26 protein-coding genes (1 of these 26 running past the window's edge) are annotated in these 57,671 nt (G+C 46.9%); 10 read left to right on the top strand and 16 right to left on the bottom strand.

Features of this window, described 5'->3' with window-relative positions; genetic code table 11:
* From csm5 to NG795_RS22245, 7 genes are all read right to left on the bottom strand, one after another.
* A protein-coding gene (gene csm5 / locus NG795_RS22275; RefSeq protein ID WP_367290833.1) for a type III-A CRISPR-associated RAMP protein Csm5 crosses the window boundary here: on the bottom strand, positions 1-687 show its 5' portion. Its footprint begins 609 nt before the window's first position; the window shows 687 of its 1,296 coding nt (coding positions 1-687); it begins with the start codon at positions 685-687; its stop codon lies beyond the left edge, outside the window.
* Positions 688-691: 4 nt separating this feature from the next.
* Positions 692-1,789, bottom strand: a complete 1,098-nt coding sequence (gene csm4 / locus NG795_RS22270) for a type III-A CRISPR-associated RAMP protein Csm4 (RefSeq protein WP_367290832.1) — start codon at positions 1,787-1,789, stop codon at positions 692-694.
* The gene (csm3, locus tag NG795_RS22265) at positions 1,786-2,754 is read right to left on the bottom strand and encodes a type III-A CRISPR-associated RAMP protein Csm3 (RefSeq protein ID WP_367290831.1); all 969 of its coding nucleotides are present in this window, start codon (positions 2,752-2,754) and stop codon (positions 1,786-1,788) included. Before csm3 ends, csm4 begins: the two co-directional genes overlap by 4 nt.
* A 2-nt stretch (positions 2,755-2,756) precedes the next feature.
* The gene (gene csm2, locus NG795_RS22260; RefSeq protein WP_367290830.1) at positions 2,757-3,152 is read right to left on the bottom strand and encodes a type III-A CRISPR-associated protein Csm2; all 396 of its coding nucleotides are present in this window, start codon (positions 3,150-3,152) and stop codon (positions 2,757-2,759) included.
* 28 nt (positions 3,153-3,180) lie between these two features.
* On the bottom strand, positions 3,181-5,538 hold the full coding sequence (gene cas10 / locus NG795_RS22255) for a type III-A CRISPR-associated protein Cas10/Csm1 (RefSeq protein ID WP_367290829.1): 2,358 nt from the start codon (positions 5,536-5,538) through the stop codon (positions 3,181-3,183).
* A gap of 59 nt (positions 5,539-5,597) precedes the next feature.
* Positions 5,598-6,500, bottom strand: a complete 903-nt coding sequence (gene crn3 / locus NG795_RS22250) for a CRISPR-associated ring nuclease Crn3/Csx3 (protein ID WP_367290828.1) — start codon at positions 6,498-6,500, stop codon at positions 5,598-5,600.
* A 534-nt stretch (positions 6,501-7,034) separates the two neighbouring features.
* Positions 7,035-7,373, bottom strand: a complete 339-nt coding sequence (locus NG795_RS22245) for a hypothetical protein (RefSeq protein ID WP_367290827.1) — start codon at positions 7,371-7,373, stop codon at positions 7,035-7,037.
* A 462-nt stretch (positions 7,374-7,835) separates the two neighbouring features.
* Between NG795_RS22245 and NG795_RS22240 the strand changes: the two genes are divergently transcribed.
* Positions 7,836-9,299, top strand: coding sequence for a TIGR03985 family CRISPR-associated protein (locus tag NG795_RS22240; RefSeq protein WP_367290826.1), 1,464 nt, complete (start codon positions 7,836-7,838; stop codon positions 9,297-9,299).
* 107 nt (positions 9,300-9,406) lie between these two features.
* Here NG795_RS22240 and NG795_RS22235 read toward each other — a convergent pair whose 3' ends face one another.
* Together NG795_RS22235 and NG795_RS22230 are read right to left on the bottom strand one after the other, a co-directional pair.
* Entirely contained in the window at positions 9,407-9,643 is a 237-nt protein-coding gene (locus tag NG795_RS22235; RefSeq protein ID WP_367290825.1) for a hypothetical protein, read from the bottom strand.
* A gap of 14 nt (positions 9,644-9,657) precedes the next feature.
* A complete protein-coding gene (locus NG795_RS22230; protein WP_367290824.1) occupies positions 9,658-10,113 on the bottom strand; it encodes a PIN domain-containing protein in 456 nt (151 codons plus the stop codon).
* A 1,662-nt stretch (positions 10,114-11,775) separates the two neighbouring features.
* Between NG795_RS22230 and NG795_RS22225 the strand changes: the two genes are divergently transcribed.
* Entirely contained in the window at positions 11,776-12,033 is a 258-nt protein-coding gene (locus NG795_RS22225) for a prevent-host-death protein (protein WP_367290823.1), read from the top strand.
* Positions 12,034-12,424: 391 nt separating this feature from the next.
* Here the strand turns inward: NG795_RS22225 and NG795_RS22220 are convergent, their stop codons facing one another.
* Positions 12,425-20,215, bottom strand: coding sequence for a glycoside hydrolase family protein (locus NG795_RS22220; protein WP_367290822.1), 7,791 nt, complete (start codon positions 20,213-20,215; stop codon positions 12,425-12,427).
* 179 nt (positions 20,216-20,394) lie between these two features.
* A complete protein-coding gene (locus NG795_RS22215; protein WP_367290821.1) occupies positions 20,395-20,724 on the bottom strand; it encodes an NfeD family protein in 330 nt (109 codons plus the stop codon).
* Between the two features lie 568 nt (positions 20,725-21,292).
* Here NG795_RS22215 and NG795_RS22210 point away from each other — a divergent pair.
* The 4 genes from NG795_RS22210 to NG795_RS22195 are packed head-to-tail and all read left to right on the top strand — an operon-like array spanning position 21,293 to position 26,287.
* Positions 21,293-21,904 carry a hypothetical protein gene (locus NG795_RS22210; RefSeq protein ID WP_367290820.1) on the top strand — a complete coding sequence of 204 codons (612 nt, stop codon included), beginning with the start codon at positions 21,293-21,295 and terminating at the stop codon, positions 21,902-21,904.
* Positions 21,905-21,925: 21 nt separating this feature from the next.
* Positions 21,926-22,834 (top strand): DUF1822 family protein, encoded by a 909-nt coding sequence (locus NG795_RS22205; protein WP_367290819.1) that lies wholly within the window; start codon positions 21,926-21,928, stop codon positions 22,832-22,834.
* Positions 22,835-22,867: 33 nt separating this feature from the next.
* The gene (locus NG795_RS22200) at positions 22,868-25,384 is read left to right on the top strand and encodes a CHASE2 domain-containing protein (protein ID WP_367290818.1); all 2,517 of its coding nucleotides are present in this window, start codon (positions 22,868-22,870) and stop codon (positions 25,382-25,384) included.
* A gap of 24 nt (positions 25,385-25,408) precedes the next feature.
* Positions 25,409-26,287, top strand: a complete 879-nt coding sequence (locus NG795_RS22195; protein WP_367290817.1) for a DUF928 domain-containing protein — start codon at positions 25,409-25,411, stop codon at positions 26,285-26,287.
* 55 nt (positions 26,288-26,342) lie between these two features.
* Here the strand turns inward: NG795_RS22195 and NG795_RS22190 are convergent, their stop codons facing one another.
* From NG795_RS22190 to NG795_RS22165, 5 genes are all read right to left on the bottom strand, one after another.
* Positions 26,343-28,994, bottom strand: a complete 2,652-nt coding sequence (locus NG795_RS22190) for a CHAT domain-containing protein (protein ID WP_367290816.1) — start codon at positions 28,992-28,994, stop codon at positions 26,343-26,345.
* Between the two features lie 17 nt (positions 28,995-29,011).
* Positions 29,012-33,337 carry a two-partner secretion domain-containing protein gene (locus NG795_RS22185; RefSeq protein ID WP_367290815.1) on the bottom strand — a complete coding sequence of 1,442 codons (4,326 nt, stop codon included), beginning with the start codon at positions 33,335-33,337 and terminating at the stop codon, positions 29,012-29,014.
* A gap of 85 nt (positions 33,338-33,422) precedes the next feature.
* Entirely contained in the window at positions 33,423-34,073 is a 651-nt protein-coding gene (locus tag NG795_RS22180) for a PEP-CTERM sorting domain-containing protein (protein WP_367290814.1), read from the bottom strand.
* Positions 34,074-34,250: 177 nt separating this feature from the next.
* Positions 34,251-41,282, bottom strand: a complete 7,032-nt coding sequence (locus NG795_RS22175) for a S8 family serine peptidase (protein ID WP_367290813.1) — start codon at positions 41,280-41,282, stop codon at positions 34,251-34,253.
* A gap of 822 nt (positions 41,283-42,104) precedes the next feature.
* Positions 42,105-42,299: a hypothetical protein gene (locus tag NG795_RS22165; protein WP_367290812.1), complete on the bottom strand. Its 195-nt coding sequence runs from the start codon at positions 42,297-42,299 to the stop codon at positions 42,105-42,107.
* Positions 42,300-42,385: 86 nt separating this feature from the next.
* On the opposite strand from NG795_RS22165, the gene NG795_RS22160 reads away from it, so the two are divergent.
* From NG795_RS22160 to NG795_RS22145, 4 genes are all read left to right on the top strand, one after another.
* Complete coding sequence (locus NG795_RS22160) at positions 42,386-53,020, top strand: PA14 domain-containing protein (RefSeq protein WP_367290811.1); 10,635 nt, start codon at positions 42,386-42,388, stop codon at positions 53,018-53,020.
* 137 nt (positions 53,021-53,157) lie between these two features.
* Positions 53,158-53,409, top strand: coding sequence for a hypothetical protein (locus NG795_RS22155; protein ID WP_367290810.1), 252 nt, complete (start codon positions 53,158-53,160; stop codon positions 53,407-53,409).
* Positions 53,410-53,526: 117 nt separating this feature from the next.
* Positions 53,527-55,275 (top strand): zinc metalloprotease, encoded by a 1,749-nt coding sequence (locus tag NG795_RS22150; protein ID WP_367290809.1) that lies wholly within the window; start codon positions 53,527-53,529, stop codon positions 55,273-55,275.
* 36 nt (positions 55,276-55,311) lie between these two features.
* On the top strand, positions 55,312-56,895 hold the full coding sequence (locus NG795_RS22145) for an HlyD family secretion protein (protein WP_367290808.1): 1,584 nt from the start codon (positions 55,312-55,314) through the stop codon (positions 56,893-56,895).
* Positions 56,896-57,671 lie beyond the last annotated feature (776 nt).

The following is a 57,671-nucleotide window of genomic DNA, read 5'->3' as shown; positions in this document are numbered from 1 at the left end:
GGTGACTTGAATCGCCCGCATAAAATCGGTATTTGGCCCAATTTTTGCCCGGATGGGTTGTCCTTGATAGGATAAATCAAAGTTAGAGAATAAATTTCTTTCAAACAAGTCATCATCCAACCATTTCTGCTTAAATTTTGAAAGACCTCCGCCTCCAAGGGTTTCCCGCAGTTTTTCCTCGATCGCACTGACGCGATGCTGTTGAGGAACTTGATACTGGTCTGCGTGTTTGAGAAGATGGTAGGCGATCGCTGTTCGGATCGCTCCTTTAATCGAAGAACCGGGAATATAAAACTGTCCCATGCCATTTCTAATCATCGGACGCAGATCCGTTACCTGTCCCTCCGGCCATTTCCGACTGCTAAAAAGTTCCGGAAAAATTGGCTCATTATTCGGGTCTTTGGCATTTTGCCAGTTGTCGCCAAACGCATTTTCCAGTAATGTAACAATGCTTTGGCGATTTTCAATGGCCGTAATGTAATCCTCCAAATACCCCCGCTGCTTGAGCGCTTTCGCCAGGGAATCCGAATGGGGAAGATAGACGCGATTGGAGGTTTGCACATATTCAAAGGGATTTAACTTTTGAACTTCTGAACCAATGTGCAATATTTGACTGGTGAGACGAATTCGCTTCGACTCGTAAACCTCCGGTTTGGTGAGAGTAGTTTTAGGGTTAGAGACAGTCACTGAATCATTCCTCCCGTTTAACTTTAATGGGAATACTCAACGCTATGCCATTGCGATAAATTTTATGATCGGTAAAACCCCCCGGTGTCACATTCGCCAGTTTCCCCAAGGGAGCATGAGGAAATACCGACCCTTCCAGAAACATTTGCACCGATTTTCGGCGTAAATTGCGACCGGATGGAGAACCGGCAATCCACCCCCGGCGTTCTTGAATCTCATAACTGCATTCATTGGTTATCAATTGCTCTAACACGGATGAATTATCATCCCAAAATAAACTAATTGCACAGTGATGAGTTATATTCTTGGGGGGGGTCAGGATTTTTTGCCAATCTTTGGGTAAGGAAGACTCCCACTCAATTTCAAATCGTCCTGCACCACTCGATCGCCTTCCCCCCAATCCTTCCTCACCGAGGAGAGAAAGGGCGGCATGAAGATTGGTTTCCAAGGATTTATCTTCTTTGGGAAACTCCAGCAGAAAGTACAATCCAGCTAAACTGCGGATTTCGTCATTCTGCTGCTCCCACTTAAATTGGACAAAGCCGGTATGATACAGGTTGGTTGCTGCGTTGACGCGATCAACCGCAATTTTAGGACGTTTTTCTGTTTTAAAGGTCTCTCCATAATTAAAGGTTGCCGCTTGATGCAATGCTCCCTTAGCTGGGGATTTATTTTGGGCTTTGTCACTCAATTCCTGCTGATCGTTGGTGGTAAATCCCTCCCCTTGATACCATCGATGCCATACCGGAATCGGTAGGTAATTCAGTTTTTTGTACTCTTTGAAAAATGGCAAATCCTCATCCGGATAATTGATAGGAAACTTGAGGGGACGCGGGAGGTAGTAAATCGCGTTTTTCTCCTCGGGGCGGGAATAGATAAAGGTTGAACTCATCCGCACGGGCGGTTGAGACTCAGAACAAAACCGTTCTAATAATTCCTCTACCCCCGCTTTGCCAAACAGTCGAGCATAGGTGCTGATCCATGCGCTAAATAGGGCATCAGAACGAATCCGCTCGCTGCTTTGCTCCAGTCCGATTCCCACCTCTCCAAAGTGAACCGGACTGTTACCAAATTTGAGCCTAACTAACTTCCAAATGCTCACGATTCCGTATTATCTCCATCTAACAACTTTTTGATTTCCTGATTTAAGCTGTCAAATCCTTCTAAAAGTTTAGGAGTATTTTCTACTTTTTGAACCAATGATTGCAGGGGTTCGACATCACCGGCTGCAATCCGTTGATATTGCTTCATACTCCGATAGAAGAAATCAAAGTTGTGGAAACTGATTTTGCCGTAGCCGCGAGAACCATGTCCGCCGAGGGCGTCATCTTCGAGAATGGCTAAGGCGATCGCCAGATTTTGCAAATCTTCTGCCGCTTGTGTTCCATCCTCTACCGTATAGACGAGTTCAAACTTGAACTCAGCCCCCGCAGGGACTCGCTCAAACTGACGAGGATTTGCTGCTGACGTAATGCGATCAATACTATTTTCAAACTTCCACTCCGTCATAAATAGACCCGTGTCTACCTTGCGGAGTAGATCAGCAGATTGTGGCAGTAAATGGCAATCTCGGACAATCAAACGAGCCGGAGCATTTCGCCCTTTAATTTTACTGTATTCCTCACCCTCGATGGTTCGCGTACCATTACGCTCTAATCCCTGACTTGTTGCAATTGAAGTTTTGACCCAGCAGTTGGAACCGCCAGTCGAACCAAATAAGCGGCTAATTGGGCAAGTCCGAGCACCTTGATAGGGAATAAACTGTCCATCAATTTCCGTATAGCCATCCTCTAAATCGTCACTCTCATAACGATAAACTCCGCTACCTCCAAATCTGTTAAGGGGTTTGTTGAGCAAGCGTTCCAGGATAGCTCGCAATTTTCCTTTAATCGAAGAACCGGGTAGATAAGGATATTGAGTCAGAGGGTCACGAATCACGGGTTTATCCAATCCACCAATATCGAGGTTTTCTCCACCCCCACCGATATGCAGTCCGGTTTCAACTTTGAGCGTGCTAGTGAGACGAAATTTACCCAGTAATGGCTTTTGTTCGGTTGCGGCTGACATCTTTATCTTCCTCCTTCTGCTTTGTGGTAGGCAATAATCGATTCGATGAATTGAACTAAGCGCTCAAAGTCCTCTTTGCTCCTTACTTTGTCAATCGCTTTTGACATCACTTGACTCAAGGGCTTGGCTGCTTTTTCTCGCGCTGCTGCATAGGCTAATTTTGGCTTAAGCAGCACCACTTCGGTTTCGATTTTAGAAAATTCATTTTCCTGAGCGAGTACAGATTTGAGTCGGTTGATTGCATCTAAAAACTTCCGGACTTGGTTAGTCTCCAAGCGCTGCTGCTTGAGATAAGGGCCAAATTTTTCAGCGTGGTTAACCAGATCACGAATAGGATACGTTTTTAAGGTCCCTGGTAACCCATCAATTTTTTTGATAATCTCTTGGGTAATGTCCATTGATTGCCGTGGTGTTGGTCTTCCAGAGTTAGTCATTAGATTGAGATTGAGAGCGGTTTAACAGTTCTAGCCAAGTTGCGATCGCCCGAAAATAAGGCGCATTATAAGGATTATTAAGAGACTTCCGCACCGGAGCAAATTCCGGATGCTCCCTGACTCGTTGAGGCAATCGAGCTAAGGTATATGCCATGCGCGGTAAGTGTAAGTAGTAGCGAATATCATGCTTGATTTCTTTCTCATAGTAATCAATATACTGCTTGGGTTCTTTCTCATGTATTAGAGTCTTCCGCTTATTTTCCATCTCCTTAATCATTTGGTCTTGCATCTGAGCCGTTGCCAGCAAACTGCGAACAAAACTACGAGCATAATTGGTTTCAATCTGCTGCTTTTCCAGTTGTTCAATCAGTGGGAAAATTCCCAGGATTGGCGGATATTCTGCAGATTTAAGACATTCCCGAGCGTCTGAGTCAGCCACCGATGGGGAAGTAGAGCCTAGCCATTCATCCCATTTAAACACTTGCTCAAATAAACCCAAGCTATCTCGACCGTTGTTTTTAGCCGCCTTTTCGGAGTCACCGGAAGCCTCCGCCGCTTGATACAGGGGGAATTTAGCCCCATCAATGCTGATGCCTCCTGATAAAGTAATATCTGTATTGTACCCCGTATAGGCTCGGAAAGATTGGTAAATATCAAAGGCAAATTCTACGACTTCATTCCAAGTACCACTCACAAATAAATCATCACCTCCTGCATAGATAAAGAGTAGATTTTGACGAGAATCATCAGACAGTGTTTTAGCTTTAGCCGGTAAATTATCCTGCCTATTCTTTGCCAAACTGTTTAAGTAAACTTTAAAGAAATAACTCATTTGGCGGGAGAGTCCGGCAAGTGGGGGTAAGGTTTGATTTGACCCCAACCCTTTGGCAAATATCTTGCCTAAATTGTCTACATCCATTCGCAAAGAGGCCACTCTTTTAATACCCTGGGCTGCTGCCGCCATTTCGCGGGCATTCATAAATTGGGGTTGAGCATGATCAGGGCCGGATTCTGGACAGCGCTGTCCGTAATTTCCCAGCAGTAGGGGGACTGCGTTGCCAGTGCGGTAGGGTTCAAGGGTCCAGTCATTGACTAAAAATAAGGTAGAATCCTCATTCGCTATAGCGTTGGCGGTTTTCCATTCTTCAAATAAGTAATAAAAGGTTCCCCCAATGCTCAATCGGTCTTGAGCTCCTTTAATGGTGGACTGTTTGGAACGGGCGATCGCCTCCACTTTAAATAATTTGGCCCCCAGGTCAAACATGGTCCGACACATCCAACAGGCCAAACAAGAATCTGCTTCCTGATTATTTAACGGTTCAAGACTCGGAAGAGGAAGATCATCGCGATAGCATACGCGACAAGGTTCGTAAGCGGGTTTCGGTTTAACCAGTTCAGAAATTTGACTCTGAAACTTCCGAGACTTTTGTCCGGCCAATTTTTTAGTCGCCTTTTCCCATGCTTTGGCAAATTCTGGCGTTCCCACGTCCTCGGTGGCAAATGGCAAGCAATCCAGGGCTAAAAAGATTTTGCCTTGAAATGTTTTTCGCAACCATTCATTAAAGCGATCGCGGACTTGGGCAATCTTGTTTTGAACGATTGTCCCCTCATCCCCCGGCGCAAGCAAATACAAGTTACCGCCACCCGCATAAATCACATTAGTCCGGGGCAGATCCAATGCTGACAACAGTTGCTCTACCACCTCTTGCGTCACCAGTTCCAGATAAAAACTGCGAGCACGGAGGGATTTTAAGGCTCCATCGGAAGAAATGGTGTAGATAAATTTTTGAATCCCCGATAAATCGCCCGCAATCAACGTTAAACATTTAGCATCCGGTTGGTTCGCCAGTGCCGCCGCCACCGCTGCCGTAGTTCGGGTCAAATCGAGTAGCGAAACATTATCTTGCTCTCCAAAACTAACATAAGAGCCAAATTTTTCTAAAATCAGCATCAATAACGAGAGATTGTTCCACTCGTCTGGCTGTAAACTGGCGATCGCCTGTTGAATAGGAGGTTTAATTGGGTCTAAGTCGTCAGCATTGGGCTGCGGATAGGGAATAGGGGGATAACTGTCATGATCTTTAATGTAACCAACCGGCCAGTAGTGGTTTTTTGACCCTTGACCATTTGACAAATTAACATCATCAAACAGCAAACGCAAAGGCTTAACCTGTTGTTCTAGGTTGGACCGACTATCCTGGGGCCATTTTAAAAGATCTTTTGCTTGGGTAACCGCTTTAGAATCAGCAGTTGCGGTTGGTATTGACGGAGAAGCACCGGCCCAGCGTCCTAGTAGTAAAACGGCTTCTTGGGCAACGGATAACGCTTGTGCATGAGAAAGCGAGGTCATAACTACTCTATATTAAGGAATATCAGTCAACAAAAATCATAGAGAAAACTCTCTAACACCTATAGGGAAGAACCAAGCAATGCCTTAACCCGTTCCAATAACACCTCCGGAACTCCTGTGGCACCACCCCGTACCCAGGGACCGCAGGTGATTTCTAAATAAGGTTGCTCTTGATGAATAGTTTCGCATGGTTCTAAACGGCTGTGAATAACGGCAACCGGAATTAAATTTCCCCGATCGCGACAAAATTCGTGCCACGGTTCCACTGCCTCGGGTTTGGAACTAATAATCAAATAATGTGTACAAGCTTCTAATATCGGCTGCTTCTCTGGTTGTACCATACCTCCGACATCCACAATTGTTAAATTTTTCTTACGTCTAAGTTCCAGAATTGCTTGAGCGTGATAGGGAAAAAACTCAGGAGTTAATCCCCCCTTATTCGCCGCTTTAAATATCTCCGGGTCAGTATCTCCGGACAGTTCTAAAACATAGTTCCCTTCTCCATCCCAGTTGGCCCGTTGCAGATAGATATTCGGGTCACTTTCGATGACAGATTGAAATAAAGCATGAGATAAAACACTTTTACCACTGTCCGGTGGTCCAACGATTAGTAAGGCTGGATTTAACCCATCCCCCCGTTCTTCTAAGGGAATCACTTGACCGATTTTGACGGTTTTAGAATGAGTGGCAACCACGACAGCACCGAGTCTGGGGTCGTTACAGGCAACCCATGCTGTCGGGTGGAGTTCGTGGATTAAGTAGCCATAAAGCCAGATGGGAGCACGTCCGTTAATGACTATGCCTTGGGTAGTATCGATGCCGTTGGGTAACTCTAATCTGCTGAGTTCTGGGGGATAAATCACGCGATCGCTGCGGGTCAATTCTATGGTTAACTGTTGATATTTCAACCCACTGGGAGTTTTTTGCTGACTGATTTCCAGGTGGATGCCGGTTTCTTTCATGGGGTTTTGCTGAATTTGGACTCTGTGTTACTATAGCATGAGCATTGAAGAGGGGTCTTCTATAAATGAGCAGTCGTTTTACTTATCCACCCAGTCCGGATATTTTGCAGTGGTTGGCGGGGGGTCAGCTTGGGAATCGGTTGTGGATTCTGTTGACATAGTTTAAGGGTAGTTATAGGTGCAGGAGTTAGGGGAGTCACGTGCTGGCCACCAATTAATTGAGCTATATTACGATATCTACTGATTGTTAGTGTTATAGCTAGTCAAAATTAGTGGTTTTGGGGCAATAACTAGCCCAAAAATCATCCAAATCCTTTAGATCCCCTATATATATGTATAGGGGAAAGCCGTAAATTAGGCTTTCCCCATTTTGGACAAACTGATACAGCTTATCCTGAATAGAGGGTAAGATCGTGATTGTAAGTGCGCCAGTACATCCCTATTACTCAGTTAAAAACTGAAGCATGAAAAGTTTTGACTACGCCACCGGGGGAAGTCCCACCAGAGGTATAACCAAAACTTTTTAGAGGGGATCTATTTAGATGTGGCCTGGAAGCGCAACTCTAAATCTTTGTGCTTCAATTCAAATAAAATGTTGAGCTTGGGACTCAACGCATCGATTAGACGAGTCAAAATTTGGACAAAGGGGGATACCTGTTCAGTGCTACCAGAGATCTGAGTATCAGGGAATCCCTTTGCTTGTGGTGAAGAGAGGCTCATCAGCGAATCCGTATCAATTTGTTTAACCGGCTCACTTAAGAAGGTATAGGGCGGGTTAAGCGGAGGTTCGGTACTGGCATAACCCAGCATGAAGCTATTGAAGCTATTGGGTTGTTGATCTAAAGTCGTGAAGTGAAAATCAATGTAGGTCATTTTGTCGTTCTTCTCTTGTAAATTCGCTAATCTTCGGTTACCAGGAATACTTAAATCAGTTGGGCAAGTTAGGGGGGGGTGGGGCTTATCTCGTCTTTTCATCAGATACCTCATAATTAATGATTCTCATATTCTAGCCCATCCCCCTTGACTTGTGGAAGAAAAAGCTCTATAATTTGTAGGAATATTGGATAAAGCTAGGATATTACACCCGACAGGGGATTGAAACTCGCTTTCTTCGGTTAACCGAATCCTTAAATCAGTTTCAACTTTCAACACCTTCCCCGCAAGGGGACTCAAAACTGAAGCAGTCAAATGCTTATTGGATGACTAGGACCTCCAGTAACCATTTGACAATAATTTTTTTACCTATGCTGCCACCCCTTCTCCCGCCCATCCCCCGTAAATATTGAATAATGCTGTGGTAGTGTAGCCTCCGTATGGGTAATGGGTCTTCCATAAATGAGCAGTCGTTTTACTTATCCACCCAGTCCGGATATTTTGCAGTGGTTGGCGGGGGGTCAGCTTGGGAATCGGTTGTTGCGATCGCTGCGGTTGTGGGTCTTATTGACCAAGCTGTATGGAGAGAGGTCCCCTTGGGCGATGGACTTGCCTCAGCCTTTTGGTTATCCCCACCTGCGCGATCGCCTGTTTGCGCCGACTCACGGCAAAAGTGACCTATTGACGGCAGAACAATTGGAATACCAATGCACCGATGGCGGCTGTATTTGTCACCGAACCGTCACCGAATTGCTGTTAACTGCCGAACAGTCCCTGGAGTCTTGGATGCCGGATGTCATCCACTTGAGTGGGTTGGCATCGGAGGAACTAGAATTCATGATGCAGCAAGCGCCATTTACCACGGTGCACCGTTCGATTCGCGATGATTTGAAGCAACTGGCGGAACTCGGCTGGTTGGAGTCTGTATCCCGAGGAAAATATCACTGTATCTCCCTGCAAGAATTGCCGAGTCTGCCTGCTTTACAACGGGCGATCGCCCCTCAAGCGGATGCAGCTTTGTTACCCCTCTCCCAAGTCCGGGAATTGTTGCCCTTACTGGAAGATATTGCCTTCATTCAGCCCAATTTAGAAGTGCTAATCCAATCCTTATGGGAACAAGTCGCCTCCGATGCAAAACCGGCAGAACCTACGGAAAACAGAGGACAACGGCGCATTTTCATCCACCTGGATTACATCCTCTCTCCCGAGGTGCAAGAACAGGTAGACACCTATCAAGACCAACTGGAACAACTGTGGCGCACTTCCTCTTCGGGAGTGGTCCAGTTTGAGTATGAGTTGGCCCAAGGGGGGATTGTCCCGTTCAGCACTTATCCCGTCTGCTTACATTATGTGCGTCGCGCTAAGTATCTCAGCGCTTGGGGAGAAACACCGGAAGGGGAGATGGGTTGGCACAATTATCGCTTAGACCGAATCACTTCCCCCAAACTCACGGTGTTAGCTTGGGGTGACCCCCAGGTGCCGAAGGTGTTGCGGGAGATGCGACGGCAGGGGGATTTACCCACTTCCGAGGAGGTGGAAGGGGAGTTAGAGTCGGCTTGGGGGTTTAATTTTTATTTATCGCGGAAGTTGCTGTTGTTGCGCTTTCCTGGGGATTTTGCCCGTCGTTATGTGGAGGGGACGGTGCGTCATGGGACGTTTGAGCCGGTGGCGTATGACTCATTAGGGGAGTTAGTGAGGCGGCAGGTGCAGGATGAGGGCGATCGCAAGGCAGCCTTGCAAGTTTTAGCAAACCGCAGTGAGACCGATGCCTATTATCAAGCCTGGATTCGCGAGGGGGATATTAATGTCCGAATGCGCTTACGGTCCTGGCGACCGAATGGAGAGGTGATTTTACCCCTGTCGCTGCGTCATCAGATGGCACAGGAGGCAACCCGCGAACTCTCTTTCTATGGTTCCCTCCTGTAGGCATGGTGGGTGCTGACGTCTGGGAACTTTCAGCCCGGAAATCATCACCCTTCCTGTGGAGGGAGATAGGGCAGTGCTAAATTCATCAATTTTTTTCTGAATATCCTTTACTCCTCATCTCCGATGATTTCATCATATTGATTATTATCGTTTTGTTCGGATTGTTTCATGGCGAGGAACATATCATTTAATGACATTTTTTCCAGCCATTGATGGCGCTCTTGGGTATAGTCACCATGACCCGGGCTAAAGTATTGAATGAACCGAATGGTATCGACGACTCCTAATGAATCGATTAAGGCTTGATATCCTTTTTGGATAATTTCTTGCTGAGTTTTGGTCATTGTTCTGTTCAGGGTTAGTAGGTAACGTTCAGTAGCCATTGAACGGGATTGTCAACGGGTACATGGATTAGCTGAATGTTTCTTTTGGCTTTCTTGAGCAGCCGGTCATCAGTGGATAAAAATATATTAGCCCGACTTTGTTCGGCACTGGCAAGGTGGATGGCATCGTAGCTGGAGAAGCCTAATTTGACAAGTTCTATCGAACGGTTGTTTATGGATTGGCTGGCGATCGCCTTAATTTTAGCAAGTCTCAGGATTGCCTTGACATTCTTGCGTTTTTCCAAATCGGGAGTTTGCTCGAGTTCTCCATCTAAGGCAGCACTGGTGATCAGTTGCCATTGTCCGGATTGGCATTGGATCAAGATAGCAAGGATAGCTTGGGTTTCTAAAGCAATGCGAGTCTGGGTTTGGTTGTCAAACGGACGATTCAGACAGCAAGCATCGAGATAAATTCTGTAGTTGTCACTCATATCCGGTTCATCCTCTAGCTTAATCGTTCTGGCATCATTTCCAGCGTGATGGCTTGAATTTTAGCGTGAGGTTCTTCTCGGGTGGTGATTAGGGAGCCTTCGGGGAAGGGTCTGAGGCATCTATTCGAGGGACTTTATGTAGGGTTCTTTCCCTCAATAGTAAAAAGCGCTGAACCCTTTACAATGTAAGGATTTCAGCGCTTTGAGATGCCAGGAACGAGACTTGAACTCGTGACACGAGGATTTTCAGCAGCGGTTCCATAGCGTTAAACCCTTGATATATCAGCATTTTTAGCTTACCTGAAAAATCTTGAACTAAATTTGAACTACTTTTCCCCAACATTCCCATAATCGTGTTTAATCTGTTTCTCCGAGGGCGTGCGTGTTCATTCCGTCTTTTTCCAACTCTACTATAACTGTTCAAGAAAACCTGTTTCTGTTTCTGTTTCTGTTTCTGTTTCTGGTTTCTGGTTTTGATTCAGGTTTAGGTTGGTGGAAAAAGAGAGTCAGACAAGGGGCATACTCAGATTATAGAGAGGGAGGAGGGTACTCAGACTGATTATCAGACTGGGACTTGCTCTACCTATTGTCCAGGACCGGCAAGGACAGGTGATAAGTGGATTAATTAAACGTGGCAGAGGGATTATTATGAGTCAAACAATCCCAGAACCCTTATTCTGTAAGCATTTCAGAAATCAACCTTTTTACTGTCCGTGGTCGGAGTTGTTATGCCGGTCCACTAAACCCTTGATACTGTTATAGAGATTTAATGGACCAGAATCTTAGTGGACCAGTGTATGGACCCATGAATGCAGTGGATGGACCCGCCATCACTGAGTATGGACTGGCTCCAGACTGATATGGATTGGGTGAACATGGACCAGTGACTATGGATGAAACGGTTGGGGGTTGAGTGACAGGAGGGGTTGCCAATGTCAGAACGAGTAGCGGGGGCCACCAGGACAGGACAGCCGGGACAGCTCTATGGTTATGAGCGGTTATGAGCGGTTATGAGCAATGAGCTTTTATGCGCGCAGAATGGGGCTCGGCTGGAGAAATTGTCATGTTGGTGAAGTTGGTGGCTCTAACCCGATAATATTGCTGGAGCCTGGACTGAACGTGAACTGGATGCGCTTGATGAAGTTGTCGGTAGTGCTTTAAAGCAAATCGATAAAATCAGCCCGTTGCGCATGAAACCCTTATAGAATCAAGATAAAAGTGCTTAAACGCAAATCTAAACCAGGGATTGCACCTTATTATAGCTGGGGGTGGTGTTCCCTCCGTCAAAGCGATCGCCACTCAACCACCACTCAATCAATCACCACTCAATTAACCTCCCTTATCTGACCCCGGAAAAACAAGCTTCAGTGCCATCGCCCGCGATCGCCTATAAGTAAGTCTGAAATTGGTGAGCGAGTAAGACTTTTGGACCGAGGGCAGTCAGGTAAAAGAGTTGTAGCGATCGCCTGAAAAGCTTGTCGGACCTACTTACGGCCCCAGGACCAACGCAGTCATTCTCAGACAATAGGGGGAATAAAGATTAGGAAGTAATTGCAGTTGGAGTGTTTTGGGTGGTAAACGTCTTGCCGAGCGGTTGTTTCGCCTGAAATTAGGATATAACTGGACTAAAGCAGTCGTAGAATTTTGTCGGGAGGTTAGTTGATGAATAAAATTACTTTAGAAGAAGTTAATCAAAATTTGATGAACTATCTTCAACGCGCCCAAGCTGGAGAAAGTTTTGTGATTTTTCAAGCCGACCAACCGCTCGCCAAAATTAGTTCGGCTAAATCTGAGGGAGCAATAGAAGCTTTTGATGCTTTTCGTGCCAGAATCCTTTCAGAGGGAATTGACTTAGATAGTGACGAAATCTTTGCCGATGTTCGCGATCGCACCCCAACTCCCGAACAACCTCGCTCGTGATGAGTGTGAAATTTCTCCTGGATACCAACATCATCTCGGAAAGTATGAAACTACAGCCGAGCGATATTTTTTTGGTGCGGTTTCGACAAAACCTGGAAGAATCTGCGATTGCATCGGTGACATGGCATGAGCTTCTGTATGGGTTATACCGATTGCCAGAGGGCGGAAAAGGAGTTGGTCTGATGTTTGAGGTTAATGAGGTTTGGGAGAGGAGATTGCTCTGTGGGGAAAAAGGCGATCTTTTTCTGGGAAAAAGCGAACCCATTTCTGTAATAAAAAAGCGGTCCCTCTGTGGAAAAAAGCAATCGCATTTCTGGGAAAAAAGGCGATTGCTCTATGGGGAAAAAGGCGCTCATTGTATAACAAGAAATCAAAGGGGGATCTCCTCTTTTTACATTTCTTTTAATCCACCTTCAGCCGGAACCCAGTGGGAATCTTTAGATCCCAAACCCTTGGTATCTATTGATTCAATTTTGGCTTCCCAGTCAGAACCCATACCTGGAGTATCTATATACCAAAATTTACCATTAGAATTTATGTCGTCAAGCCCAAAGTATTGACTTACCGATCCATTCTTGTTTTTCAGCATATTTTCCCAAAGATTTTTGATAGCTCCATGTCCTTCATTGACATTGGCAAAATCGAAATCTACCTTAAAGGACTCATGAGCTGTCTTAGCCTGCTCTGCATTATCAGTTGTTGAATTGTGATAAAATCCCCAAGACCACTGAGAATATTTACTAAAATCCACATTTGGGCGGTTTGGATATCCTCCAGTAGTTGTTGAAGCAGGAGCCAATGCAACCAATTTACTTATACCTCCAAGTTCCTCAGAAATTTCATAAGAAACATAGGCTCCAAGGCTGTGTCCCACCAGATTTAAGTTGCTCCCTGAGATTCCCCAAGATTTAAGAGTGTTCGCAGTAAATTTAGCAACTGTCTCAATCCAACTTGAGGCATCATGGAGGTTATCCACAAACCCCTTCAATTTATTGTCACCACTCGTCCTGGCTGCATCCCAGTCTAGGGTAAGAACTTGATCTCCAACCTGATATCCATCGTATTCCTCAATAGCACTGGCTAGGTTTTTGAACTGTCCAGCTTCACCATCCCACCCATGTATAACAACCCAAGTGTTCTGATTTTCAATGTAGCCGGGGCTATTGGTACGCTCAAAAATGATATAGCGGTTATCTCCTCCAGTTGTTTGGCCTATATAGTGCTTATTCCAGTCATTCTCAACCAAGTTGATAGAAAAGCCACTATTAACTTTAGTGGTCACGCCAGATGATTGCTCGACAGATACATCAACAGAATAGTAACCTAGCTGCATATTATCAGTAAGATTGAGTTTTGCCTTAAAGCTACCATCAGTGAAGTAATCTAAAGTCCCACCAATTTTCTGATTCCCGATATAAAACTCTAGTTTTGGTGTACTAGAAGTTCCAGATACCTCAATAGATTGGTTGCGAAACACGACAGAAGAACCATCTTCAGCATTACCGACATAGGAAATTGATAATGTTGGAACAGGTATCACGGGATCTTCTGGAGAATTATAATCAGGGTCTGGGGTAATAACAATATCACCATGTGAATTATCTCCAGTATTCATGTCAGAATTCGGCGGATTACCCCAAATATAAGCACTCGGAACCCACAAGTCTTTCCCCTTAATCTTGAACCAGCGATTGTCTGCTTGTCCTGTCCACATATCGGTGTCAACTTCGCCGTATGTCCAAGCATCAAATTCTAAAAGTTGGCCATTGGGTTCACTCCACTGACTGCGATCACTAAACCGAGGACTATGCCGCAAATTCACGCCGATAGATGGCCCTACAGTGCCCTCGAAATTCGCCCACTTAATATTGCTAGTTGAACTTGGTGTGGAACTCGGAGGAGGGGTTACAGTTGCAGGCGGATTAGCAACTCCCGTATAAATTCCATCTCGGAAGAGGATGCCCTCCTCATTCCGACGTCGCACCAAACCTGGCAACTTAACGCCGCCACCATACACCCACCGGCTCAGTTCATAGGGCACTGCACTGTACTCGCCCGCATTGAGTCGTTCTAATAACGCAGATTGTTGGAGATTTCCTGCACCCAGGTTGAATGTAAAACTCACCAGGGCGTCAAACTGTTGCTGGTTTAGCGGTACTTTAACCAAGCTTTTCACAGCCTGCACCGCTACATTCACATCAGAGCGGAGCAATTCATAGGCACGCTCTTCGCTGAGGCCAGCGCGAAACTCTGCGGGTTCGCTGCCATTACAATTGCCGTAGTGTACCAAATGACCAACTCCAATCGTGCAGTGACCGGCAGGGTCGTTGTACAGATTTAGTCGGAGTCCTTCATGTTGGGCAATAAACCTCAAACCTGCTTCGCTCACTGTATTGGCAGGTGTTCCGGGTGCTGGAGTGGGTGTCACCGGATTACCCGTCCCAGGTTCATAGCTCACTGGCAGATACACCGACATTCCGGGATAAATCTGTTGGGCTTCAGCTTCGCTAAATGTTCCGCCAGTGGGAGTTTTCATAATCTCTCGCCAGCGATTGCCATCGCGGAGTTCTCGTTGGGCAATTTCCCACAGGGTGTCATCTAACTTGACTACATATTGCCGACTTTGCCCCGGTTGTCCTGGAGGCGCATAATTACTGAAATCAGCCAGGGCATTTTCCAGTTGCACAAAGCGCAAACCATTGTATTGTGCGGGGGTCAAAATACGATCGCCAATACCCTGACCCGCCCAGTTCGACTCAGAAATCCGAATTCGACCATCGGGGTAAACTTCTTCTAAGAAAGCGACGTGGCCGTATTGTGGATGACCATCTTGAACGCCAGGAGGCCAAACCACCAGCCCTCGCGCTCCAGCAGTGGGCGTGGAGGTCACGGGCAGACCTACATTGATCGCATCTTGCTCCCACTCATAAGCATGACCCAGGAACAAGCCGTTCGTCTTAGCCCCAGCAGGTAGCAACCCAGTTTCTAACATCCGACCATAGGCAAACCAAGTACATTGACCTTGGTAATGGTAGGCAAAGGGGTTGACTGACCCCTCACGATAGTTATCGGAAGAGGAGTTAATCGGAACTTGAGGCTGTGGTTGGGGTTGAGGCTGGGGTTGTGGTTGTGGTTGCGGTTGTGGTTGCGGTTGCGGTTGCGTGCTACCTTCTGGAAGGTAGACGACTTGCCCAATTTGGAGATAGAGCGCCTCGGTTTCGGTAAAGGTGCTACCATCAGCTTTTTTAATTTCCCGCCAACGGTTAGCATCGCCCAGTTCTCGCAGGGCGATCGCTGAGAGTGTATCTTCAGACTGAATAATATAAGGACGACCAGAAGGTTGTGGTTGTGGCTGGGGTTGTGGCTGGGGTTGTGGTTGACTATTAATCTCAGTCCGAGTTGGACCATCCCCGTAGACAATGCGGCCATTTTCAAAGTTCTGAACGATAACTCCGTTGCCAATGCCGATTTCGCCACTGGTAGGAAAACCTAATCGTCCGCTCTCCCCACCTTCAGTGCCAAGATAGTAACCACCAATCCCGCCAAATAATGGGAAAATCCCATTCGATGACTTGATAATTGCACCGCCTTGGAAGTTTTGACGCTCACCGCCATTGGTGGAATAACGGTCAGATGTGGGATAACCGAGAATTCCATCGGCACCGGCTACGTCTAGGAACTGATTCCAAAAATCGCTGCCAACCCAGTAGGAATTATCGTTGGCGTTCGATTTCATAATCCCCCCAAGACTTTCAGATCCACCAGCAAAGTCTTGAATGTAGCCGTTACCCCAAGGGTGGACGTTATTCGTGGGCGAACCTAAAGCTGAGGAAGCACCGTTACGCTTAAATGTGTTGATATAGGTCTGATGGGTTGAAGAGCCATCGTAACCCACTGTATTGTTTAAGTTTGGCTGTGACTGTGGCTGTGCGGGTGGCAATAGTGAGGGACGACTCGGCGGATAACCATCAATCCAAATACTGGGAACCCAATAGGTGTTCCCGTTGTACCAAGTCCGGTAGTACAACGCATCCTGTTCACCGCTGACTGGATCGATATTTACACTGCCCCAAGTCCAAGCATCAAAGTCAAGCCAAGTATTCTGGGGAAGAGAATAGGGGCTCCGATCGCTGAAGTTCGGACTATTCCGCAGGTTTACGCCATCTGAGGGCCAAACTCGCAATCGGAAGTTTTCCATTGTCTGGCTGGCACGTTCCCCAGGGGTTACCTTTCCTTCGCCACTCCAACTGTCGGGAATTAGTGTCGGTAATACATCATATTCTTCTCCGGTAGTTGCTTTGGCTAACATCACTGCTGCTGTCATATTCAGCAACCCCGTACCCGTTTCGCTATCCCAATTCGGGTCTTTCAAATCAGTGGCAGTATCCTTGATAATCTCAATGACTTGCCGATAGCTGAGGCTGGGATTGGCTGCCCAAACTTGAGAAATTGCCCCCGTTACTTTGGCGGTGGCAACGGATGTTCCTGCCATCGTGCCAACGCCATCGCCACTGGTGGAAAGTTGGGGAAAGTCAGGGGTTCCGCCGGGAGCCATGATATCCAAACCGCGTCCGTAGCTGGAATATCCACTGCGATCATAGGCTTTGGATAAGGCAATTTCGTCGTTAATTCGTTCTGCTGCACCGACGGTAATAATATTGTCAAACTCCTGGGAAGATTGACCCAAAGCCGACATGACTCCGCCATCATTTCCTGCCGCGACAACTATCATCACGTTATGCTGACGCGCATATTCGATCGCGGCCCGTTCTTGTGGCGTGAATTCATAACGAGTGGTGACGCTACCATCAGGGTTAGTTTGAGTCAGATCTAAGCTGAGGTTAACGACTGCGTTGGGTTGTCCGGACTCCCGTGCTGCATTTACAAACTCAACTAATGATTCTGCCCATTTCCCAGAACCGATCGCCCGTCCTGCCCAAATTGGTGCAGTATTATTGATGCCATCAATACCAATTCCGTTGTTTTGTGTGGCAGCAATGATTCCTAAAGTGTGCGTGCCGTGTTGGTTACCTTCATCCGCGTTTAAGGTTGGGTCGCTATCGCCATCAACGTGATCTTCTCCCCAGGTAATCCGCGAGTAATCGATATCGGGATTATCGGGACTAAATTCGGTATCGATAACGCCGACTAAGGGTTGATTTTTTTTCGGAGGTTCCACCTGTACCTTCACGGGTGCAACGATCGCAGGCGGTAGCGATCGCACGACCATTTCTTCCAGTCGCGACACCAATGCAGTCGTATTGGTACTCACTGACTGAGAATTGTTCTGGTTTTTCAAGCTTTCCGTGAGCGTTTCCAGCCGTTCCACAAGCGCCGGAGTTACTGAAGTTACACCCGAAACCAATGCATCCGTTCCTTGTTTTTTCAGCGTTTGGGTTAGGGTTTCTAACCGAGAAATGAGTTGACTATTGACAGGATTAACAAGTTGTGTGATGGGAGTAATTGCATCAGTATTATCTGAATTTTCAGCAGAATTATCTGCTGTTTGAGAACCAGTTGCGATCGCCTCCTCATTCGTAGCAACAAAATCTGAATTACCACTCTGTGACTCCACATCAGCAGGAGTAATTTTAACAACCGGCGTCTCGCTGGCAGTTTCGGAAGTAGTTTCTACAACTTCTGTGTCATGTGTTGCAGAATTGTCGCTAGAAACTACTTCGGGAGTAGCAGGTAAAATTTCAGTTTCGGAATTATCGGCAGAGTCGGTAGCGACAGGTTGAGGGCTGGATTCCGTCGTTTCGCTAGTCTCGGTTGACGATTCGACTTCGGTTTCGACTTCTTCAACCAAAGTGTTGATTTCTGAATCGTCTTTTTCTGTGGACTCCTCAATGCTTTCAGATTCATCAATAATGAGGTCTGCTGTTACTGATGGTACTTCGGTTGTGGCATCAGTTTCCTCCACTGACGATTCGACTAATTCAGAGGATGAATCTTCAGGGGAATCGGTAACGACTTCCTCGGTTTCCGGTGCGATCGCGGTGTCGGTGTCGGAAACTTCATTTACGGTTTCATTAGGATGGGTGTCGGAAGTATCATCGGCAACAGTATCATCCGAGGCGCTGGAATTGTTGATTTCCTCAGCAACGGTATCATTGGAGGCGATCGCGTCTTCTACTTCATCACCAACAACATCAGAGGCGATCGTATCTTCAATCTCATCGGAGGCGATCGCATCTTCTACTTTAGAATCGGCAATCTCATCTACGGTTTCTTCTGTTTCAGGATTGTTGCCGTCAGCGATGGCATCTTCAATCTCCTCATTAGAGATCGCCTCTTCTCCAGAATCAGTTTCGATATCCGTTTCCTCACCGGCAGTCAAATCTTCCAGTTCGCCAATCAAATCCGATATCGCACTATCAAAATCTGGTGCATCTGGCGTGATGTACGCTTTCACATACTCGATCAACGCCTGTCCCATGTCGGTGTTGCGCCAGTCTTTACCCTCCGCAACCACGTCATCCATTAATGCGGCTTTACCTTTGGCACCTCGTATTTGTAAAACGATATCGTTGTAATCTTTATCCGTACCGCGATCAAAGCGCAAATCTTCCCAGGCAAAAGCACTCCCATCCCCAGTCAAATCGGCAATTTGTCCCGCATGATACGCATCATCCGGGTTAGCGGTGGCAACAGAAAATAACGGACGAATACCACCAGAAGCAGTAGGATTATCTATCACCTGCTGCACCATCCCATTTGGCACCAACATCAGGAAAAACTCATCCCCCGGACGCATCATAAAGGTTTTTACGCCTTCGTATGTGCCGAAATTATAGTTGCCTTCACCCAAGCGACCCGTAAATTTGGCACCTTCACTGATATCATTAATAACAATATGTCCGAGTTCGCTCTTGCTGGCAGCGCGAGTTGCCGCTTCTCGGATAAATTCAACGGAGTTCGGATCTAATCCCTCCATTCCGGATAAACTGACGATCGCCACTTGAGATCTAAACGCACCACCATCAAACAGGAAGTCGATACTAACCTCACCCCTTGCATCTACTTTGAAGATACCAATGTCGAAGTTAATTTTAGGAGTGGCGATCGCTTCATCCAGAACGACATCTGCGCTATCTTCCGCTGCATCATCTGTGGCAGTAGCATCGTCAGCAGCGTTGTCTTCCGTTTCGCCGGTTACATCTGTCTCAATTTCTTCATCGCCGCTGTCAGCAATTTCTGCTGTCTCTCCCACAGTATTATTTTCACCGGCAGTATCGTCGGTAGAGGTTAACTCAGAAGAGGTTTCTTCATCAGGGTCTTGAGTGATGTCATTTTCCGTGCGATCGCTTTCCTCGTCATCCACATCTTCAGCGGTAGTTTCTTCTTCCCCCACGCGATCAGAAACTGTTTCATCGGTTGCCGTTATTTCATCTGCCTCGGTTTGGGAATCGCCAGCATCATCGCTTGCAACTTCTGCATCCTCGTCCATTTCACCCGTTACTGAGGCAGTATTGTCACCCACCTCTATATCTGACTCACCCGTGGTCTCGGAAAAGGAATCATCACCGAGAATCTCATCCGTCTCTTCTGTCACTGTGGCATCAGTCGAATGGGCAGTATCATCCGTTGTAACTTCTGCCTCCTCCTCGGTTGCCTCATCCGTTTCACTCGTCACGGAAAGGGAATCATTATCAGCAATCTCATCCCCCTCGTCCGTCACCCCATTCTCATCATCGGATTCTACCGACGAAGTGGTTTCCCGATCAGTATCACCGTCAACGGGTTCGTCTACGCTACTATCATTCTCCTCATCCACACCCTCGCTATCCACAGTAGTTTCTGATGGGACTTCCTCCTCTACTGCTGCACTTGGACGGGGATTAACCAATGGATCTGTTTCATCCGGTAGTGGATTTGCCTCTTCCTTAAGGGGTTCTTTTGTCAGTGGATCTACATCAGACTCAACGGTTGATGCTTCTACTTTTCCACTCGAAATGGAAGTCGTAGAAGTTCCAAGCTCATCCGATTTAATCCCCGTTGAATACAAGTTTGGATTGGAAACTAAGTCCTTATCAAAACCACTATTTTGGGGTAATTTGTCTTCCGGTTCATACCCACCGCTACTTGGAGGCATGGACAGCGGGTCTTTTTCGAGTCCTTTCAACAGCGGATCGATTCCAAAAGTTTCTTGGGTGTTGGTATATGCACCGTCTAAAGGCATGATGGTTATCCTCTTTAGGGTTGAGAGAATGGGTAAACGTATGTGAACAGTTGCTTTGAGAAAACAGGAAGACTAATTTTCCCGGCTATAGGTTTATTAGGAGCGATTGCGGTAAATTATGCACGGCGATCGCCTCAAAAAAAGCTGCATGGGTTGATACTGGCGAACGCTATAAGCCTTCAACTTACAGACTCGACCATCGTTTTTATAAAAGATTCCGGTTCCACTAATAAAGTGATATTATGACGACCCACTACATAAACCGTTTCGCCGGGAGCCAGGGTGATTGGGCGATCGCAACGAGCAGGCCACCAAGAACCGCCAAAATAAACTCGCCCAACTTTTCGCGGGAGAATTGCTTCATCAACAATTGCTTCTCGCTCCACTGAAGTCAAAAACTCAGGGTTTGGCGTTGCATAATAACGACCCGTTTCCGAATGATTCTTGGAAAACAAGAGCCTAACAATGGCAACCAACCAATTTTTTCGGTGCACAGAAGCTGATGACATAAACTTCGGTCTCCCTAATACCAGCAATTGTTGAAAGTTGGCGAGCAATCAAAAGCAGTTGTTTGGTGCCTTCACCTAAATCTCTCTGAGCTATCCCGGGATTTTTACGGTTCAGTGCCGAGATTTTTACAAAACTTTACATAAAGTTTTTCATCTCTTGCAAAACAACAGAGGTGTACGGGGTTCAGTTTGGAGTCAGGGTGCGATCGCCTGTTTCCTCTTTGGCGGTTAACAGTCGATTGCAGGAGCGGATAAGCACCTCTGCCTTAATCTTTGCTCTCGGTCTTGACTTGGCTTTTTTACGGGTTCTTCTGAAGATTGTTGCAAAACTTTACATTCAATTTCCTGAGTTCTTCCGTTGTGGAGAAGCCTCTTGCTTTGTGGCGACTGAATCCCGGCTTTTTTATTTGTACTCTCTTGGCAATCCGCAACAACAAAGGGGGATGATTGAGGCTGAATTGCTAAAATGTAAATTTTTGTAAACAAATCCGAGATAATCCGTAAAAACCCTTAATTCGTTCAGAGAAATAGGTAAAGCAAGGCAAATAGAGTGCATTGAGATTGAGTCATGGACGAGGCAATCCAAAATTTGGCGATGGAGGCGAAGCGGCATCCTCCCCGGAGTAAAGAGCGACAGTTAGCTTTAACGAAGCTGATTGAGGCGATCGCACACTCGGGGAAACTGTGCCGTCCGCGCCAAGGGCAATTTTCCCATGTCTATGAAGATATTTATGCCGAGGCGCTATCCCAACTGTGGCTTTTTGTCTGCGAACAGATCGAGCGCTACGATCCGGACAAAGCCTCGTTTATCCATTGGCTCAATTACCTACTGAAAAAGCGATTTATCGTGGAAGCAATCAAAACCGTAGTTGGGAACCAGGATATAATGATTACTTCTTCTGATGAGATCGAGCAGATTCCCCAAGACGAAGCGGAGCCTTTCACCTCGGATCTCCTACGGCAATATATCTTCGAGGATCCAGAAAACCGATTAAAACAGAAGCGCCTCAAAAATCATGCAACTTTCACATTTCAAACCTTGCTCAAATGGCGAATGGAAGGGAGAAAGTGGAAAGACATATCAGCGCAAACTGGGGTAAAAATAGCGACTCTTAGCGATTTTTACCAACGGGAATTGAAGCAAGTTAATTCCCTTTTAAAAGATTACTTGAATAGCTAAAATTTATCCAGGAAATTAAACATGATGACTAGCATCCATCGAAACCAATTAACATTTACCATACCGCTCACCCGCTCCTGGCAGGACATCGCCCGGAAATTTAGTCGCCAGCAATCCAATCCAGCAAAGGCAGAACGGGTTTATCACAATACTTTAGCTGTGTTAGCGGTAAACTTCTACTGCAAGTGCATGGGAATTACAACGGATCTAGAAGAAAGTGACAGTTGGGATCCGGTGATGCAAACTCTATCGGATGTGGCCGATTTACAACTTAAAAATATCGGAAAAATCGAGTGCCGTCCCCTGTCGCTCGGCTCGGAAATTGTAGAGATTCCGGCGGAGGTTTGGGGCGATCGCATTGGTTATGTGGCAGTGCAGTTTAGCGAATCGGCCAGAGAAGCGACATTATACGGATTTATCAAAACCGTAGAGATGGAGGAAATTCCTTTGAGTCAATTTCAAACCCTGGAAAATTTCCTAGATTATATCCATCAACTGCAACCGAAACCCGCCATTCAGTTAACCCAATGGCTACATCATATTTTTGAGGCCGGTTGGGATACAGTGGAAGCAATTTTAGGGCAACAAAAAACTGAATTGGTTTTTAACGTTAGACGGCCCAGTGTTAAGCGAGGTAAGGTAATAGAATTAACTCGGGGGGGTGAAACTGTGGCGTTGGTGGTGGGAATGAAGCCCGCACAACCGCCAGAAATGGACATCTGGATTGAAGTCTATCCCACTGATGAACGAGTGTATCTTCCCCCAAGTTTAAACCTAATGATACTGGATGCAGAAGGGGTGGCAGTCATGCAAGCGCAAGCCAGAAATACGAAGAACATTCAACTCAATTTTAGTGGGGAACCCGGGGAACAATTTAGCGTTAAAGTCACGTTGGACGACGTGAGCGTAACGGAAGCTTTTATAATCTGAGTCAAACCGCTGTGATTGTCAGGGGAGGCCATTGTGGGAAAATTAGTTGTCATTAAACTAGATGGCGATTTCCAGCGTCAAGAGGTTCGGGTGATGCTGGAAATCGGATTGGAGGGCGATCGCCCTTGGATCGAGTTACCTGGGAAGCTCCCTCGGTCACCTGAGTTGAGTACACAACTGTATGACTGGGTGGAAAAATATCGCAACATTGGCGAGCCTTCCCGACGAATCAAAACCAAAAAAATTATTTATGATGGGGGGATTGAGAAGCGGATCGAGGAATGTTGCGAAGCCGCTGAAGTCTTGAGCGATCGCTTCAATGATTGGCTAGAATCTCCAGAATTTCGCCACTGCGATCGCCGACTGCGCGAAGAATTAAGCCGGGAGGATGAAATTCGCGTCCTGATTCGCACCGCAGATCGGCAGCTACAGAAACTTCCCTGGCATTTATGGGACTTTTTTGACCGCTATGTTAAAGCTGAACTGGCTCTGAGTCCCCCATCGGTTCAAGGTGTCACTTCATTAAAAGTGCCGAAACAGAAGGTAAAAATTTTAGCTATTCTCGGACATGATGAGGGAATTGAGACAACAGTTGATCGCCAAATTTTGGAAAATTTGCCTCAGGCCGATGTCAATTTTTTAGTCCAACCGCCGTATCGAAAAATTAATGATTCTTTGTGGGAGGAAAATTGGGATATTTTATTTTTTGCCGGTCATAGCGAGAGCGAAAATGAACGGGGGGTCATTTATATCAATGAACGGGAGAAGTTATCTATTGCTGAGTTGAAATATGGATTGAGGAAAGCGGTGAATCGCGGCTTGCAACTAGCGATTTTCAACTCTTGTGATGGATTGGGATTGGCCCAGGAACTGGCGGAGTTACAGATTCCCCAAACGATTGTCATGCGCGAACCCGTCCCCGATCGCGTCGCTCATGAATTTTTGAAGGATTTTCTCCAGGCATTTTCTCAGGGGAAACCATTTTATCTGGCTGTGCGAGAAGCGAGAGAAAAATTGCAAGGGTTAGAAAAAGAATTTCCTTGTGCAACTTGGTTGCCAGTTATCTGTCAAAATCCTGCGGTGAAGCCTCTGAGTTGGACGGATTTAATCGTTCAACCCACACCGGAACCGATTGTGCCAGCACCGCAACCCATTGGACGCTCGCCCTGGCAGATGGTGAGTACGGTATTATTTGTGAGCGTACTGGTGACCAGTTTAGTGATGGGAATGCGATCGCTTGGGGTATTAGAACCACTGGAATTAAAAGCGTTTGATCGCTTGATGCAATTGCGTCCCTCCGAAGGGTTGGATTCACGGATTACGATTGTCAAAATTACCAATAAAGATTTGCCATCACCGGAACAAACCCCCCTCACTTCCCTACCTGATGACAAGCTAGATCGGCTGCTAAAAATTCTCGAACCGTTACAACCCCGTGCGATCGCCTTGAATCTCTATCGTGATTTTCCGGTGAATGTCAATTATCCCGAATTAGCTGCCAAACTACAGCAAAATTCTAGTTTTATTGCCCTTTGCGCGGTGGGCAGCCACACGCCAGATAAACCCAGCATCGCACCACCCAATGAAGTTTCCGAAAAACTACGTCTTGGATTTGGAGATATTTTACCGGATGATGATAGGGTTCTACGTCGGTATATTTTAGCCATGTCTCCTAGCAATTCTCTTTGCCAAACGGATAAATCCTTTAGTCTTCAAGTAGCACGACATTACCTCCAAGCAGAAGGTATCAAACTAAAATTAACGCAACAGGAGTATTTTCAACTAGGACGGGTGGTTTTTCAAACCCTGGAAAAAGATAGTGGAGGCTATCATGAGTTAGATAGTCGCGGACATCAAATTTTGCTGAATTATAGAGCCGGGGGAAAAGTCGCAGAGGAATTAGAGCTATGGGATATTTTACAAGGGAGAATAGACCCCGACTTAATTCGCGATCGCATTGTATTAATCGGCACTACAGCCAGCCGCATTACCAATCTACCGACACCGATCGCTTACGCTCAAGATATTTCGCGATTGTATGATGCCAATCCGCGTCGTGAGAAAACATTAGAGATGCCGCCCGTGGTGTTTCAAGCTCACGCGATCGCCCAAATCCTGGGTGCGGTTTTAGACAATCGTCCACTATTGGGAGTATGGCCGAAATGGGGAGAAATGCTGTGGATTTGGGGCTGGTCTATAGCAGGCGGTTTGGTGGCGTTTTACTTGCGTTCCGGATGGCATTTGGGAACAGTTTTTGGTGCTGGACTCGGGAGTTTATTGGCGATCAGCTTTGTGTTTTTAGTAAAAGGGGGATGGTGGGTGCCTCTAGTGCCTTCAGCGCTCGGATTTGTCGCTTCGGGCGGTAGCATGGCGGTGTTACTACGGTTGGGAATCCAAGGAGGAATCGCGATCGCATCTTTATCAGGGCTTTCCTTTTTACTTTTGATAGGGGGTACTTGGGTGCCGTTAGTTCCATCGTTGTTAGCATTGATATCCAGCGGCGGTATAGTCTTATTTTACCATCGATTTATTCTTAATAAAAAGTATTAAAAAAATCAAACCAACTAACCAATTATGAGTCAAAAATTTGAAATAAATAACAGCATTCAGATTTGGGTGATGGTGGCCTGTTTAATGGCCGCTTTGAGCTATTGGGTACTGCCGGGAAAGGGACAGAACCCACCCTCCTTTAATCCGTTGCGCTTTATTCCGCGAGAGGTATATAATGAAGATACTTCCAATGGTTCGGGTGAGGGAAAACCGGGAGATACAGAACCGGGTGGGGGAACTCGTCCGAGTAATCTCGAAGGCAGTTTATGTCCAGAGGAAGTGAAAAAACCATTAAAAGCTTTAGTGCCTTCGCGAATCGTGATGGAGCAGGCCGAAAGTGGCGATCGCCGGGTGGAATATGTGGAAGAATATACGGTGTCTGATTCTCCCACATTCTGGTTTTTCGTGCCCTATCACGCTCCACTCCAGGCGGAATTTGCCTTAGTCAATGAAAATGCAGAAGAACTTTATAGTACCACGATCACGTTACCGGAAAATCCGGGAATAATTGGGATTGGAATTCCCGCAGTTGCTACGGATAAACTGCTAGAATTAGGGAAATATTATCGGTGGCAACTGACAATTGTCTGCTATCCCGATCGCCCCTCTTTAAACAATTTGTTTGTTCAGGGTTGGGTGCAACAGGTAACGCCTTCACAACAAATCAGTCAGTGGCAGGGGATAAATCGGCAAGAAATCCCCTATGAGACACTCCGCCAAGCAGTTGCGGGGTATGCCACTGAGGGAATTTGGTATGATGCGCTGACGCTATTGGGCGATCGGCGGTTACAAAATCCATCGAATAGTGAGATCGCCGGAGATTGGCAAAGTTTGTTAAACTCAGTTAACTTGGGTGATTTTGCCGATGAAGCGATTGTCGAGCGTTATGTGATAGAACCCTGATCGCATCCGCCTGATGGCAGGAATGGGGGACTTTTAACTCCCTCCTCAATCGGGACTATAACCAATTGCCAACCAACACAAACGATCCCCAATAATAAGGCGCTCTTTTATTGATAAATTCCTTGCGGATATCATCTTGTGCCAAACGCAGCGCTTCTGCTTTGCTGAGTGCGCGAGGGTCATTCAAATAATAATAAAATCGATTCATTAAAAGGGCGCTAGTTTCATCGTCGATATACCACAGGGAGGCAACGGTACTCCGGGCACCCGATCGCACGGCAACTCCAGCTAGTCCCAACACTGCGCGATCGTCTCCATCTGCGGTTTTACAAGCACTCAATACTAACAGTTCGATGGGACTGGGTTGATTTTCCGTTTGTTGGGTGAAAATCGTGCTTAATTCATCCAGATTGATCCGTCCATCCCATGCTTCAATTCCCGTTTTTTCGAGTTGGGAACTAAATTCGCCATGAGTAGCAAGGTGAACGATCGCAAACGAGCGCGAATTGATCTGATTTTCCAAGGTTTCTTTTTTAAATTTTTGGTTTCGCAGTTGGCGACTTGAACTCACAGAGTTTTCAACCAGGTTGAGTTCTCGATCTGCGTATTCGAGTGCTGGCAATCCGCGCAAGGGTTCGGTAATTCCAGCTAATAGTGCGGTTAAAGATTGCTGGGAGAGGGGTTGGGGATCTTTTAATTCTAGACCGAGATTGAGGGCGACTGCATATTTCTGGACGACATATTCTCCCTTACTGTTAGATAGCGCTGCCATCGGAATATTCCGCAATCGACCCTCTAGCACAAACACCAAAGTTTTAATGGGGTTTACCTCAGAATTAGATGCAGTTTCAATCGGTTGAATTAACCAGTTATAAACCTCGGGCAATAGCTGTTTCGCCTCAGTAGAAACAAAGCGTTCTTCTAATTCTGTTCTGAGGGTATCTAGTTTCTGATCGACGTCCTGCCGCGAAATCTCTGTCTGGAAATAGAGCAAGTCGGAGGCACCGGGACGTTTAACGATAACGGCTAATCGTTGGGGTAAAATGATCGGATAAATAATGGCTGCCTGATGTTCCTCTGCAAGGAGATCCAGTTCGACGGGGGTTTCAGTTTGCAAGCTGCACCGCAAAAAGTTCTCTAATTCTGCCAGTTGCAAATCAGCGATCGCCTGTCGGGCTTTTTCTAAGTTTTCGGGGCTGGGATTTTCCTTTTGCAATAGCAAGTCTACAAATTCTCGATACAGGGGGTCGATTTGTTTCTGAAAGGATAGCTGAATATCTGGATTAATTCCCGTTAAATCTTTGCGAACTAATTTTAAACTCGCAATGGCCGCATCATAAAATTGCAAAGCGCTGGAATTTTCCTGGGTTTTCTGTTGAATTCTTGCCATCTGCCATTGCCACTGATAAGCAATTTCTGGAGCGTCTTTAGCTAAAGCGATCGCATCCGTGGTGAGTTGTTGCGCCTGTAACCAATCTTCCTTTTGTTCGGACAACCAAGCGCGATTTCCCAAGGCGTGAGAGCGCAGTCTGTCATCGCCTAGTTCTTGAGCTTGTTGTTCGGCAATTTTTAATAATTCCTCGATTTGGGCCAAATCGTAGCGATTGCTTTGATTTCTCAGGTCCCAAAGACTGCGGGCGAAATTAATGCGGGCGTAAACTGCGATCGCGCTGGTGGGTAGATCGTCGAGTTCAGATTGAATTTGTGTGATAATCGGTGAGGCTGTTGCTATTTGATCTACTTCAATAGTCAGACTCAGTTGATTGAGGTACGCTTGCAGACGAGTGGCTGGAGAACTAGCGGCGATCGCCGCTTGGTTGTAGAATGCCAAAGCATGGGTAAAATCTTCTTGGGCACGAGTAGTATTCCCTAAATTCAGTAAAGATAAACTTATCTCTTGAGGTGATTGTAGGGTTTCAGTCACTTGCAAACTCTGTTCCAAAATTTGCTGTGATCGCTCCAAGTAACCAAAGGATCGCAGCAGGTTTCCCAAACTTCGGAGTGCCATTGCTTTGATAGCGGAATTGGGTTGTTGCTGTAAACTGAGGAGAAATTCATCTAAATTTGACTTTTTCGACGTTGACTCTGGATCGGGCGACTGAACTAAGGATTCGCAAGTCAACCTCTCTACCTCTAAAACTTCAAAAATAGTATTGCAAGCCGCTCGTGAAAATCCCATCGATTCCAAGGCTTTTGCTTGATTCATCAAGCTACCTCTAACTCCTTCGCGATCGCCTGATTTTTGATAAGCCATTTCGGCCTGTTTCCAGGTTTCCAAAGCGGCTTCAGCTTGTCCTTGCGCTAATTGTAAATTTCCTTGCGCGTTCAGGGTTTGCGCCAGCACAGACAGGGGAACATTAGCTGTATTTTCTAATAAACTTAGACTGGTGGCGATCGCCTCCGTTGCTTCCGGCCATTGTCCTAATTTTTGATAGACTAACGACAGATAACTTAAACTGACGGCGCGCTCGACAACTGCTTCGAGATCGCCAAACATCGCTTCTGCCTGTTTTAACAGTTGTGCCGCTTCTAAAAATTCCCCATTCTGATAAGCAGTACGAGCGCGTTCCAATAACGATTCTGGCTCAATAGATTGAGCGAGTGCCGGGTGAGCATTTTCTTCAAACCCCAATAAACCCTGTCCGATTTGTGCTGACAATACTGGCAGATTCAGACTGAGAATCAGTCCGCAAATCGCCCAAACCATCAACTTAAATTTTAGTGTTAAAATAAATCGGAAACTATGGTAAAATATACCCCGTTTTCTTGCCATGTTTTTTCTCTGGAATCGAGATTTACTAAAGGAATACCCCAATCTACCCGCGCCGTCAAGCGGTTGCCAAACTGCATTCGCAATCCCACCCCCGCAGACAACAATGCATTCTGTTCTGGATTGGGGCGATCATCGCTATTCCAACCCACCCCCGCATCCAAAAATGGTGCAATTTGCACCAACCGTCCCCCCCCAGACACTAAAGGAATTGGTAACCGCAATTCCACCGAAGCTAATGCACCATTATCCGTCAGTAAAGCATCTTGTCGATATCCCCGAATCCGATCTTGACCCCCTAAACCAAACTGTTCAAATGGCAATAAAGCATTTGCCGAAAGTTGCACATCCCCGCGCATTAACAGTAAAGTATTATCGGTCACTCTTCGCACCCACTGCGCCTGACCTCGCCATGCCAAAAAGCGACTATCCGGTTCACTATTATTAACCGTTGCATCAAACCACCCCACTCCCAAACTCAATTGGGAACGCGCTGCAAACACTTGCCGATCTTCGCGCTGCGTCCATTCCTGAAAAAATCGTAAGGCTGAAATCCGCGTTTCTCCCGCATCATTCGCACCCGGAGACAGGGGAAAATCCACGCCTAATAAAGAAGTTTGGCTATCGCGTCTCGAAGCGGTTAAACCCAAGGCAAATTCTTGAAAAACATATTCATCTTCGCTATTTTCTCGCGCTTTTGTCTGAATGGATTGAAAGGGTTGCCGATAAGCAATTTCATACACTTGAGAATCCGCTTCAATCTCCAATTCATCGAATGGTTCTTCCACAATCTTACTATCCCCCCTGCCGTAGTAAAAACTGAGGGTTCCATTACGAGAGTTGAGAGGAATGCCGTAGATTGCATCCCAAGTATTGCTACCATCGGTATGGGTGTAGGCAACCGTTGCCACATCTCCCAATCCCAAAAGATTACTAAAATTTGTTTGCACCGTTTGCCGGAAACTGCCGACACTGGGAGCGCGGTTATTATCTACACTCAATTGCGTTCCCAGCAACGGTTTTTCTTGGACGGTTACGGTTAGTAAATTGGTACCGGGACGCACCCCTGGGGAGAGTTCTGCCGAAATGGTTTCGATATTTTCATCGAGTTGGAGCAATTGCAGCGCGGTGAGTACCCGTTCGGGATGCACGGGTTCTGAAATAATCCGTTCTAACCGTTGTTGAATATAGCTTTTATTGAGTCTGCCATTGGTGCGAACGGCGATATCTTCTAACTGACCCTCGACCACTTGGATAGTGACAACGCCATTTTGGACGATTTGCGGGGGAATGTACGCGCCAGAGGTGAGATAACCGGCATCAAAATAAAGTTGAGCGATCGCCGATCGCGCATCTAAGAGGCGATCAAAGGTGAGGGGTTGCTGGAGAAACGGTTGGGTTGCGGCAGCGAGTTGTTCAGCGGTAAAGACGGTACTACCGATCGCCTCGAACTGTTGCACTTGAACAGTTTGGGAACTGGGTTTGTCCGGGAATGCGGCGATCGCCAGGATGTCCCCAGATGGCGATCGCATTTTCGCTTGTAGGGGCACACAACCTGTGGCGATCGTTGCGCCAATCGCCACCTCACTTGCCAATTGTGGTGCTGTCAGTACCCAGTCACCATTCTCTTTCATTTCCCAATCCCGTGCCTCGATAATGCGATCGCGCTGGGGTAAGGTGCGATTTAGATTGTGTTCCTCAGTTTGACGTTCTCCCGAAATCCCATTCAAGCGCCAATCTTCCCACACCTCATCGCTGGTAAGAGGGTCAGTTGGCGAGGGAGGCAACCCACCGCGTCCCGTTTGCACAAACTCACTTCCCTGACCGAGACGACAGACGGTATCATCAATTAAACGAGCAACATCGACCGTTTCATCTTCCAATTCCACAAACCCTTTGCTGGGATCTACATCGGGAGTGTTGATGCCGATGGTTCCACTCAGGGAGGGGTCGGTGCGGGAAATGGCGGTGATGTCATTGGTGGAGAGGGTATTGGGGTTGAATTGAGTTAAATCTTCGCCGAGTTCGCTTTCTAGTTGTTCCCGCGTCTTCGCCTCCAGTCCTAGGATGACATCCGTAGAAATCGCGATCGCACCCCCAGAACCGTTGAAAGCGTTGGCGGAGATATTGCTATTTTCCAACCCCGCGATCGCTTCAGTATCGATGGTAATATTACCGCCATCGCCAGGATTATCCTGAGTACCTGCAGTGGTGGAAATATTGCTATTTCCGCGTAAGATAATCGTTTCGGCATTGATGCCAATGTTACCGCCTTGTCCGGAAACGGTTTCACCAGTAAGAATTGCAGCATTTTGTAATTCTAGGCGATCGCTATTCACCGTGAGACTGCCTGCATTACCCGTCGCTTCCCCACTCACCGAGAGTTTTGCGCCATCTCGGATCGTGAGTTGACTGCTGGATATTGTTAAATCTCCCGCATTTCCAGATCCTTGAGTTTGAGTGAATGCACCGCTGGGAAATCCATCCGGATTGGTACCACTGAGTTCTACAGAGTCCGACACAATGGAAATACTGCCACCGGGAAACGTGCCAACCGTCCCCGCCGCGATTTGTCCGCCATTACGAACCGTCAAGGATTGCGAGTTAATCGTTAAAAGGCCTCCCTGACCTTGACCTGCGGTACTGGTGGAGATGCTACCGCCATTATCCACCAACAGGCGATCGCTATCTAAGATAATATTTCCCCCGTTTCCGGTTGACTCCTGTGCCACGTCAGCAAAGATCCCGCTACGAAAATCCGCCGTTGTTCCCCTCACTTCCAGCAACTCCGAAGCACTCAACCGGATATCTCCGGCATCTCCCTCTCCGAAAGTAGTGGAACTGATTTGAGCGCCATCGCGAACGATCGCCCGATTTGTTGCGATCGCAATATCTCCGCCATCCCCACTTGATTCGATATCCGCAGTGGAAAATATCCCGGAAGTGCCGACGAGTTCTACCGTTGAAGCGGCGATCTCAATGTTTCCCCCATCTCCCGCGCCAAAAGTGGAAGCACTGACTTGAGCGCCATCTCTGACGGCGATGCGGAAACTGTTGATCTCGATATTGCCGCCATTTCCAGCACCTTCGCTGTTGGTAAAGATCCCGCTATCCAAAGGAGGGGATAATTCTTCCCCTGTAGTCGGGTCAGCGATCGCGCCTGTGGATCCGCTCATTTCAATAAACTCTAAGGCATTCACCCTGACATTTCCGCCATTGCCGGTACTCGGTTGCAATGCCGATGCCGATGCCTGTCCCCCATCTTGGAAAATGACCCGCCGCGCAGTTATGTCTATATTGCCGCCATCCCCTGCACCTGCGGTTTCTGCCAGCAACCCACTGGGAAACCCTTCTAAATTGTTGCCACTGAGTTCCAGAGATTCAGCGGCGCGAATGGTGAGATTGCCTCCTGGCGCTTCGCCAAAGGTGGTGGTTTGCAGTAGGGAACCGTCACGCAGTTCGATGCGCCGACCCTGTAACTGGATATCCCCACCTGCGTCTCCACTGGTATCGATCGCACTGCCTTGGGACAGTTGGATATCTCCATAAGTCACTGTTGATGGTGCTTGTGACAATTCTTCCAGGGGAACCAGAGACAATTCACCGGCGATCGCCGAACTGACTTCGATGCGTCCCGACTCTGCCAATAATGCCGCGCCTTCTAGGAAAACATTTCCCCCTGCCAGGGTTAAAGTTTCACCGGGACTGACTTGCAATACAGCGCCTCCCACTGCAATATCCCCAGGATTGCTGCCATATTGCAATCCAATGGGAGTGCTAATCGTCAGTTGAGGCGGAGTTTGTACATCAGCGCCAAACTGGGTGCCATCAGCAAACGTGAAGCGATCGGCAGTGGTTGCCAAAAACGATCCACCGATATTGAGTTGAGCGTTAGGACCAAAAACGATACCGTTAGGATTTAATAGGAATAGATTGGCGGTTCCATTTGTCGCGAGAACCCCATCAATATTAGAAATCGAAATCCCGGTGATTCGAGTAAAAATATTTTCAATCGTGGGATTGTTATTAAAAAAAGCAGCCGTGTCGGTTGGGATGGAAAATTCTTGGAAACTGTGGAATAAATTGGAGCCAGATGAGGTGCCCCCGTCGATAATTAAAGCATCGCTATCCGGGGTGACAATAGAGTTAACAGGTAAGGTGGCATCCGGGACAATTTGTGCGACGGCAATCGGGGGGAACAAGCAAAGCGCGATCGACAAAATCGCCAATTTCCCGGTAAGGGAGGATCCAGATATCTGCGATCGCTGCCTGTGGCCCATAATTATTGCTCCGTGTGGTTTTTCCCGCCCGGAAAGGAATTATAGACCAAAAGCGGGAAAAATCAAACGAGAGGAACCTCAGATTTCACAGATTTTCACGGATGAGAAGGGATGAGCGCGATCGCATCTGACCCAGTTGGCGTTTGAGCGCTAAACTGACCCCCAGGATTCCCAACACCAGCACCCCGACATAAGACGAAGGTTCTGGAACTGAAGTCACCGGGGAATTTGTCTCGGTTTCCTCAAATGAAATTTCCGTCACCTCAACCACTTGATAGTCTTGCGTAAACAAGCGGTTGAAAATAGTTTCATCGGTTAACGGATTTTCACTCCTAAATCGAATGGGATTGGCCGTATTAATAAACGGATCTAAAATATCATTTTGTGCCAAAACTAAAAAAATGTCGTCCTCCGAAGAGACTTCCTGATGGTTCACCGAGGTTAAATTAATGCCACCAACGGTATTATTGCTGCTAGAAGCCAGAGAGCGCAGTTGCCACCAGTAAACATCATCCGGTTGTTGACCGAACAGATTGGTAAAATTTTCATCCGGGTCGATCCACCACTGACTACGGGTAAAAGTGGAACTCCGTCCCCAGATAAAAGGAAGGGAAATCGCCTCAGCATTGCTATTCGTCGTCGATTGAATGGAGAGGAACCCACCACTCAAACTTTCGATTTTATGACCGTAAATGTCTTGCGGTTCGCGGTGTTCCAGATGCCAAAAATAACTCATGGTTCAGTTGCTCCTTTGCGTTTAGCACGGTTTGTCTGTTTTTCTCTCTGCACTGCCAAGGCATTTTTACGGCCAATGGCAAAATTTGTCATAAAAGTTTACAATTTAAAGCCCCAGATTTCACAGATTTTACAGAGGAATGAGGGTTTGGAAACCAAACCTCTACGACACTTCACCCTATTTGGGTCCGCCATCAACGATCGCACCAGAAATCCACAGATTCGTGCCACTGATGCGATACCAGAGTGATGTGGCAGGGATACCAAGTGCCGCTTCATAGTCGATCCACTCACCTACAGTCCACTTGTCAAATGTCAGTTGACTGCCATAGGGATATTCGGTGACTCGCGAATAATTTGTCCCGGGACCCGATCGCACGAACGCACCAATGGTGGAAAGAGTCACGCCGGTAAAATCGAGTGGTTCCCAAGATAGATCGAAATAGGCATTTCCTCGTTCTTCATAGTGATGGAAATGGACATCGTACCATCCATCATAAGGGACGGTAAAATCGAAGGTGCGGTGGTTTCCATACCCTTGTTCCCACTGGTTTTCTGGAGTAATGTAAACCCAGCGATCGGTGTTTGCTAATCGAGCGGATAGTTGGAATCCGTCATCGCCGCGAACCTTGGCACGATAGTAACGACCCGCTTCTAAATAGTCCTGAGTATAAGCCCGAATAGCAAAGTTATTATCCGGCAATCTTTCATCGCGATTTGGTGCAGCAGTTCCCCAATCAAAACTGATGCCATCCTTGCCATCGCTGCGGCGATTGGAACCTAAGCTCACTACCCCGATCGCATTATTCATCTCTCCCCCATTGGCAAAGAAATTACTCGGAGGTTGATTGCCTGCTTTGCGATCCCACCAGAAAAAGGTGGAGCGCCACTCTCGCGATTCATTCACCGGATCTTGGAAAAATTGAGCTTCTTCGAGGGTAAAGTTGATACTGCTACTGCCTAAGTTTTCAAAGTAATCGACATAGAAATCATATTCACCAGTTTCTGGCACTTTAAAAAAGATTGTCCTTGGTGGGGTTACTGTGCCCCGACTACGCCAATCAGCACCATCATCCCCTAACACTACACTATCATCAATCCATTCCCCTGTTTCAACGTTTTTAACCCGGAACCAGACGCCATCATCGGATTGGGTAGTAATCTTATACAGTTGACCGGCTTCAAAATTGGTGCGTGTCCAGGCTTCCATTGCAAAGTAATCATTTTGTACTGCACTATCGGGACTGCCAAGACCCCAGGATGTGGACAAGCTAAGCTTACCATTTTCGGATTGATTGCCTAAATCAAGAATGGCTGCTGGATTGCTAAAATCGTAGTTATTTCTGTCGGCTAAATTCTCAGGCGTGCGATTGATAAATCGAGCGTTCCAGTTGCTTGTTGGAATAGCGCTATCGTTATCGGCAATTTGCACTTCATACCCAGTTGGTGATACCTGATAACCCGCACCTGTCACTAAATTCACGCTTACGGTTTCATTGCCTTCAAATCCACTATCGTCAATGGGAGTGATCGCAATTGTGGCAAAGAAAGAGTTCGGATCAATCGTGACGCTGCCGGTAAGCGGTTGATAGTCTACACCGTTTTCTGCTGTACCTCCCACAGAATAATTTACCGTTAATTCCTGTCCTAACCCACTGGTACGCAACAAGATTAAATTCCCCGCTACACCGGATTCCGAAGCGTTCAAATTACCGGGTGCTAGCATCACCATCGGCAGGGGTTCGTTATCGACAATCGTGACAGTGGCGCTATTTTGACCGCCGATTTGATAGTCGCTGCCTGCACTCAACATCAGCACAACGGGTTCATCCCCTTCTACAAAGCTATCATCGATCGCAGTAATATCGATCGCAATCGAAGATTGACCCGCAGGAATGGTAATGCTATTGGAAATGGCGCTATAATCGCTGCCATTCACTGCATTACCGCTGGTCGCTAAATTTACCGTTAGCGGATTATCGGTATTGCCAGTACGCAGTATCGTAAATTGACCCCGATCGCCACTTTCAGAAGCAATCGCATCAGTGGCATTAATGATTACTGACGGTAACTCATCCACTGTGATCGCTACATTCACGGCATTCTCAGACGCATCTACCCCGTCAAACGCCGTCACTGCAAACGCAGGCACTGCATTACCTACCGTGTCGGGATACCAAATCAGCGACTCACCCGCTGCCAATTCAGTCTCACCTACCGTCACAGATTGACCGTTTTTCGTGAGAGTACCAGAGGTGATTCCGGCAATCCGAAATGCGATCGCATCTCCCTCAACATCCGACGCATCCGACGCAATCAGCAAATCTTCATAACTGATAGTAAACGGTAAACCTGGCGTCGCACCGGAGAGGGTGGTAATCTGGCTAAATGTTGGAGCATCGTTAACTGGCGTACCGGACAGCGCGATCGCACCCGTCACCGCAGGCGCAATATTATCCGTCACGGACGTGGCGATCGTCACCTCACCGTAATAATTTTCTGTCGGAATAAACCGCACATCCGCTAATACAGCATTGACGGTAGTGACATCACCGCTTACTTGCCACAATCCCGTTGCCGAATTATAGAATGAACTAATACCATCAACCGTGCCGGTTGTCAAGGTTCCGGCTGTGGGATTGAGTTGCAATTCTACAGTAATAGTATCTCCAGAATCGGGGTCACTGACGACCAAATTGATGAGATTCAGTGGAATATCTTCGGTGTAAGTTTGCGTAGCAGTTTGCGGGGTTAGGGTGGGAGGCACATTCGGTAAATCGTTATCGGCGATCGCCACCGTCCCCATGTTTTTAGTTCCTACATTATAAGCACTCCCTGCCGCCAAAGTTAGCACCACCGTCTCAGTGCCTTCTACTTCCTCATCATCGATCGCAGACAGGGGAAGCGTGATACGATCGCTACCTGCGGGAATGGTAATGTTGCCGGTGAGTTCAGTGTAATCGATAGTATTAGTTGCCGAACCGGCGATCACATAATTCACCAGTAGGGGATGCGTGGTATCGCCAGTGCGAATAAAAGTGTATTCACCCGCATCCCCGGTTTCCGACGCATCGGCATCACTCGCTTCCACAGTCACAGTGGGTTGAGTGCCGTAAAAATTCAGTTTCCAGGAATTCCAGGTGCCTCGCTCCGCATTATTATAAAAATCTCGCACCCGCAATTGCCACGTCCCTTGGGAAGAATCACCCCAGTGACGCACGGTATTAAACACCCAATTTTGATAATCATCCCCATTATCATTGCTGGGATTTGCTAGGAGAGATTTAGTGCCATCCGGCGCGGTTAATTCTATCCATAAATCGCCGCGATAGGGATGATCGCCATCAAATACCACTTCCACCGATTCCAGGGTGATATTGCCATCAAGGCTAAATTCCTGAGTGATGCCGCCAAAAGTCCCGTCAGGAATGGCGCGATTGACGGTTAAAGTGCCGGAGGTAATGGCAACTTCTGGCGCAACGGATGTCCAACTCGACGCCGCTGCAACTGCACTGGCCGCATCTACCAATCCGAACCCATAGCGATCGCTGTGTCGAATGCGATCGCCATCATTGCCACTCCAATTTGCACTGGAATCGGCGATCGCATCTCGATTCGCCGTTTCTGCTAAAATATGCTGCACCTCTCGCCACGTCAGATTCGGATTCGCCTGCAACATCAGCGCCACCACACCGGAAACCACCGGCGTCGCTGAAGAAGTGCCGCCAAAGTCATTCGTATAATCTAAATTGGTGTAATTCGCACCAAATTTGCCACTGCCATCGGTATTCCAACCGCGATTGCCGAGCAAATCGGTGGAGGTAATTCCTCCAGTAGTCCCACTGGAAGGAGCAGAAATAAATAAGGCAGACCCTTCTTGAGAGTACAAGGGTTTGCGACCTCGGGAATCTACCGCACCGACTGCGATCGTGTAGCGAGAATTGGCATAAGCATTATAATTAATATTTTCGGCATTTTCCGCATCATTTCCCGCACCAAACAGGTAGATATTCCCCAAACCGCCTCGACCTGTGGTTACGCCTTGATGCAGCGCCATCAATCCTTGACCTTGTTCACCAAACCAGAAGGCCGGTGGTTTCCAGCTATTATTGTAAACCTGAATCGCTTGGTTTAAATTCGAGTACAGTGCATCGGCAATTTGAATGTCGGTTACTTTATCCGCAATCAGACGAATTCCTCCCCATTCTGCGTTTGGGGCAACTCCACTAATCCCGATATTATTGTTACTGGTTCCCACAGCAACTCCCGCCACTGCGGTGCCGTGTTTGTTGGAGGTTTGCAACTCTAACGACCAATTGTTGAGCGTGCCGCTATTTCCCGCAACCCGATCTTCAAAAATTAACCACCACTCGCCATTTGCTTCTTCGCCGTTAAATAAGTCGGTGTTGATTTCGATGTCCCCACTGGCGGTCATCGTGGGCAACAGCACTTTTGTTCCTTTCGGACTGTAGAGATAAATATCTAACTCGTTGGGAGCGGGATGGTCAAGATTGAATTTCAGTTTTGCATTATCGATTTCTCCTTTTAACCCCACATCAAGGGTCGGAATCTCGAACGTCCAATTTTTATCGCTTAACGGTTGCGGACTGGCAAAATTTGAGGCGATGGTTTGGTGGGAAAAGGGTGCCGGATCGGTATCGTAGTTGCGGTGTAAGATATCTCCTTCATTGAGGTCGCGACTCAAATCGGGACGGTAGCGATCGCTTAAATCGAGGTGAGTGTGTTGCACTCCATCATCCACAATGGCGATCTTTACGCCTTCCCCAGTTATCTCATCCCACACCGTTATTACATTGGCGTCAACTCCCGCAGTTCCTCCCGTTTGACCCCTATTTTCCAAGTGCCACTGTTGGTTAAATAACGGATCGTTAGGATTCGATAAGGGTTCGAGTTGTACTCGCGTCAAGGGATAGGCAAATTCCAAACCATTGAGATCGCTCAATCGTTTGGCAACTTGTTGTGCGTTGCCAAGTTCGGAAAAATTCCAGATGTAAGTGTCGGGAATATGTCCGGTGGCACCGATATCTTCGGCATCATAAAGAGTGGCAAATTCTGAGGCAGAATAACCCGGGGTAACTCCCACCACCCATTGACTGGTTGTTTCTAATGCTTTTGGATCATAATTCTCCAAATCTTGCGATCGCAAAAGCGCATATTTCACCGGATCCGGTAAGGTTTCGATGATCGGAGTTGGCGGTTGGGTTTTCTCTTCGGTGCCATCATCCACTTCCCGTTTGGCATAATTCTCGATCGCTTTCCCGAGTTCAGTGTCCCCCCATTTTTTATTCGGATTGATGACATCTTTCAGTAATGCTGCTTCTGCAATCGCACCTCGAACTTGAAAAATTACATCGTTATAATCGCGATCAGTTGTACCATCTAGTCGCAAATCTTCAAACACGAAAGTGCTGCCGTCTCCAAACACATCAGCAATCTGACCGAAGTTAAATCCATCGTCTGGATTAGCAGTAGACATCGAAAAAAGAGGACGTTTTGACGCCGGAACTGAATCAAAGTTTCCGGCTTCTATTTTTGCCCAAATTTCTTGTACCGTTCCCGGCGGCACCAGCAGAACTCCAAATTTATCCCCTGGCGTCATCTCACGGGTTTTGATTCCCTGATAGTCACCGCGATTGAAATTGCCTTCTCCCAGTTCACCACTAAATCTCGCCCCTTCAGTGCGATCGGAAATTACGACATGACCTTCTAGAGATTGACTCAAGCTACGCCGCAATGCTTCTTGAATAAATGCTTCGAGACCCTGCTGCTGAAAGGGTTCCATTCCGGTCAAGCTAAAAGCTGCCAGTTCTCCTTGATAGCCTCCGCCATCAAATAGGTAGTCAAACTGAACTTTTCCGCTTTCCCCTACGACGAAAACACCAGAATCAAAGGTAACATTGTCAAAATTCCCCAGATTTTTTTGAAGGCCTGAATCATCTCCATCCGATGAAGCTGTGGCATCGGTTATGCTAGTTTCATTGTTATTTTCGGAGTCACTGTCAGTTTCTCGGTCGGAATTAAGTAGGGATTTGCTCTGTGGGTTTTCCTTGATGTCTTCCTCTGTGTTTTCTTCGGTATGTTCTACCTCGACATCAATATCGGTTTTCCCTGAACTAGCGGCGACTTCTGAAGATAATGCCGATTCGCCAGATTCCTCATTCGGAACATCAGAAAGAGATGGTTTGAGAGAATCTGTGTGAGATGCTGGGGTTTCTTCGTCACTGATAAGCTGAGGTGAGTTATCGAGTGCGATCACCTCGTCATCCGTCTCAAGTTCGAGGTGTTCTGCTTCTGAGGATTCCTCCTGATCGTCAGTCAGGGTCCCGCCCGCGCTGTTATCTGATTCTGAACTCTCAGAAGGATTGTCTGCTCCCTCAATTTCCTCAGTGTTACTGTTTGATGGTTCTTCACTATGGGATTCCTCTTCGGAAACAGCGCCACCGTTATCGAGTGCGATCGCCTGGTCATTCATCTCAAGTGTGGGGGGTTCTGCTTCTAAGAATTCATCTCGATCATCGCTCAGGGTCCCGCCCGCGCTGTTGTCCGATTCTGAACTCTCAGAAGGATTGCTCGATCCCTCAATTTCCTCAGTGTTACTGTTTGATGGGTTTTCACTATGGGATTGCTCTTCGGAAACAGCGCCACCGTTATCGAGTGCGATCGCCCCGTCATCCGTCTCAAGTGCAAGGGGTTCTGCTTCTGAAGATTCATCCTGATCGTCTGTCAGAGTCTCGCGATCGCTATTATCTGATTCTGAAGTTTCAGAAGGATTGTCCGATCCCTCAATTTTCTCAGTGTTATTGTTTGATGGTTCTTCACTCTGGGATTGCTCTTCGGAAACAGCACCACCATTGATGAGGGGATCGTCTTCATCGATATTGTTTAAACCCACAACTTCATCGTCTGGGCGATAATTCGTCAGTGAATCGCTGTCGGAATTCTCCGGGCTGGAGGAAACTATAACTTCCTTATCTAAAAGGTTACCCTTTTCCAAAACTATCTGGGTAAACTCATCTTTACCCTCTACAAAAGTTTCTGGAGTCAACACCTCTCCCGAGCGATCTGCATCCAGGGAGAGTTCCCCGCCACCCGCAAGACTTGATGAGAGTGGAGAGACGAGTTGATCGTCAGGGAAGCCATCAGTCAGGCCCCCCAGAAGATTGAACTCATTGTCGTTGCTTCCAGACATTTAAGCACCTCTGATTCTGGATCCAAGTCACTAAGAGAACTCCATCTATAGATTCGCGCTCTGTTTCAGAGCCAAGAGGCAATACAGATTCAGACGGATTTTGACAGTTGCCTCTATCTTGCTCTCTAAGGAAGGTTCTGATTTTTACGGGAAATGCTGGCAGTTGTTACAAAACTTTACGTCAGCCGCAAACGTTAAAAGCGACGAAAGCCCCTCTCGCCTGTGCAGGTACCTTTCCCATCAACAGTTTTGGTTTTTAGTTGCTCTACCCACCCATCATCTCTGTTCCTCTTAGTTGCCACAGTCTCATCAAAAGCAGCTACCGGGCAATGCTTGCTAAGTAGTTTGGCTTATGATTATTTCTAATTTTTCTATAAAAGCATAAAAATGCCTGATAGTATTTTCTTCTTTGATACAATTCCCCTTAACTTTACAGACACTTTACAAAAAAGGCGAATTCCGTAAAGCTTTTGTAAAGCAAGCGCAAGTAAGCCCTATACACCCTGTAACGATCTTGATGGGTTGAAGAGGGCGGCGATCACGAGTTGCCCTATTTTTCGATATCCGGATAATGAGGGACCCGAAAATCTGCCCATCCCAACTCCACTTTATACTGCCCAAATCCATATTCAACCCAAGTTCTATACCCGTATATATTGCCCACGTCTTTATAGTTAGTGTGTGGGCAAATGTAACGAAATATTACAAGTTCATCCATTTGGCATAAAAGCTCACGATTTGTCCAGAGAGAAGAAACAAGAGCCAATGAGCGATCGCCGCTGAAAGACTGTGAACCTCGGGACCCCATCTTAGGAAATAGAATCAGTTCCAAATCGGATGGGAATCATCAAAAGCCTCACAGTTTAAGGGTTTGGGAGTGCCATCATACCAATCGGGGAGAAATTTTCTTCCGGCAAGGCATGATGCGTGCATACTTTTCCCGGCTCCTTCCCAGTAAATAAATAGGAGACAAAACTCGGTGATTCCGGCGCGATCGCATCCAACGGATAAAACCACTCCTCGCCTAGTCAACTCTCTATTTAAGCCACTGATTCGCGAACACGCATCCTCCCGACATCTATCTAACCAGGAGCCATCTAGTCATGTTCAAGTTGTTTTTTGGGTTTCACAAGCGTCCTCCAGCCAATGGATTCCAACCTCAATCCAAACGGTATCAAGGACCGGCAATGCGCTTAGAAGAAATGAGAACCCCCAGTGGCATAGTCTTGGATGACACCGAAACAACCGATGACTCCGGAGCGGTGGCAAATAGCGATTTAGGTTTCGAGGATTTCGAGTTCCCCTCACAAGAGAGCGACATGGGCGAGGAATTACCTGGGGAGGAATTAGACCCGGAGAGTTTGGACGTCGCGGAAGATGGCAATACCGAAACGAATTTGGCGGAAGAAGACCTTGAGAATTTACCTTATTTCTACGGGGATATCGACGATGAACCCAGCAGCGAATCCGACGGGGACCTTGTAACGGATATTGCCGAGAGTACCGATGCCGAACCCCAGGAGAGTTCCTCCGACGAAACTGCTGAAATTGCCAGCGACAGTACCGACAGTTCCAATAGCACTGACCCAGAATTTGAGGAACTGGACTGGATTGAGGCTGACGGTGCAAGTGATGAAAGCATGGGGGATGAAAGTGAACTCAACCCTGACGACGAAGTGAACACCGAAACCGTGGAAGAAGCGATTGAGACCGACGGTTTAAGTGAGAAAAGCATGGGGGATGAAAGTGAACTCAAACCTGATGACGAAGTGAACACCGAAACCGTTGAGGAAGCGGTAGAAGAAAAGGCGCTAACCTTAACAACTGAGGCGATCAAGCCGGAAGTTGACCAACCGGATATCCTGGCCCAACTTTCAGAAACTGATACCCCGGAAGACACAACTAACCCTGAAATCGAAACTTTAACGCCGGAATCGGACTACATCATTACTGACGAAATTGAAGCTGAAGATAGTAGTTTAGGGGCCGAACCTGACGAAGGGGGAGAGTCAGAATCCTACAGCAGTTTTGCTAAACTCAGTGATAGTGATACGGCAGAAACTGATGAGGGAATAGAGCCACAAGTCGATAACAATGGGGGTGATTCAGAGAATGAACCCCTCGACAATGAAGAAATCGAGACCCACAGTGACGATGAGGCATCAGAATCCTACAGCAGTTTTGCTAAACTCAGTGATAGTGATGCGGCAGGAACTGATGAGGGAGTAGAGCCACAAGTCGATAACAGTGGGGGTGATTCAGAGAATGAACCCCTCGGCAATGAAGAAGGCAAGGCTAACAGTGACAATGAGGGAGTAGAGCCCCAAGCCAATACCAGTGTTGGTAATTCAGAAAATGAACCCCTCGTCAATGAAGAAGGCGAGACCAACAGTAACGATGAACCAGAAGATTCCGCCACCAGCGAAGCCGAAGAAACCACCGCCGAAAGTGAGGCAGAAAAGAGTGGTTTAGTCGCCGACACCAAATTTGTCAACCTCAAACCCAAATTTGAGTCCGGTACATTCAAAGTCGGAGAGACTGGTCAAGTTGAGGTAGATTTCATCTTTGATGGCGGTGCGTATAAAGGACAAGTCGCCATTGTCAGCCTGTCTGGAATGGAAGGCCTTGACCCCAACTCCCGGGAATTTTTCTTAGAAGCTATTTCCCGCGCAGCCAGTAATTCGGAACTGGGTTATATGGTCATTGACGATAACATCGAAGGCGCAAGATTTGAGGGACGCTTAGGGGAAGGGAATTATAATTCGGGGGAATATCAAGGAGTAAAATCCTTCTTGATGCGTCCGGGAGATGAATTTTTCCTGATGTTAGTTCCCAATGGGACCGTACAGCAGGTGTTAAATAATCCCAACGCGGGTGGCGCACTCCGCCCTCTATTTTCCCTCGCCACTGCCAACCCGCATGATGGCTATCACTTCGGACAAATTGCTGATATTACCGGAGATGGCAGCGCCTTTGCCTGGGAAGATATTCGCATCGATGGAAACAGCGACCGCGATTACAACGACATCGTTTTACAATTCCGAGGGGCCACAGGTAAAGCTGCGTTAATGGATGATGTGGTCGCCCAAGGCAAAGATTGGCGCGGCAGCGACTTGGGGCAAGCCGTGATTGAATATGTCAAAACTTATATCACCCCAGAACCGGCTAACTTGGATGCAGCGTTCGAGGATTTATTGGCGGATTTAGAAAGTCTGCTTGATGAAGCCGATAGTTTCGATGAAAACTTTGAGATTGGAATAGATACAGAGTTTGATGATGACAGTTCCTTAGCCGATGACATAGCAGAAACGGATGTTGAGTTCGAGTCGATCGCTGCTCTTGACGAAACCGAGGTAGCCGATGATGTGACTGAACCTCTCGTTGAGTTCGAGCCGATTGCTGCCGAGAGTGAAACGGAAGTAACCAATGAGGTAGGGTTCGAGGCGATCGCTGCCGAGGGTGAAGCCGAAGTAGAGGAAGCTCCCGTTGAGTTCGAGGCGATCGCTACTTCTGACGAAACTGAGGTAGTCGATGAAGTGATAGAAACTCCCGTTCCGGAAGAGTTGATCGCTGTCGAGGGGGAAACGGAGGTAGCCAATGAAGTAGTTGATGACGTAGAAGAAGAGGCGATCACTGCTGAGACTGAACCCAAAATAGCCGATGAGGTAGAGGAAACTGATGTTGAGGAAGAACCAATCACTGCTGAGACTGAACCCCAGGTAGCCGACGAAGTGGCAGAAATTCCTCGTGAGTTCGAGGCGATCGCAGCCGAGGGCGAAACAGAAGTAGCCGACGAAGTGACTGAACCTCTCGTTGAGGAAGAACTAATCGCTGCTGAGACTGAACCCCAGGTAGCCCATGACATAGAGGAGGCTCCCGTTGAGTTCGAGACGATCGCTGCTGAATCTGAAAATTCTTCGCAGACGCTGGTAGAGGCGGCAGAAACCCAGAACACTCCATCGATTTCAGAGGCAGATGACACCGAGTCAGTCAGTCCCACCAGTCCGATAGAGACCCGGAAAATTTCTGACCCCGATGCGATCTCCACCCCAGCCTTATCCCCGACCCATTTGGCTAAAACTGAGCTAACTTCTCGGTTAGACAACCTCACTCAAACCTTAAAAATTCAAGCCAATAACAGCCAGACCTCTAGTGTTTCTGTTAATACTGCCCTGATAGAACGGTTAGAAACCCTAACTCAAAACCTGCAAAATCAAAACACTTCGCGACCGATTAGTGAAAGCACATTGGCTTTAGTTTCTCGGTTAGAAGAAATGGTGTGGCAGTCCTCCCCAGCGCTACCCGTCGCGGCACCAACCTTTAGCTTTGCTGCTGCCAATCAGCCCTTAGTCGGAATTATCGACACCGGATTCTCTGGCAATAATCCTGATATTGACTACTCCCGAATCACCTGGGGCCAGGACCATATTGATGGCGATAATGATCCCACCTTAGCCCCCGGAGAAGGCAACGAACATGGTACCCATATTTTAGGGGTTATTGCCGCCCACCGAGACAATGGCATTGGCATCGATGGCATTAATCCCCAGGCCCCGATTTGGGCTGGACGAGCTGTGGGTTCCGGCAAATGGGCAGAATCTTTGGTTGAATTTGTGGATGCGGCAGTTGAGTCAGGACAACCCAACGCCGTGGTGAATTTGAGTTTAGATCTAACTCAAATTGATGCTGAGGGAAATGTCACGACTCGCTATGAATTTACCCCAATGGAACGGGCGGCAATCGAGTATGCACGTCAGCATAATGTAATGATTGTCGTTGCCGCAGGAAATGATGGCGGCGTGATGTCGGCTTTGGGCCAATCTTCTCAAGAGTTTGACAATATTATTACCGTTGGTGCATCGGAACGGTTCAATAACGAAATTGCCCTCTCCAAAGCCTATAACCGGACTGAATATTCCAGTTATGGCTATGGGTTAGATATTGTTGCCCCCGGAGGGACTATCGACAATCCCAAATTATCCCTGACTGGTGAGGGAGTTGGAGCAATGGCGGGAACCTCTGTTGCTACAGCTAAAGTGACGGGGGCTGTTTCCCAAGTGTGGGCCGCCAACCCCAGCCTCATTTATCGCCAAGTGATTGAGATTATCAAGAATACTGCCACAGATTTGGGTACCACTGGGTTTGACCTGGAAACAGGTGCCGGGTTGTTGAATATGGTGGCAGCGGTGCAGTTGGCGAAAGCAACAACTGGGGAAGGGCATGATGTCTTACCTACTCTGATTCCTGAAACTTGGGGTGGTGAAGGAGTCTTTACGGCGGGCGATCGCGCTGTCAATCAGGAGTTTTGGAAAGATGGCAAGTATTACAATTGGGTTCCCTATCAGATTAAAGCAGGTGATACACTAAGCCATCTAGCATTACGTCATCTGGGGAATGCTGGCTATGACTACTATATGTGGATTGCCCAGAAGAATGGTTTGGCCAATCCGAACTATCTTGTACCGGGACAATGGATTCAAGTTCCCCAACTAATTCCCCCTCCGCCTCCTAAACCTCCGACTCCTGAACCTCCCCAGGAGGCTCAGTCTATTAGTTTTATGGGAACAGTAGTATTTAACCCATTTGAAGGGGGATTTTATGGGGTTCTTCGGGATGGATTCCCAGTGGGCCATCCAATGAGCCGTTATCTGCCGCTAGGTCAAGATGCACAAAACCTATTTAAAGGTAAAGAGGGGAGCCGAGTTAAACTTACCGGCATTCCCAAAAATGTCCCAACTTATCAAATGTGGGGACAGCCTATCGAAATCTTGTCGGCTGACTTTCCGAATCCGAAGACACTCCCTCCAATTAATTCTCTTGCTCAAAAAGCAATTGACAGCATTTATAAAATCAACAAGATTAAGTTGGGAGAACCCACGGGTAAGCCTGTTGATTTAGGCAATGGATTCCTCAAACAAAATTTTGAAAAAGGTCATATTACCTGGAATGGTCAAAAGGCAATTGCTTACTTCAGTGGTACGGGTCTACCTACTACAAAATTGCCTTGGAATCAGCCTGTTTTGAGTCAGATTGGATTTGATGGAAAAACCACTCATCCTGGTTTTATTGAAGCCTTCAATCGGAATGGTGGTTTTTGGAATGTAGGTCGTCCTACAGGTTATGTTGAGCGTTGGGAACGGGGTCATACCCAGCGTTTTACCGGGGGCCGAGAGAAACAAGGTGCAATCATGAAACCCGATGGTAGCTCCAAAGCTTACTGGGTTGGTGGCCCAATTTGGCAAGAATTTTTAAATCGTGGCGGTGCGGAATATATCGGCTATCCTAAAACTGATGCAATTTCAGTTAAAGGTGGCTTAGATAATAGTGGTGGGAAGGTTCAGCACTTCCGAGGAGGTAATGGAATTCCCAGTAAAATTTGGTCCTCTAAGCATGGCGCACATCCCACTTGGGGTGCTATTGGCGATCGCTATGACCAAATGGGTGGCCCCTCTAGTTGGCTGGGTTTCCCCAGCAATGGTGAAAAAGGAATTGGCAATGGTTGGGTGAAGCAGGACTTTGAAGGGGGATATATGCTATGGCATCCCCAACATGGAACGACTGTCTATAACACGAAATCTGTTGACTCTTTACCCCCAGATAGTGGTAATGGGAGTACCCATGAATGGACCGTGAAATACTGGAATAATACCAATCTTTCTGGTACTCCTGTGTGGACTATGACCGAACCGTCTGGAGAGATTCGCTTCAATGCGGGTTCGGGTGCGCCTGTAGGAACTCAAGGAGTTAAGGAAGATAATTTCTCTGCCCGTTGGGAAACAACCAGTCATTTTGATGGGGGCTTCTATAACTTTATTAGCAAAGCTGATGATGGAGTGCGAGTTTATGTCAATGGCGTGAAAGTCATCGACAAATGGAACGCGGGTGAACCTTGGTCGCGCCGGGATGCTTATATTGCCATTCCTAAAGGCGAACATAAGATTATGGTGGAATATTTTGAGGAAGCTGGGATTGCAGGTCAAACCTTCAAGTGGGAACCTTCAGGTTTATTAAACGAATGGACCGGAGCTTTTCGCCCGGTAGGCTATGATGGACAGTCTGTTCATAGCACCTATGTCAATACTTATCAACGCAATGGCGCAATTCCAAAGTTAGGCTATCCCATTAATAATGTTCATGTATGGGAGCGAGGACATACTCAAGATTTTGAGGGGGGTTCCCAAGGCCGAGGAGCTATTATGAAGTCCAACGCCAACGATAACTCCTACTGGGTTGGGGGTAAGGTTTGGACGGAATTCCTGGAATTGGGTGGTGCAAGAACAACTGGATATCCCTCAACTGATTTAATCCGGGTATCGGGTGGCTTAGATAAAACGGGTGGTCATGTTCAGCGCTTCCGAGGTGGACCAGATGGGATTCCCACTAATATTTGGCTGTCGAAACATGGCGCACATCCCACTTGGGGTGCAATTGGGGGTAAGTATGAACAGTTAGGTGGCCCCTCTAGTTGGCTGGGTTTCCCCACCAACCGAGAACAAGGAATTGGCAATGGTTGGGTGAAGCAGGACTTTGAAGGGGGATATATACTGTGGCATTCCCAGCATGGAACGATCGCTTACGATACCAAAGCAATCGATACATTACCCCCCGATAGTGGCAACAGCAGCACATCCAATTGGCACGCTCAATATTGGAATAACAAAAACCTGACGAGTTCCCCTCTATGGTCGAAATACGAAGAAATGAGCGATTTGCGCTTCCATGCAGGAAATGGCGCACCTGTGGGAACCCAAGGGATTAAGGAAGATGAATTTGGGGCGCGTTGGATTACCACCAGCTATTTTGATGGCGGAATCTATAACTTCATTAATCAAGCTGATGATGGGGTGCGAGTTTATGTGGATGGCAAGTTAATTATCGACAAGTGGAAAGATTCACCCTTTGAGGAACGACGGGCTTTTGCGGCCATTGAACCGGGCTACCATCAGGTGATGGTTGAGTATCATGAAAATAAAGGCGGTGCTGCCAATTTGCTTCGGTGGGAACAAGCCAATCCTCCAAAAGAGTGGGCGGTTGAATATTTCCGAGGTCAAGACCTCAATCCCAATAATCTCGCAGGTCATCGTGGAGGCGGGACTGGTTTCATTGATAAAAATTGGGGAGAGGGAAAGGAATCAGGAATTCCCATTGGTAACGATGATTTCTCAGACCGTTGGACGACAACGCGGTATTTTGATGAACCGGGAATCTATGAATTAAATAGTCAGGCAGATGATGGCATCCGAATCTGGGTTGATGACCAATTGGTGATTGATAAGTGGCACGACCAAGGATTCGTCACCAATAAAGCTCTGATTGCTTTGGATAAGGGTTTCCACCGGATTCGAGTCGAGCATTATGAAAATAAATGGTCTTCGGCAATTAAGCTGGATTGGAAGAAGGTGGCGGGCAAAGCCAATATTTTTAAACCAGCCTGGGCCAATCCGAACGAGCCGCATAATCCTCTAGATTCGCGATGGTCTCAACCTTGGGTAGCTGAATACTACAACAATCTTAATTTGGAAGGTGCGCCCGTAGCCACGCGCATGGTTGATGGAGGAGCTTCCGGGTCCTTGCGTGGTTTTGACCTCAGTTGGGGAACCGGAAGTCCCGATCCGAAAATTTCCACCGATAATTTTTCGTCTCGTTTAATAACTCATCGCGATTTGGTCGGTGGAGTTTATAAGTTCAACTTGAAGGGTGATGATGGAGTCCGGGTTTATATTAATGGTGAGAAGGTCATAGACCGCTGGGATAACCCGCCCTTTGGTACACCGCACCAACAAGTCATTAGTCTGCCTTCAGGAATGCATCGAATTGAAGTAGAGCATTCTGAAAAGACTGGGCTGGCTTATGTCGGTTTAGATTGGGATTATCTATCGGCTGGTTCAATTCATAAGATTGCACCGGAATTAACTGCAATCCACACTCAGCTAGAGCAACAACTCGGTAAGGGAGCAGTTGGGGTTCCTGTTCACAACCTGCAACAGCAATACTATTCGCCACCTATTCCGCCCGGCTTCTATGGCCCAACCCAGATGTTACCGGCTTTTTATCAGGAGTTCCGAGGAACTCAGGGACGTGGGGCGATTTTTGCGGGTACGGGTCACTATGTCTTTGGGAAGTTGTGGGAATCGTATCAGAATGGAGGGGGTGTCGAGCATTTTGGTCCTCCTGTGGCTCCTCAAAAGCATTTAGGGAATGGAGCCTATGAATTAGAGTTGCGGAATGGACGCTTGTTCTGGGCACCGGGGATGACGAACCCGACTTATTATGAATATGCCCAAGGCACACAGAAGACCCTGACGATTCCCGCAGATGCGTGGCGGGGTGAGTATTTTGATAATCGAAATTGGGCGGGCAATCCTTTAGTCGTGCGCCAAGATAGTGCTTCTCGTGGCCATTTAGATAAATACTGGAATTTTTCTCAAAGTCCTGCCCCTGGAATGCCCAAGGATAATTTCTCGGTGCGGTGGACAACAAATCGACCGTTTGACCGGGGCACGTATCTCTTTAAAGCGGCTCACGATGATGGCTTTATGGTGTCGGTGAATGCTCAAAAGCCGATTGACAAGATGATGGAGGTGGCGACCCAGACTACGGGATATGCCACGTTTACGAAGGGCGGGCAGTATCCGGTTGAGGTGAAACATCGGGAGTATGGGGGTGCGGCACGAGCCAATCTGGAAATGCAGAAGGCTTCCAGTTATGTGGTGGGCTTAGACCCGGCTAATAATGCCAGTCCTACTTTGGTGGATGCTTTCAATAAGCATGGTGGCTATGACCGAGTTGGGCTACCGATTAATGATGTTCACCTCTGGCATCATGGTTATGTCCAAGATTTCAATCATGGCAAGAATGGTCGTGGAATTTTGATGCGGCGGCATAATACGACGACTTTCTATTATGTTCATGGCAAGATTTGGGATACTTATTTCAAGGAAGGAGGCCCCGCAAAGTTAGGCTATCCTACCAGCGACTCCTTTAATGATGGACATGGCAATACTGCCCAAGAATTTGAAAATCACCGCATTACCCGTCGTCCGAATGGGGAAACGTTCTTAGGGGGTTATGTCAATGGGCATTTACTCCCTGGAGATTTCTATCGAGTTTGGAAGAAATACAACATGGGTACGCCCACTTCTGGGGTACAAACGCATTCAAGTGGTGCCAAGTTTCAAATATTTGACAAGCCCGGTCTGGGTACGTCTTCAATTGTTAGTAGTTCACATGGAACATTCCCACTCTATGGTGGAATTCGCAGTTATTATGTGAACACCACAGGTGGACTCAATGGGCCGTTAGGTGCACCGAAGAGTGCCGAGTACCACTGGAATGGACATACAAGGCAGGATTTTGCTGGTGGCTATATTCTCTGGAAGGCTGGGCAAAGTGCTATTGGATATCGTCCTGATGGTTCGCTGTTGTATCCGCCTCCGAGTTCTGGTGGTGGTGGAAATATCAATAATGGTGGTCCCATTACTAATCTTCAGCAATATATCCACCGTCTTTACGGTGGTAGCCCAGGTTACAGAAGTCAAGACTATCATCCAGATCATCTCGCACTCGATACTGTTCATCAAGGGGCTGCCCCTCATAAAGTCTATTCTCTAACAGGTGGGGAAGTTAAGTTAATTAGAACTGATCAGAATGGTGGAAAATACGTTACTGTGTGGAATGAGGAACTACAGCGAACTTTTCTCTACCTTCACTTTAACGATATTAATCCTAACTTAAGGGAAGGGCAAAAAATTAGTGCTGGTCACTATTTAGGGAATGAAGGTTGGACTGGTTATACGATCCCCAGTGGTCCTGGTGGTCGTCACACCCATGTCCATGTTACCCGACCTAATGGAACACGCGAGCATCCTATAACTGCGTTGAGTCGTTTGAGTTCTGGGAATCCTGGCAGTGGGAATCCTGGCAGTGGGAATCCCGGTGGCACTAACCAGACTATTTCAGGGACGCTATTTCGACCTCCACTTAAATCTGCTCCTTTCGGGATGAAACAAAATTTATTAACCATCGGACCAGAATACTTAGGGGTGACCCGGACGATTTCTACTGCAGGTGGTGTATATATTCTCAATTTGAAAGATCTAACTCTTAAAGCAGATGCAACGTTCCAAGATGCAGGAGATGTCCAAATAGGAGTGGAAAACTTCTATTTTGACAATGAACTTAAGCAAAGAGGAAAGCTCTTAGAAGGGGTGTATGCAAGTATTGAACCCGAAATTTCTCGATGGGGGGGGTTTGTCATGGAGGTGGAAAATGGCAAGATTTGGTTGACCGCAAAAATTCGTGATATTCAAGTCAAAATGTCTCCTGATGGAAGTTTTAAGCTACTCTTTGAATCGGGATTCCCTTTCAAGCGAAAATCTTTACAGATAGGAGGCACACATTCTTACGAAATCAATGGAAATTGGAGTTTTGTTCCATGGATATCAGCACCAAAACCAGTACCTATTTATAAAGAAAACCCAGCTCCTCAAAAAATTGCAGAGTTTCTTAAGTGGGTTATTGATTCCGGCCAAGATGTAGAACAAGCAGTAGACGATTTCTTAAAAAAGCATCCTGATGTTTTAGTCTACATTGGTGCAGCCGCTATAGCTGTTGGTGTAGGTATGATTATCTATACATTAGGCGAAGATATCATGACATTTGGGGTAGGTCTTTGGAATAGTTTACCAATGATATCTGCTGCTATAAAACTCATTGCACGTGGATTAGCATTGATCTAAAAGCTAGAGCTTGCAGAAAAACTGGTTTAACAAAGTCACTAGGGTATGTTCCGGCTTCGTTCAATTCTTAGATGTTGGTAACAAGATTAAGCTAGCCGGAACGTAACGATTTGGGAACAAAACGACAGCCAGTGTTCATGGCTAACGGAAAAATAAATGATGCACAATTGCCGGATTATAGCTTTGGTGCGTTGCGGCGGTTTCTCAATTGTCCCCTTAATTTCACAAATGTTAAAGGTAAATTGTGCGAGAACAAAACAAGCCGGTTTTCTGCGGTGAATATTAGAGTTAACTGTGGCAGGGATAAAGAAACCCGCTTCCTAGGCTCCCAGGCGCGATCGCTCTTTACCTGGACCCAAAAACTTGCCGATCGCCCCCAGTGTTTGTAAAGTTTTGCAACAAAATTGTTCAGGCTGCATAATTTACTGGGGTTACTCCTAATAAAGAAATAGAACCGTAACCCACTGGATGAACCCCTAAACCCTCTCACCCCGGATGCGATCGCTATGAACCCCCAGCCACTAAACCGTCAAAACCACTATGACCACTGGATTTGTCCGGATCTGGGCACTTACTGGCAACTGGCCAAGGTCCGAGATTCGGATATGGTGGTGTTGAAGTCCCGCCAAGGGAAGGATCAATTTCCATTTTCCCCAGTGGAAGGATTTGCGTTACAGCATTTCACCGGGAAGTTGGCGATCGCCCAAATTCAACGGCGTTGTCACCAGCAATTTGGTGAGTCGGTTTCTGAGACTTTCGTCTGGGAACTGCTGCAAAAACTCATCGAATTCGGCATTTTAGCATCGGAGGAGGAAACCCCGATGGATTGGATTTGTCCAGATTTAACCCCATACTGGACTCTCGCCCCCATTCCTGATTCTGACCAGATTCTTTTTAAAGCAATAGAGGGGAATCTGCGGGTGATTTTTTCGGCTGCTGAAGGGTATGCTTTAGCCTGTTTTACCGGAGAATACACCATCCTGGACATTCAAACCCGGTGTGAGCAACAGTTCCCTGGGGAGATTTCGGCTGATTTTATCGAAGTTTTACTAGACAAATTGATTGAACTCAATATTTTAGCCCAAGAGAGTCCAGGCGCGGAAGGAGGTTCATCGGATCCAGAACAATCCGGAGGCGATCGCCCCCAAAATTCTCATCAACTCAAATCCTGTGTTCATTGGATTAACCATGCCGATGGGCATTGGATTCTTCGCAATCCCGAGGATTTCACCTTTTTGCAGATGAGTGATTCAGATAAGGTGATTATTGACCAACTCGGACGGCGCTCTCCCTCCTCAATTATTGAGGAATTCTGCATTACGCCACAAGACCTAAAAAACTTGCTGCGATTGCTGACAACCTCCGCCATGTTGGAAGGGACGACTCTGCCAACTCCCCCTCGGGGCAAATTTAACCCGATGCAGTTGCTGTATTTTCGCATTCCTTTATTCAATCCGGACCCGTGGCTGAACCGACATATTGATGGTCTCCGCTGGATATGGACTAAGCCGTTTGCGGTGATATTATTCCTCTGTTTAGCTGCTTCTGCTGTCCTGGGAATTCGTCAGCGAGAAGTCATCATTTATACGGGACAGCAACTTATGGAAGCGAATGGTCCTGCTTTAATTATTCCCTTTGCTTTGCTATCAATGCTGGTGGTGGCGTTCCATGAATTGGGTCATGCGTTTACTCTAAAAAATTTTGGCGGGGTGGTTCCCAACATGGGATTGCTACTGATGATGTTCATGCCCGCCGCTTATACCAACACAACAGATTCTTACTGCCTACCTCGGTTTAAACGGGTGTTGGTGGTGGGGGCGGGGTTGTTAGTGCAATTTGCTATTTGGGCTGCTGCCTTGTGGTTTTGGAATTGGACCAACCCCAGTAGTTGGCTCCATACTGCCAGCTATTTACTGATGGTTGCAGCTTTAGTGACTGTAGCAATTAACCTCAACCCAATGGCAAAGTTTGATGGGTATTACCTAGCCGTGGCCCTGACAGGAATTAATAATCTCAGGACGCGCTCATTTGCGTTATATGCAAATCTGCTACAAGGAAAACCTTTAACAGAAAAGGCTGGAGATATCTTAATATTAGCCGTTTATGCTCCCCTGAGTCTGGCTTATATCTATTTTGTTTTCGGATTTTTATTTGCCAGAATTGCTGATTGGAGTTTAAGTAATATCCCAACAACTGCCATTTTAATGTTGACAATTTGGTTGGTATATTTTTTATTTCCCCGCAACAAAATTTAATTTTTTAATAGTTTCAAAATTAGGACATCTACTACCATGACTACCACAAATAATCAACCGCAAAAGTCTCCTCTAAAAGTCGTCCCGCCAAAATCTATTGCCCAACCTCAAACGGTAGTGGCACCAGCAGCCACGCCCACATCTGCGGCGGATTCCCCTGCCAAAGCACCGACTGCATCTAAATCTTACGGGAAATGGTTGATGATGTTGATTTTGGTGGCGGGTGGGGTGGCGGTTTCCCGACTCTCAATACTCAATCATGTCGGAGCGGAAGGAGAAGTTACTTCCCGCACAGATGAGCGGCATCGTATCCTCATGCCTATGTCGGGTATTGTAAAATTAAAAGTGGGAAGCAATGAATCAGTTAAAGCGGGTGATGTGGTTGCAGAAGTTTTTAGCCGAGAGATAGAAGGCCAAATTGCGGAGGCGGAACGGAGTTTGCAACAAGCAAATGCCAGTCAGTCTACGGCAGAAGAAGGGTTAAAGGTTGCTGAAAAGGAACTGGATGCTGCTAAATTAGCGGTGGTCCTCGCTCAAAAGCGAGCTGACAAACAACAGCAGGAAATACAAGCAATTATTTCTGGAGAAAAACAGCCAAAAATTCGGGAAATAGAACAAGAAATAAGAAGCATTGAAAGTGAAATAGCTGCAATCAGAAATGTAATTCTAGGGCTGGAAAGTCAAATTGGAGGTGTTAAAACTGAAATTTCTGCAATAGAGCTAAGTCGGTTGAATTTTCAGGAAATTTTGGAACTTCAACAAGGAAAAATAGCACGATTTCAACCCCTTTTAGAAGAAAAAGCCTTAGCGCTTGAACACTTTGAAGAAGCTAAAAAGGAAGAAATTAGACTGAGGAGTCAAATTGACCAATTAACCTCTCAGATAGGGGTGAAACAGTTACAGATTGACCAACTACAGAGTTCAATTCATGAGCGAGGCAACTTCATTGAACAAAAAAGCCGCTCCATTGCAGCTAAACTTGAGCAAATCAAGGCCGTAGAAAAGCAAGTGGAAGACTTACGCGATGAGCGAGATAATGATGTTGAGCAATATACAGCCGCTCAACGTTCGGCGGAAACGAAAGTGGCAGCGGCTTTTTCGGAAGTCGAGAATGAAACAAAACGGGTAGCTAAAGCTGAATTGGAACTTCAACGAGTTCGGGCAATTCAAGGTGATTTAATCGTCACGACTAAGACTTCAGGAATTATTTTGGATACGGATTTAGACCTGCGCCATAATACCCCCTTATCCGTGGGTCAAGAGTTAATGACTGTGGTAGATTTAGCACAACTTACAGCCCAGTTACAAATTCCTCAAGAAGATGAAAAATTAGTCAAGCCGGGTCAAACCGTCATTTTTAAACTCGCCGAGCCTAACAGCATTCCCTATCAAGCAACAGTTGAGGACATTCCGCCCCTCATCACCCCAGATATATCGGGAGCAAAACGCTTTTTGACCGTCACAATTTTGATTGACAATCATGATAAGCGATTACGACCCGGAAGTAAAGGATTTGCTCATATAGAAACCGGGGAAATGCGAGTTTACCAAAAAGTTCAGCATGAACTAAACAAGGTTTTTAATTTGGATAAATATTTTGTGGGGTTTTCCAAAAATTAAGGGTTCACACCGTTTATATTTTTTACGTTTTTGAGGCGAGCGATCTATCAGCAGTAAACCGAGCGCCTGAGAGCAAAACTACTCATTTTGCTTTGGGCATCCTTCGGGCCTGAACGGATCTTTAGCAACCTAACCAAATCGTTGAATCTCAGAACTAGCTCCCACCCAAAACAGAGTATTCCTACTTCGGGTTGAGAAGAATGGCCCCTCTATTCGAGGCGATTGCCTACAGCATAGCTGCGCTTACCGGCCAACTGGCACTAAGACCGATCGCCTGACTGAATTGCCAACACAACTGGCCCCAATACAAAACAGAGTTTTCCTACTTCGCCGTAGGCTATCGCCAATTGCTGCTGATTGGCTGTTGGCGGCCTAATGCTCAAAGCGTTGCGGACGAAAGATTATGCCGTGATCGCCCTCGTCACTACAGGAAGCAATCGAACTTAATGCGTGGAGAAATGTAACCCACATTCCGCATAAGCAAAAATACTTATCTGGAATGTCTCCGCACGTTTTTTGGCTGAAGCAAGCATTTTCTTAAAATGGCTACAAACCTTGAACTCTAAGATTTACAGCTATTTTCTCTAGAAGGGGTTCTATTACTCCCTCCAGCGGAGTAAGCACTCAAAAAGTACGGTTTTTATTGAGAATATTCTCAATAAGCCGGAAAACTCCGGTTACAGTGAGGACCATAGTTCCCTGAAGGGGTGACAATCCGGCTACAAACTAGACTGGATAAGGGACATAGCTCTTAGGCCCCTTCGATAAAAAGGCCG

Source organism: Laspinema palackyanum D2c (assembly GCF_025370875.1).
Lineage (GTDB): Bacteria > Cyanobacteriota > Cyanobacteriia > Cyanobacteriales > Laspinemataceae > Laspinema > Laspinema palackyanum.
The sequence above is the reverse complement of the archived record's forward strand: the minus strand, read 5'-3'. Positions and strand labels throughout refer to the sequence as shown.

Coding starts and splice junctions, on each gene's coding strand:
- NG795_RS22185 (WP_367290815.1), bottom strand. CDS start 33,337: ATGGGCCACAGGCAGCGATCGCAGATATCTGGATCCTCCCTTACCGGG.
- NG795_RS22190 (WP_367290816.1), bottom strand. CDS start 28,994: ATGGTTTGGGCGATTTGCGGACTGATTCTCAGTCTGAATCTGCCAGTA.
- NG795_RS22210 (WP_367290820.1), top strand. CDS start 21,293: ATGGACGAGGCAATCCAAAATTTGGCGATGGAGGCGAAGCGGCATCCT.
- NG795_RS22235 (WP_367290825.1), bottom strand. CDS start 9,643: ATGACCAAAACTCAGCAAGAAATTATCCAAAAAGGATATCAAGCCTTA.
- crn3 (WP_367290828.1), bottom strand. CDS start 6,500: ATGAAAGAAACCGGCATCCACCTGGAAATCAGTCAGCAAAAAACTCCC.
- cas10 (WP_367290829.1), bottom strand. CDS start 5,538: ATGACCTCGCTTTCTCATGCACAAGCGTTATCCGTTGCCCAAGAAGCC.
- NG795_RS22150 (WP_367290809.1), top strand. CDS start 53,527: ATGAACCCCCAGCCACTAAACCGTCAAAACCACTATGACCACTGGATT.
- csm2 (WP_367290830.1), bottom strand. CDS start 3,152: ATGGACATTACCCAAGAGATTATCAAAAAAATTGATGGGTTACCAGGG.
- NG795_RS22155 (WP_367290810.1), top strand. CDS start 53,158: ATGGCTAACGGAAAAATAAATGATGCACAATTGCCGGATTATAGCTTT.
- NG795_RS22205 (WP_367290819.1), top strand. CDS start 21,926: ATGATGACTAGCATCCATCGAAACCAATTAACATTTACCATACCGCTC.
- NG795_RS22145 (WP_367290808.1), top strand. CDS start 55,312: ATGACTACCACAAATAATCAACCGCAAAAGTCTCCTCTAAAAGTCGTC.
- NG795_RS22215 (WP_367290821.1), bottom strand. CDS start 20,724: ATGTCATCAGCTTCTGTGCACCGAAAAAATTGGTTGGTTGCCATTGTT.
- NG795_RS22195 (WP_367290817.1), top strand. CDS start 25,409: ATGAGTCAAAAATTTGAAATAAATAACAGCATTCAGATTTGGGTGATG.
- NG795_RS22175 (WP_367290813.1), bottom strand. CDS start 41,282: ATGTCTGGAAGCAACGACAATGAGTTCAATCTTCTGGGGGGCCTGACT.
- NG795_RS22245 (WP_367290827.1), bottom strand. CDS start 7,373: ATGACCTACATTGATTTTCACTTCACGACTTTAGATCAACAACCCAAT.
- NG795_RS22180 (WP_367290814.1), bottom strand. CDS start 34,073: ATGAGTTATTTTTGGCATCTGGAACACCGCGAACCGCAAGACATTTAC.
- NG795_RS22230 (WP_367290824.1), bottom strand. CDS start 10,113: ATGAGTGACAACTACAGAATTTATCTCGATGCTTGCTGTCTGAATCGT.
- csm3 (WP_367290831.1), bottom strand. CDS start 2,754: ATGTCAGCCGCAACCGAACAAAAGCCATTACTGGGTAAATTTCGTCTC.
- NG795_RS22225 (WP_367290823.1), top strand. CDS start 11,776: ATGAATAAAATTACTTTAGAAGAAGTTAATCAAAATTTGATGAACTAT.
- NG795_RS22160 (WP_367290811.1), top strand. CDS start 42,386: ATGTTCAAGTTGTTTTTTGGGTTTCACAAGCGTCCTCCAGCCAATGGA.
- NG795_RS22220 (WP_367290822.1), bottom strand. CDS start 20,215: ATGCCTTTAGACGGTGCATATACCAACACCCAAGAAACTTTTGGAATC.
- NG795_RS22240 (WP_367290826.1), top strand. CDS start 7,836: ATGAGCAGTCGTTTTACTTATCCACCCAGTCCGGATATTTTGCAGTGG.